Origin of the sequence: Stenotrophomonas sp. G4 (assembly GCF_003428825.1) — a bacterium.
GTDB lineage: Bacteria > Pseudomonadota > Gammaproteobacteria > Xanthomonadales > Xanthomonadaceae > Stenotrophomonas > Stenotrophomonas indicatrix.
The window spans coordinates 646,489-704,159 of the sequence record NZ_CP031741.1; the positions used below are offsets into that span (position 1 = coordinate 646,489).

At 67.9% G+C, this 57,671-nt stretch carries 43 protein-coding genes and 1 pseudogene (2 of these 44 only partly in view); 31 read left to right on the top strand and 13 right to left on the bottom strand.

The features are described 5' to 3' along the window. The 3 genes in view from D0Y85_RS02895 to D0Y85_RS02905 are tightly spaced (at most 3 nt apart) and all read right to left on the bottom strand, a layout consistent with a single transcriptional unit that may run on beyond the window. Positions 1–519 carry the 5' portion of an MlaD family protein gene (locus D0Y85_RS02895; protein ID WP_093818830.1) on the bottom strand. Its footprint begins 408 nt before the window's first position, so 519 of the gene's 927 nt are visible here — the first part of the coding sequence; it begins with the start codon at positions 517–519; its stop codon lies off the left edge, out of view. A gap of 3 nt (positions 520–522) precedes the next feature. Further along, complete coding sequence (locus D0Y85_RS02900; protein ID WP_117309480.1) at positions 523–1,350, bottom strand: ABC transporter ATP-binding protein; 828 nt, start codon at positions 1,348–1,350, stop codon at positions 523–525. A gap of 1 nt (position 1,351) precedes the next feature. Next, positions 1,352–2,473: an ABC transporter permease gene (locus tag D0Y85_RS02905; RefSeq protein ID WP_205420725.1), complete on the bottom strand. Its 1,122-nt coding sequence runs from the start codon at positions 2,471–2,473 to the stop codon at positions 1,352–1,354. Positions 2,474–2,564: 91 nt separating this feature from the next. Between D0Y85_RS02905 and D0Y85_RS02910 the strand changes: the two genes are divergently transcribed. Beyond that, positions 2,565–3,824 (top strand): threonine/serine exporter family protein, encoded by a 1,260-nt coding sequence (locus D0Y85_RS02910; RefSeq protein WP_025878492.1) that lies wholly within the window; start codon positions 2,565–2,567, stop codon positions 3,822–3,824. A 131-nt stretch (positions 3,825–3,955) separates the two neighbouring features. Here the strand turns inward: D0Y85_RS02910 and D0Y85_RS02915 are convergent, their stop codons facing one another. From D0Y85_RS02915 to D0Y85_RS02930, 3 genes are all read right to left on the bottom strand, one after another. Beyond that, positions 3,956–4,339 (bottom strand): H-NS histone family protein, encoded by a 384-nt coding sequence (locus D0Y85_RS02915; protein WP_117309482.1) that lies wholly within the window; start codon positions 4,337–4,339, stop codon positions 3,956–3,958. Between the two features lie 224 nt (positions 4,340–4,563). Further along, positions 4,564–6,267 carry a proline--tRNA ligase gene (locus D0Y85_RS02920; protein WP_025878494.1) on the bottom strand — a complete coding sequence of 568 codons (1,704 nt, stop codon included), beginning with the start codon at positions 6,265–6,267 and terminating at the stop codon, positions 4,564–4,566. A 629-nt stretch (positions 6,268–6,896) separates the two neighbouring features. Further along, complete coding sequence (locus D0Y85_RS02930; RefSeq protein WP_117311834.1) at positions 6,897–7,274, bottom strand: DUF4124 domain-containing protein; 378 nt, start codon at positions 7,272–7,274, stop codon at positions 6,897–6,899. A gap of 80 nt (positions 7,275–7,354) precedes the next feature. Here D0Y85_RS02930 and pssA point away from each other — a divergent pair, with 80 nt between their 5' ends. The 3 genes from pssA to rimI are packed head-to-tail and all read left to right on the top strand — an operon-like array spanning position 7,355 to position 9,137. Continuing rightward, positions 7,355–8,134, top strand: a complete 780-nt coding sequence (gene pssA / locus D0Y85_RS02935) for a CDP-diacylglycerol--serine O-phosphatidyltransferase (RefSeq protein ID WP_117309484.1) — start codon at positions 7,355–7,357, stop codon at positions 8,132–8,134. Further along, positions 8,131–8,643, top strand: a complete 513-nt coding sequence (locus D0Y85_RS02940; RefSeq protein WP_117309485.1) for a hypothetical protein — start codon at positions 8,131–8,133, stop codon at positions 8,641–8,643. Before pssA ends, D0Y85_RS02940 begins: the two co-directional genes overlap by 4 nt. Continuing rightward, a complete protein-coding gene (gene rimI / locus D0Y85_RS02945; protein WP_117309486.1) occupies positions 8,640–9,137 on the top strand; it encodes a ribosomal protein S18-alanine N-acetyltransferase in 498 nt (165 codons plus the stop codon). Before D0Y85_RS02940 ends, rimI begins: the two co-directional genes overlap by 4 nt. 104 nt (positions 9,138–9,241) lie before the next feature. On the opposite strand, the gene D0Y85_RS02950 is transcribed toward rimI, so the two are convergent. The 5 genes from D0Y85_RS02950 to D0Y85_RS02970 form a co-directional block, all read right to left on the bottom strand. After that, entirely contained in the window at positions 9,242–10,063 is an 822-nt protein-coding gene (locus D0Y85_RS02950) for an EamA family transporter (RefSeq protein ID WP_117309487.1), read from the bottom strand. Between the two features lie 157 nt (positions 10,064–10,220). Then, the gene (locus D0Y85_RS02955) at positions 10,221–13,079 is read right to left on the bottom strand and encodes a valine--tRNA ligase (protein WP_117309488.1); all 2,859 of its coding nucleotides are present in this window, start codon (positions 13,077–13,079) and stop codon (positions 10,221–10,223) included. Between the two features lie 34 nt (positions 13,080–13,113). Then, entirely contained in the window at positions 13,114–13,305 is a 192-nt protein-coding gene (locus D0Y85_RS02960) for a YqaE/Pmp3 family membrane protein (RefSeq protein WP_025879360.1), read from the bottom strand. A 19-nt stretch (positions 13,306–13,324) separates the two neighbouring features. Beyond that, a complete protein-coding gene (locus D0Y85_RS02965) occupies positions 13,325–13,750 on the bottom strand; it encodes a DNA polymerase III subunit chi (protein WP_117309489.1) in 426 nt (141 codons plus the stop codon). Between the two features lie 97 nt (positions 13,751–13,847). Beyond that, positions 13,848–15,326 carry a leucyl aminopeptidase gene (locus D0Y85_RS02970; RefSeq protein ID WP_117309490.1) on the bottom strand — a complete coding sequence of 493 codons (1,479 nt, stop codon included), beginning with the start codon at positions 15,324–15,326 and terminating at the stop codon, positions 13,848–13,850. Between the two features lie 104 nt (positions 15,327–15,430). Here D0Y85_RS02970 and lptF point away from each other — a divergent pair, with 104 nt between their 5' ends. Together lptF and lptG are read left to right on the top strand one after the other, a co-directional pair. Further along, positions 15,431–16,513 carry an LPS export ABC transporter permease LptF gene (gene lptF / locus D0Y85_RS02975; RefSeq protein ID WP_117309491.1) on the top strand — a complete coding sequence of 361 codons (1,083 nt, stop codon included), beginning with the start codon at positions 15,431–15,433 and terminating at the stop codon, positions 16,511–16,513. Then, positions 16,510–17,616: an LPS export ABC transporter permease LptG gene (gene lptG / locus D0Y85_RS02980; protein ID WP_117309492.1), complete on the top strand. Its 1,107-nt coding sequence runs from the start codon at positions 16,510–16,512 to the stop codon at positions 17,614–17,616. Before lptF ends, lptG begins: the two co-directional genes overlap by 4 nt. 82 nt (positions 17,617–17,698) lie before the next feature. Here lptG and D0Y85_RS02985 read toward each other — a convergent pair whose 3' ends face one another. Further along, positions 17,699–18,187 carry an RDD family protein gene (locus D0Y85_RS02985; protein WP_117309493.1) on the bottom strand — a complete coding sequence of 163 codons (489 nt, stop codon included), beginning with the start codon at positions 18,185–18,187 and terminating at the stop codon, positions 17,699–17,701. 56 nt (positions 18,188–18,243) lie between these two features. Between D0Y85_RS02985 and xerD the strand changes: the two genes are divergently transcribed. After that, complete coding sequence (xerD, locus tag D0Y85_RS02990; protein WP_117309494.1) at positions 18,244–19,221, top strand: site-specific tyrosine recombinase XerD; 978 nt, start codon at positions 18,244–18,246, stop codon at positions 19,219–19,221. Positions 19,222–19,309: 88 nt separating this feature from the next. Beyond that, positions 19,310–20,101: a thioredoxin fold domain-containing protein gene (locus D0Y85_RS02995; RefSeq protein ID WP_032977259.1), complete on the top strand. Its 792-nt coding sequence runs from the start codon at positions 19,310–19,312 to the stop codon at positions 20,099–20,101. A gap of 116 nt (positions 20,102–20,217) precedes the next feature. On the opposite strand, the gene D0Y85_RS03000 is transcribed toward D0Y85_RS02995, so the two are convergent. Continuing rightward, positions 20,218–22,329 (bottom strand): glycosyl hydrolase family 18 protein, encoded by a 2,112-nt coding sequence (locus D0Y85_RS03000; RefSeq protein WP_117309495.1) that lies wholly within the window; start codon positions 22,327–22,329, stop codon positions 20,218–20,220. A gap of 812 nt (positions 22,330–23,141) precedes the next feature. On the opposite strand from D0Y85_RS03000, the gene purL reads away from it, so the two are divergent. The 23 genes and pseudogenes from purL to bcsA form a co-directional block, all read left to right on the top strand. Beyond that, entirely contained in the window at positions 23,142–27,026 is a 3,885-nt protein-coding gene (gene purL / locus D0Y85_RS03005) for a phosphoribosylformylglycinamidine synthase (RefSeq protein ID WP_117309496.1), read from the top strand. A gap of 440 nt (positions 27,027–27,466) precedes the next feature. After that, positions 27,467–35,923, top strand: coding sequence for an ESPR-type extended signal peptide-containing protein (locus tag D0Y85_RS03010; protein WP_117309497.1), 8,457 nt, complete (start codon positions 27,467–27,469; stop codon positions 35,921–35,923). A 161-nt stretch (positions 35,924–36,084) separates the two neighbouring features. Beyond that, positions 36,085–37,971 (top strand): S8 family peptidase, encoded by a 1,887-nt coding sequence (locus D0Y85_RS03015; RefSeq protein WP_205420726.1) that lies wholly within the window; start codon positions 36,085–36,087, stop codon positions 37,969–37,971. A gap of 135 nt (positions 37,972–38,106) precedes the next feature. Next, on the top strand, positions 38,107–39,828 hold the full coding sequence (gspE, locus tag D0Y85_RS03020; RefSeq protein WP_117309498.1) for a type II secretion system ATPase GspE: 1,722 nt from the start codon (positions 38,107–38,109) through the stop codon (positions 39,826–39,828). 24 nt (positions 39,829–39,852) lie between these two features. Then, positions 39,853–41,073: a type II secretion system F family protein gene (locus D0Y85_RS03025; protein ID WP_117309499.1), complete on the top strand. Its 1,221-nt coding sequence runs from the start codon at positions 39,853–39,855 to the stop codon at positions 41,071–41,073. Positions 41,074–41,122: 49 nt separating this feature from the next. Next, positions 41,123–41,566, top strand: coding sequence for a type II secretion system major pseudopilin GspG (gene gspG / locus D0Y85_RS03030; protein ID WP_093818848.1), 444 nt, complete (start codon positions 41,123–41,125; stop codon positions 41,564–41,566). 6 nt (positions 41,567–41,572) lie between these two features. Continuing rightward, positions 41,573–42,067, top strand: a complete 495-nt coding sequence (locus tag D0Y85_RS03035; RefSeq protein ID WP_117309500.1) for a GspH/FimT family pseudopilin — start codon at positions 41,573–41,575, stop codon at positions 42,065–42,067. Then, positions 42,064–42,483 (top strand): prepilin-type N-terminal cleavage/methylation domain-containing protein, encoded by a 420-nt coding sequence (locus D0Y85_RS03040; protein WP_025876704.1) that lies wholly within the window; start codon positions 42,064–42,066, stop codon positions 42,481–42,483. Before D0Y85_RS03035 ends, D0Y85_RS03040 begins: the two co-directional genes overlap by 4 nt. Beyond that, entirely contained in the window at positions 42,480–43,112 is a 633-nt protein-coding gene (locus D0Y85_RS03045) for a type II secretion system protein J (RefSeq protein WP_093818850.1), read from the top strand. Before D0Y85_RS03040 ends, D0Y85_RS03045 begins: the two co-directional genes overlap by 4 nt. Then, a complete protein-coding gene (locus tag D0Y85_RS03050; RefSeq protein WP_117309501.1) occupies positions 43,109–43,972 on the top strand; it encodes a type II secretion system protein GspK in 864 nt (287 codons plus the stop codon). The genes D0Y85_RS03045 and D0Y85_RS03050 overlap by 4 nt, the downstream gene beginning before the upstream one ends. Further along, positions 43,969–45,138 (top strand): PilN domain-containing protein, encoded by a 1,170-nt coding sequence (locus D0Y85_RS03055; protein ID WP_117309502.1) that lies wholly within the window; start codon positions 43,969–43,971, stop codon positions 45,136–45,138. The genes D0Y85_RS03050 and D0Y85_RS03055 overlap by 4 nt, the downstream gene beginning before the upstream one ends. Then, complete coding sequence (gspM, locus tag D0Y85_RS03060) at positions 45,113–45,832, top strand: type II secretion system protein GspM (protein ID WP_032977172.1); 720 nt, start codon at positions 45,113–45,115, stop codon at positions 45,830–45,832. Before D0Y85_RS03055 ends, gspM begins: the two co-directional genes overlap by 26 nt. Next, positions 45,822–46,610 carry a general secretion pathway protein GspN gene (locus tag D0Y85_RS03065; RefSeq protein ID WP_117309503.1) on the top strand — a complete coding sequence of 263 codons (789 nt, stop codon included), beginning with the start codon at positions 45,822–45,824 and terminating at the stop codon, positions 46,608–46,610. Before gspM ends, D0Y85_RS03065 begins: the two co-directional genes overlap by 11 nt. 9 nt (positions 46,611–46,619) lie before the next feature. Continuing rightward, entirely contained in the window at positions 46,620–48,830 is a 2,211-nt protein-coding gene (gene gspD, locus D0Y85_RS03070; RefSeq protein ID WP_117309504.1) for a type II secretion system secretin GspD, read from the top strand. A gap of 604 nt (positions 48,831–49,434) precedes the next feature. Continuing rightward, positions 49,435–50,289: a glycosyltransferase gene (locus tag D0Y85_RS03075; protein WP_117309505.1), complete on the top strand. Its 855-nt coding sequence runs from the start codon at positions 49,435–49,437 to the stop codon at positions 50,287–50,289. Continuing rightward, a pseudogene (locus D0Y85_RS03080) lies at positions 50,286–51,124 on the top strand (glycosyltransferase family 2 protein). Before D0Y85_RS03075 ends, D0Y85_RS03080 begins: the two are co-directional and overlap by 4 nt. A gap of 104 nt (positions 51,125–51,228) precedes the next feature. Continuing rightward, on the top strand, positions 51,229–52,428 hold the full coding sequence (pncB, locus tag D0Y85_RS03085; RefSeq protein ID WP_117309506.1) for a nicotinate phosphoribosyltransferase: 1,200 nt from the start codon (positions 51,229–51,231) through the stop codon (positions 52,426–52,428). A 321-nt stretch (positions 52,429–52,749) separates the two neighbouring features. Then, positions 52,750–54,288: a BcsE family c-di-GMP-binding protein gene (locus tag D0Y85_RS03090; RefSeq protein ID WP_162887610.1), complete on the top strand. Its 1,539-nt coding sequence runs from the start codon at positions 52,750–52,752 to the stop codon at positions 54,286–54,288. Then, positions 54,285–54,464: a cellulose biosynthesis protein BcsF gene (gene bcsF / locus D0Y85_RS03095; protein ID WP_025876682.1), complete on the top strand. Its 180-nt coding sequence runs from the start codon at positions 54,285–54,287 to the stop codon at positions 54,462–54,464. The genes D0Y85_RS03090 and bcsF overlap by 4 nt, the downstream gene beginning before the upstream one ends. Continuing rightward, on the top strand, positions 54,461–56,089 hold the full coding sequence (bcsG, locus tag D0Y85_RS03100; protein WP_117309508.1) for a cellulose biosynthesis protein BcsG: 1,629 nt from the start codon (positions 54,461–54,463) through the stop codon (positions 56,087–56,089). Before bcsF ends, bcsG begins: the two co-directional genes overlap by 4 nt. Then, positions 56,089–56,268 carry a cellulose biosynthesis protein BcsR gene (gene bcsR / locus D0Y85_RS03105; RefSeq protein WP_117309509.1) on the top strand — a complete coding sequence of 60 codons (180 nt, stop codon included), beginning with the start codon at positions 56,089–56,091 and terminating at the stop codon, positions 56,266–56,268. Before bcsG ends, bcsR begins: the two co-directional genes overlap by 1 nt. Beyond that, entirely contained in the window at positions 56,265–57,020 is a 756-nt protein-coding gene (gene bcsQ, locus D0Y85_RS03110; RefSeq protein ID WP_117309510.1) for a cellulose biosynthesis protein BcsQ, read from the top strand. The genes bcsR and bcsQ overlap by 4 nt, the downstream gene beginning before the upstream one ends. Further along, on the top strand, positions 57,017–57,671 hold the 5' portion of the coding sequence (bcsA, locus tag D0Y85_RS03115; protein ID WP_117309511.1) for a UDP-forming cellulose synthase catalytic subunit. It continues 1,970 nt past the right edge of the window; only the first 655 of its 2,625 coding nucleotides appear in the window; it begins with the start codon at positions 57,017–57,019; its stop codon lies beyond the right edge, outside the window. The genes bcsQ and bcsA overlap by 4 nt, the downstream gene beginning before the upstream one ends.

Below are 57,671 nucleotides of genomic sequence, written 5' to 3' on the forward strand. Positions count from 1 at the left end.
GTTGGCCAGCGTCGCGTTGATCGAGGCGACGTTGCGGTCGCTGAGGATCTGGTCCATGCGCTCGACGATGCGGTTGGCCACGTCGGTGATGTTCTGCAGCGCCGACGGCGTGGTCGGGATGATCGGTGCCGGGTCCTTGTTGACCGTGGTCAGCGCCGGCGACTGTGGCGTGCCGCCGCTGAGCTGGATGATCGACGGGCCGGTCAGGCTGGTGATCGCCAGCTTGGCGCGGGTATCGGTCTTGACCGGCGTGGTCGAGTTCAGGCGGATGCGCGCGACCACCTGGCGCGGGTCATCCGGTACCAGGTTCAGTTCGGTGATCGAACCCACCGCGATGCCGTTGTACTGCACCGGGCTGCCAACCGACAGGCCGGTCACCGCTTCGCGGAACACCACCCGGTATTCCTGCCAGGTGCGGTCGGAGGAGTACTTGGCGGCCCACAGGCCGAAGGCCAGCAGGGCCAGGCCGGTGATCAGGGTGAACGCGCCGATCAGCACGTAGTTGGCTTTTGTTTCCATGGCTCAGGCACTCTCGATCTGTTCGCCACGCGCAGCGCGCGCGCGGGGTCCGTGGAAGTATTCCTGGATCCACGGATGATCCAGTTTCTCGATGTCCGGCAGCGGCGCATTGGCCACCACCTTGCGGTCGGCGATGACCGCCACCCGGTCGCAGATGGCATACAGCGTGTCCAGGTCGTGGGTGATCAGGAACACGGTCAGCCCCAGTGCTTCCTGCAGGGTCTTGATCAGGCGGTCGAACGCGGCCGCGCCGATCGGGTCCAGGCCGGCGGTGGGCTCATCCAGGAACAGCAGGGGGGGATCCAGCGCCAGCGCACGTGCCAGGCCGGCGCGCTTGCGCATGCCACCGGACAGCTGCGAGGGCAGCTTGTTGATGGCATCGGCGGGCAGGCCGGCCAGTTTCACCTTCAGCAGGGCCAGCTCGTAATGCCAGCGCTCGGGCAGTTCACGATGGTGTTCCTTCAGTGGCACCTGCACGTTCTCGCCGACGGTCAGCGACGAGAACAGGGCGCCGTCCTGGAACAGCACGCCGGTGTTGCGCTCGATGTGCAGGCGGCTCTCGGGATCGTCGGCACGCGCATCGCGGCCAAGCACCTCGATCTGCCCTTCGTCCGGCACGCGCAGCCCGAGGATCGAGCGCATCAGCACCGATTTGCCGGTGCCCGAGCCGCCCACCACGCCAAGGATCTCGCCACGGCGCACGTCCAGGTCCAGCCCTTCATGCACGGTCTGGCTGCCAAAGCGGTTGACCAGCCCGCGCACGCGGATGGCCAGGTCGTGGCCGTCGTCGTCCTGCATGGGCACGTCTTCGGGGGCCGGATGCGTAGTCATGTCACCAGTCCATGTGCATGAACCACAACGCCGCGAAGGCGTCGATGATGATCACCAGCGAGATCGTCTGCACCACGCTTGAGGTGGTGCGTTCGCCGACCGACTGCGCGGTGCCTTCCACCTTCAGGCCTTCCAGGCAGCCGATCAGGCCGATCACCAGCGCGAACACCGGCGCCTTGGACAGGCCTACCAGCATGTGCCGCACTTCCATCGTTTCGTGCATGCGCGCGATGTACATCTGCGGCGGGATGTCCAGGTCGAACGCGCCGACGGTGATGCCGCCGGCCAGGCCCGCGACCATCGCGATGAAGGTCAGCAGCGGCAGGGTCACCAGCAGCGCGACCAGGCGCGGCAGTACCAGCAGGTCGATGGGGTCGAGCCCCAGGGTGCGCATCGCATCGATTTCCTCGCGTGCCTTCATCGCACCGATCTGCGCGGTGAAGGCACTGGCGGTGCGGCCGGCGAGCACGATCGCAGTCAGCAGCACGGCAAATTCGCGCAGGAAGGCGATGTTCACCAGCTCGACCACATAGATCTCCGCACCGAAGTCGCGCAGGATGGTCGAGCCGAGGAAGGCGATCACCGCGCCGACCAGATAGGACAGCAGCGCCACCAGCGGCACCGCATCCAGACCGACCTGCTCCATCTGGTGCACGGTGGCGGTCAGGCGGAAACGTCGAGGTTCCTTGACCAGGCGCGCGCCCTTGACCAGGTTCTCGCCGAGGAAGCTGCACAGTGCCTTGATGTTGTGGCCGGTGGCATGGACGCTGACACCCAGCCGCTCCAGTGCGGCCAGTACGCCGAAATCGCGCTTGGGCTTGGGGCGGTCATCGGCCACTTCTTCGATGGTGCACACCAGCGCCTGGTGATCCGGGCGGAACTGCAATGCGTCTTCGCCGAGGTCAGCGCGATGGGCGACGCGCAGCACCTGCAGCACACCGGCCGAATCGAGCAGCTCGATGCCGGTGGCGTCGATGCCAGTCAGTTTGTCCGGAACGCCACGCAGCACTTCGGCCGCGGCCAGCGCGGTCTTCAGGGTCCAGTGGCCGGACAGCCGGATCAGTCCCGGATCCTGAGCGTCCTGTTCGAGCTGGGGGGCGTGGGTCGGGGTCATGGGGGCCATTCGGGTCGCAGCATAACCGTTCTGAATTGCACGTCGCGTCGAACCAGGATGATTTCTCCAGCGGAGCCTGACGTAGGTAATACTACGGCGCATGTCTGCAGACGCTCACACGATCCCCACGCCCCAGGCCACCTACGCGCAGCGCGTGGCCTTCGTTTCCGAGATCGCCGGCCGCCTGCACAGCTACGGCACCACGGCCCAGCGCCTGGAAGCGGCGGTGGTTGCCTTGGCCCGGCAGCTCGATCTGGATTGTGAACCGTGGTCGAACCCCACCGGCATCATCCTCAGTTTCAGCGATCCGGCGCAGGCCATCGGCTCCAGTGACATCACCCGGGTGATCCGGCTGGCGCCCGGCGAAAACGACCTGCACAAGCTCAGCGTGGCTGACGGGATCGCCGAAGAAGTGGCCAACGGCCGCATGAGCATCGCCCAGGGCCACACCGCGCTGCGCCAGCTGGACAAGGATCCGGGCCGGCGCGGCAAGCTGCGCACCATCCTGTCCTTCACCCTCGGTGCGGCCGGCGTGGCGGGCATGTGGAAGCTGCCGTGGCTGGATATCGCCACCGCCGGCGTGATCGGCCTGTTGATCGGCCTGCTCGGCATGGTCACCGACAAGCGCCCGGCCAGCCGTGAAGCGGCCGAAGCGCTGGCGGCGCTGCTGGCCGGCCTGGTCGCCACCGTCGTTGCCACGTTCGTGGGTGCCTTGAATCTCAACACGGTGATCATCGCCTCGCTGGTGGTGCTGCTGCCGGGCATGTCACTGACCAATGCGGTCAATGAACTGGCCAGCCAGCACTGGGTTTCCGGCACCGCGCGCTTCGCCGGCGCGTTGACCACCATCATGAAGCTCAGTGTCGGCGCGATGATCGCGGTGACCCTGGCCGATGTGCTGGGGCTGGACCCGATGATCCGCGCCTCGCGGCCCCAGGGGCCGTGGGTGGAGTGGGGCTCGCTGCTGACGGCGGCGTTCGCCTTCGCAATGTTGTTCAAGGCCAACCGCCGCGATTATCCGTGGGTGATCGCCGCCTCGGTGGCCGGTTACGCGATTTCCAAATTTGGTGGTCATGCCTGGGGTACGCCGGCCGGCATCTTCCTGTCGGCGATGCTGCTGACGGCCGGCGGCAACCTGTTCGGGCGCGTGGTCGGCCGGCCCGGTGCGATCATCCGCCTGCCGGGCATCATCATGATGGTGCCCGGCAGCACCAGCCTGCGCGGCGTGCTGACCCTGGTCCAGCAACAGGACGTGGGCGCCGGCCAGAGCGTGTTCCTGACCGTGTTGAACGTGGTGATGGCGCTGGTCGCCGGCCTGCTGTTCGGCAACCTGTTGATGCCGGCGCGCAAGACGCTGTGACCAGGCAGTAGCGCCGGGCCATGCCCGGCGGATCGGGAAACCAACCGCTGCGCTCGCCGGGCATGGCCCGGCGCTACCGCAAAAAAAACGCCGGCTTTCGCCGGCGTTTTTCATTCCTGCTGCAGCTGGCCTCAGGCCTTCTTGATCAGGAAATCTTCCGGCTTCTTGCTGCCCTTGGCAGTCAGCTCGGCCATCCAGCGCGGCTGCTTGCCACGACCGGTCCAGGTTTCCTTCGGGTTGGCCGGGTTGCGGTACTTCGGCGCAACCTTGCCCAGCTTGCGGCCGGCGGTCTTGGACGGGGCCTTGGCGGCCTTGGCGACCTTGCGCGCGCGCGGTGCGGGTTCACCACCGAACAGTTCCTCGATGGTGTAACCCTCGGTCTTGGCCAGCTTGCTCAGCTGGGCACGCACCTTGGTGATCGGGCGACGCTTGGCGACGATGGTCTGCTGCTTCTTGGCTGTGCGGATCAATGCGCCCAGCTCACGTGCAGACAGGCCGGTCAGGTCGATACTCATCAACGATTACTCCAGAAACTAATTTAGGGACAGGGACGAGCCGGTCCGTGGCGTCGCAGGACAGAGTAATGATGAATTAATCCCAGCACAAACAGTTGCAGTCACCGTCTGTCGGCTGGTTGGCCCGGTTGCGACCATTTTGACCGGATTATGTCCGTTGCGGTTTTCCCGGGACGGCCAGCCGGCAAAAAAAAAAGACCGGGGTATACCCCGGTCTTTTCCGATCAGCCCTGCAGGCGCTGCAGCAGGGTGGCCTTGTCCAGGCTCTCCGCTTCGGCCGCCCGACGCGAGCGGTATTCGAAGGTGCCTGCGGCCAGGCCGCGCTCGCTGACCACCACGCGGTGCGGGATGCCGATCAGTTCCATGTCGGCAAACATCGCGCCCGGGCGCAGGCCGCGGTCGTCCAGTGCGGCATCCAGGCCGGCATCGCGCAGCTCCTGCAGCAGAGCTGCAGCTGCATCGGCCACGCCCGCGTCGCCCTTCGGGTTGATCACGCAGACCACCACCTGCCACGGCGCCATGGCGTCGGGCCAGATGATGCCGGCGTCATCGTGGTTCTGCTCGATGGCCGCAGCGACCACACGCGAAATACCGATGCCGTAGCAGCCCATCGTCATTACCGCGGCCTTGCCATTCTCGTCCAGCACGGTGGCATCGAGTGCCTTCGCATAGGTGCGCCCCAGCTGGAACACGTGGCCGACTTCGATGCCGCGGGCGATTTTCAGTTCGCCGCCGTCCAGCGCACGATCACCGGCGCGCACGTTGCGGATATCGGCCACTTCCGGTTCGGCCAGGTCGCGACCCCAGTTGACGCCGGCCAGGTGGAAACCGGCCTCATTGGCACCGACGACGAAGTCGGACATCGCCGCCACTTCGCGATCGGCGACCACGCGGATCGGCTTGGCCGGTGCCACCGGACCGAGGAAGCCCGGCACGCTGCCGAGGTATTCGGCGATCTCTGCTTCGCTGGCAAAACGCTGCTCGTCCAGGCCAGCAACCTTGCCCAGCTTGATTTCGTTGACCTCGTGGTCGCCACGTACAAGCGCCAGCACGAACTGTTGTGCCTCGCCTTCGCCGGCGATCAGCGCCACCGACTTCACCGTACGCTGCAGATCGATGCCCAGCAGCGCGGCGACGTCTTCGCAGGTCTTCTGGGTCGGGGTCTCGACCTTGCGCAGCGCTTCGCTGGCCGCAGCACGCGCGGCCGGATCGGCGGCGATGGCCGCTTCCATGTTGGCCGCGTAGTCCGAACCGGTGGAGAACACCAGCGCGTCTTCACCGGAGTCGGCGATCACGTGGAATTCCTGCGAGGCGTCACCGCCGATCGCGCCGGAATCGGCCTGCACCATGCGGAAGTCCAGGCCCAGGCGGGTGAAGATGCGGCTGTAGGCCACCTTCATGTTTTCGTATTCACGCACGAGGTCTTCGTCGTGCAGGTGGAACGAATAGGCGTCCTTCATCAGGAACTCGCGCGCACGCATCACGCCGAAGCGCGGGCGGATCTCGTCGCGGAACTTGGTCTGGATCTGGTAGAAGTTCACCGGCAGTTGTTTGTAGCTGGACAGCTCGCTGCGCGCGAAATCGCAGGCCGCTTCTTCGGCGGTGGGGCTGTAGCAGAAGGTCTGTTCCTTGCGGTCCTTGATCTTCAGCAGCTGCGGGCCGAATTTCTGCCAGCGGCCGGTCTGCTCCCACAGTTCCTTCGGCTGGATGGTCGGGATCTGGAATTCCACGGCACCGGCGCGGTCCATTTCCTCGCGGACGATGCGTTCGACCTTGCGCAGCACGCGCAGGCCCAGCGGCGACCAGGTGTACAGGCCGGATGCGAGCTTGCGGATCATGCCCGCGCGCAGCATCAGCCGGTGGCTGGTCAGCTCGGCGTCGCTGGGGGTTTCCTTGGTGGTGTGCAGGTGGAACTGGGAGAGGCGCATCGTCGGCTTCGGATTACGGCAGAGATACCTATTCTGCCAGCCCGGCCGGAGGAGGGGTATCGGCCGGGCTGCGCCCGGCACCCGCGGTAGTGCCGGCCGCTGGCCGGCAACCTAAACAGCAACAGCAACGGCAGCGTCAAAAGCGGGATTTCTGTGGGATGGCGGGGTGGGTCCGGTTGCGGGGCCGCTGCAAGTACGTCCATGTAAGCTCGGTCGCCGCATCCATGCGGCTCACGCCCCCGCAACCGGACCCACCCCGCCTTCGACAGATTTCTGCGATCTGCCGGAATGGCATGGCCTGCTCTTGGTGGGTGGCGACCTTGCTCGACACGTAGATCCACGCCATGCGTGGATGCTCTTCGTTCATTCGATCAATCTTCGAAATATTCGATTTCGATGGAGATTCATCCACGCATGGCGTGGATCTACTGGCCCCGGGAAACTGTCGAAGGCGGGGCGGTGTGGGTGTGCAGGACCGTTGGCGCCATGGATGGCGCCATCGAGCCCCCATGGATGGGTTTACGGCGTGTCCTGCACACCCACACCGCCCCGCCATCCCAGGAAGCGGCTGTTGCAGTTGCTTCGGCCGTTGCCTCTGCGGGTGCCGGGCGCCGCCCGGCCGATCCCCCTCAACCCGCCGGGGGGCAGTACGCCTTGATCGCTGCCTCGGCCAGGCCCTTCTGCGCGCTGCGCTGTTCGGGGGTAAGCGCGGTATCGGGCTTGCCGTCGCCGTCGGTGTCGTGCATCACCGGGCCACTGCCTTCCAGCAGCGTCACGTTGGCGCGGGCGGTGCTGCATTGTTCCGGCACCGGCGCGGCGGCTGGCTCCGGGGCCGCGTCCGTCGCCGCTGTCCTGGCCTGGGCACGGGTCTCGTACTTCGCCCCCGCCGGCGGCGTTTCCGAATACTGGGTCACGCCCTTGGCGTCCTTCCACTTGTAGACAGGGCCGGCCAGCGCAGTGGTACTGGCCAACAGCAGCAGGCAACCCAGGCAGGACAGGGCACGCATGGCAAACTCCGCAGAATGGGCGTAGAACGCCGATTGCAGCATTGGCGCCGAGCGCTGGCAAGTCGATTAAACTGGATTCCATGGACCCGATCACACCGCCGCCGCGCTCGCGCACGATTTACCTGCTGCCCAACCTGTTCACCACGGCTGGGCTGTTCTCTGGCTTCTACGCCATCATCGCCGCGGCCAATGGGGATTTCGTCAATGCCAGCATCGCCGTGTTCGTGGCGGCGGTGATGGATGGTCTCGATGGCCGTGTCGCGCGCCTGACCGGTACCAGCAGCGAGTTCGGCGTGCAGTACGACTCGCTGGCCGATCTGGTCAGCTTCGGCATGGCACCGGCTCTGGTGATGTATCACTGGTCCCTGTCGGAACTGAAATACGACGGTGAGCTGGTCGGTCGCCTGGGCTGGGCGGTGGCGTTCCTGTACGCCGCCTGCGCGGCCCTGCGCCTGGCGCGCTTCAATACCCAGGTAGCGGTGGTCGACAAGCGCTGGTTCGTCGGCCTGGCCAGCCCGGCTGCTGCCGGCCTGATGATGTCCTTCGTGTGGGCCTTCGCCGATGGCACGCTGGGCTGGAACGGCAACGAGCTGCGCTTCGTGGCGCTGGCGGTGACCCTGGTCGCCGCACTGCTGATGGTCAGCCGCATCCGCTTCTGGAGCTTCAAGGGCGGTCCGGCCAAGCAGGGCGCGCGTTCGGACCGTGTCCCGTTCCTGGTGCTGGCACTGGTGCCGATCGCCATCGCCATCGCGGTGATCGACCTGCCCCGCGTGCTGTTCGTCGTCGGCATCCTGTACGCCCTGTCAGGCCCGGTGATGTGGGGCGTGCAGCGCCTGCGCAAGAAGCCCGAGGCGGCGTGAGCCAGGACCTGCCCCTGTTGTGGTCCCCGGCCCAGCAGGCCTGGCTGCAGGCCATGGGCTACACCGTCTATCACGACGGCCAGTTGGCCGCCGAAATGGACGCGGCATTGCAGCTGAGCGTGGCCGAAGCCACGGCATCGATGCCTGCGGCGGTCGAGCCGGCACCCATGCCGCGCCCGTCGACGCCGCAGGAACGCGGCCAGCGCGGTCCGGTGCTGGAAGCGCGGCCCGAGCGCGCGCCGCCACGCACTGCCGCACCGGTAGCGGCGCCGGATACCGTACCGGTTGCGGCCCGTCCGCTGCCCACCGGCAACGCGCGGCAGCCGCTGGTGCGCCTGCCCGACCGCCTGCAGATCGCACTGTTGCGGGCTTCCGGCTGCAATCCCAACGACCCGGCCACACAGGCGCTGATGGACAGCTGGCCGCTGGAGCAACTGCGTCGCGACCCCGCAGCCAAGCGCGCGTTGTGGCCGCGACTGCGCGCATTGCGCAAGGGCGGAACCGCATGAGTGCGGTCAGCCAGCCCGGGCAGGTGGCGATGCGTGCGCTGCGCGAGAGCGACCTCAACGCGGTGATGGCCATCGAAGTGCGTGGCTATCCCTATCCCTGGACCCGCGGCATTTTCCTGGATTGCCTGCGTGCCGGTTACCCCGGCCTGGCCATGGAGCGTGATGGCCTGCTGATCGGCTATGGCGTGCTCAGCCTCGCTGCCGATGAAGCCCATGTGCTGAACATCTGCATCGATCCGCTGGTGCAGTCGCGGGGGCTCGGCCGCCAGTTGCTGCGTGCGCTGGTCCGCCTGGCCGGTGATCGAGGCGCTCAGCGGGTGTTCCTGGAAGTGCGTCCGTCCAATGCCCCGGCGCTGGCGCTGTATCACAGCGAAGGCTTCAACGAGATCGGCCGGCGCCCCCGCTACTACCCTGCTGCGCAGGGGCGCGAAGATGCGCTGGTGATGGCGATCGAACTGGTGGACGGCGAGCTGGAGACAATGCCGCCGCTGTAACGGAGAATGGTTGCCGGCCAGCGGCCGGCACTACCAACCGGTCTCCACTGTGATCGACCTATCGCCTGCCATGGTAGTTGCCAACCTTGGTTGGCACGCTTTCCTCAGGCCAACCGCAGCGCGAGCACGCCAGCCACGATCAATGCGGCAGCCACCCAACGCGCACGCGGTACCCGTTCGCGCAGCAGGAACACCGAGATCAGCAGCGCGAACAGGATCGACGATTCGCGCAGGGCCGACACCATTGCCACCGGCACCTGGGTCATCGCCCACAGCGCCATCGCATACGAGGCGGTGGTGCCGATGCCGCCGGCCACGCCCAGCGGCCAGTGCCGGCGCGCATACGCCAGCAGCACACCGCGCTGCCGATGCAGCGCCCACAACGGCAACGGAATGCCCGACAGCAGGAACAGCCACAACGTGTAGCTCAGCGCATTGCCGGACAGTCGCGCGCCCTGCGCATCGACCAGGGTGTAGGTGGCGATCATTGCCGCCGTCAACAACGGCAGGCGCAGCTGGCCGCCACGTGCGCCGCGGGCCATGCACAGGATGCCGCCGCTCACCAGGAGGACACCGAGCCAGGCTGCAGGCGGCAGGCGTTCGCCGAGAACGGCGCCGGCCAGCGCAACGAGGATGGGCGCGCAGCCGCGCATCATCGGATACGCCAGGCTCATGTCGACCTGTTGGTAGCAGCGTGCGACCAACGCGTAATACGTCACCTGCAGCAGCACCGAAGCGCCCAGCCACGGCCAGCTTTCCGCGGCGGGGAAGGGTAGCCACGGCAAGACGAGCGCAGACAACAGCGCAGCGCTGCCGGTGACCAGCACCGTGCCGAGGAACTTGTCCGGCCCGCGTTTGACGATCGCGTTCCAGCTGGCGTGCAGTGCGGCGGCGGCGAGGACCAGCAGGAAGATGGAAAGCGGCATCAGGCGATGATGCCATGCGAGGCAAAAGAAAACGCCGGGCATTGCCCGGCGTCGACCTCGAGAATGTGCCAACCAGGGTTGGTGCTTTGGCAGGTGCCAACCTTGGTTGGCACTTCACAGCGGTGCGGACCACGGTCCGCACCCACCCGATCAGCGATTACAGCTTCGCGCGCTGTTCGCGCAGGCCGGTCAGCTGGTTGTTCCAGTCGACCAGGCGCACGCGTTCCTGCTCGATCACCGCCGGCGGAACCTTGTCGGAGAACTTGGCCAGCTTGGTCTCGCTCTTCTCCTGTTCGCCTTCCACGCGCTTGATCTCCTTGTCCAGGCGCGCGCGCTCGGCATCGAGATCAACCAGGCCTTCCAGCGGTACCAGCAGCTTCAGCTCACCGACGATCGCGGCGGCGGCCGGCGGCGCACTCTGTGCGTCGGCCAGCCACTGGATGCTGTCCAGCTTCAGCAGGAACGACAGCGAGGCACTGAAGCGCTCGATGCGCGCGCGGTCCTGGCTCTGCCCGGCATGTTCCTGGCCGGCCAGCAGGCGCAGCGGTACCAGCCTGGACGGGGCGACGTTCAACTCGCTGCGCACGCGGCGCACCGCACTGATCACCGCCTTCAACCATTCCACGTCGGCCTCGGCCTGGGTGAAATCGCCTTCGAACTCGGCGGCGGTCGGGTACGGACGCAGCGACAGCGTGGTTTCGGCCAGGCCCAGGCGCGGTGCCAGCTGCTGCCACAGCTGTTCGGTGATGAACGGCGTCAGCGGGTGCAGCAGGCGCAGCAGCGCTTCCAGCACGTACAGCAGGGTGTGGCGGGTGCTGTCGGCGTCGGCGGCATCGGCGCCGTTCAAGGCCGGCTTGCTCAGCTCCAGGAACCAATCGCAGAACGCGTTCCAGGCGAACTCGTACAGGCACTGCGCCAGCAGGTCGAAGCGATAGGCGGCGAAATGGCCCTGCGCTTCGGCGGTGGTGGCGGCCAGGCGCGAGAGGATCCAGCGCTCGGCATCGGTCCGCGGCGTCGGCGCACCGGTGAACGCTGCGCCTTCGGTGTTCATCAGGGTGAAGCGGCTGGCGTTCCACAGCTTGTTGCAGAAGTTCTTGTAACCCTCGGCGCGGTTCATGTCGAACTTGATGTCGCGGCCATGGGTGGCCAGCGCGGCGATGGTGAAACGCAGCGCATCGGCGCCATGGGCGGCGATGCCGTCCGGGAATTCCTTGCGCGTGGCCTTCTCGATCTTCTCCACCATGCGCGGCTGCATCAGCCCGCCGGTGCGCTTGGCCACCAGGTCATCGATGCTGATGCCGTCGATGATGTCCAGCGGGTCGAGCACGTTGCCCTTGCTCTTGGACATCTTCTGGCCCTGGCCGTCGCGGATCAGGCCGGTGAAGTAGACGTCCTTGAACGGGATCTTCCCGGTCAGGTTGTCGGTGGCCATGATCATGCGCGCCACCCAGAAGAAGATGATGTCGAAGCCGGTGATCAGCACCGACGACGGCAGGTAGCGGTCGAAACCGCGCTCGGCCATCGCCTGCCCGTTCGGCCAGCCCAGGGTGGAGAACGGCCACAGCTGCGAGGAGAACCAGGTCTCCAGCACGTCGCTTTCCTGGCTCAGCACGACGTCGCTGCCGAGATTGTTTTTCGCCCGCACTTCGTCTTCGCTGCGGCCGACGTAGCAGCTGCCGGTGGCGGCATCGAACCATGCGGGAATGCGGTGGCCCCACCACAGCTGGCGGCTGATGCACCAATCCTGGATGTTGGTCATCCAGTGGCGGTAGGTGTTGATCCAGTTCGGCGGCACGAAGGAGATGCTGCCCGGCTTTCCATCGGTACCTTCGACCAGCTCCAGGCCACGCTTGGCCAGTTCGTCCATCTTCACGAACCACTGGTCGGTCAGGTACGGCTCGATCACCTGGCCGGTACGGTCGCCGCGCGGCACCTGCAGCTTGTGCGCCTTGGTCTCGACCAGGATACCCAGGTCTTCCAGTTCAGCCAGCACGGCCTTGCGCGCGTCGTAACGGTCCAGCCCCTGGAAACGTTCCGGCGCGTTGTCGTTGATCGCGGCCACCGGCGTGAACAGGTTGATCATCGGCAGGCTGTGGCGCACGCCCACCTGGTAATCGTTGAAGTCATGCGCCGGGGTGACCTTGACCACGCCGGTACCGAACGCACGGTCCACGTAGTCATCGGCGATCACCGGCACGCGGCGGCCGGTCAGCGGCAGTACCACGGTCTTGCCGATCAGGTGCAGGTAACGCTCGTCTTCCGGATGCACCATCACCGCGGTGTCGCCCAGCAGGGTTTCCGGGCGGGTGGTGGCGACCACCAGGTAATCGCGGGTTTCGCGCAGGGTCTCGACGCCGTCGGCATCGCGCTCGACGTGCTCGTAGCTCAGGCCTTCATCCAGCTGGTAGGCGATCGACCACAGGAAGCCCTCTTCCTCGGCGCTCTCCACTTCCAGGTCCGAGATCGCCGTCTTCAGCACCGGATCCCAGTTGACCAGGCGCTGGCCACGGTAGATCAGGCCCTGTTCGTGCCAGCGCACGAAGGCTTCGATCACCGCTTCGGACGGCTGCGGGTCCATGGTGAAGGTGCTGCGCGACCAGTCGGCCGACGTGCCCAGGCGGCGCATCTGCCGCTCGATGATGTCACCGGACTGCTGCTTCCACTCCCACACCTTGCCGATGAAGCCCTCACGGCCCAGCGAATCGCGGGTCTCGCCGTTGCCTTCCAGCGCCAGGTTGCGGCTGACCACCATCTCGGTGGCGATGCCGGCGTGGTCGGTACCGACCTGCCACAGCGTGTCGTAGCCGCGCATGCGGTGGTAGCGCACCAGCGCATCCATCAGGGTCTGCTGGAAGGCATGGCCCATATGCAGGGTGCCGGTCACGTTCGGCGGCGGCAGCAGGATGGTGTACGGCTCGCCCTTGCCGGACGGCTTGAAATGGCCGGCCTTCTCCCAGGCCTCGTAGAGGTCGGTCTCGAAGGACTTCGGGTCGTAGCTGGAGGCGAGTTGGGTCATGCGGGGAAACCAGTCATCAAGGCGGGAAGGGAGATCAGCGCGACCCGAGGGTGCGCCGGATCTTCTGGTCGGTGTGGTACTGGCTGACCGAATAGGCAGCCCAGATCGCGGCGGGCAGCCAGCCGATCAGGGTGATCTGCAGGATCAGGCAGACGATGCCGGCAAACGGCCGGCCGATGGTGAAAAAGGACAGCCAGGGAAGGATCAGGGCGATCAGCAGGCGCATCAAGGGGTCCTCGCGGGGCTTACATGTCGTGCTTGTTCAGGTCGTAGCCGGCGGTCTTGTACTGGCGCCAGCGCTCGCGCAGTGGTTCGCGCGCTTCCGGATCGGCCGGGACCACTTCCAGCACGCGCTCGCAGTGACCCAGCCAGGGTTCGTCGCGCAGGTTGATCACCAGCGGCCGCACGGGGGCCTCGCCGCCGGGCGGGGCGATCAGTACCAGGGCTTCTTCCTCGTCCACGTCCTCACCCACGATCTGGTGCGGAATGTAGGCATCGTCGTCGAACGACCAGAGAAGTTCGTCAAGTTCTTCGGCCTGGGCCTGGTCGCGGGCGAGGACCAGGGTGAACAACCCGGCGTCGTTGGCCTTGCGCGCCAGCTCGCAGACCAGGCGCAACGGCTCGGTCAGGAAACGGGGCTTGGCGATCAGGTAGAAGTCGGCGCGGGGCATGGCGGCATCCAGGTGAGGCAGGTGCCGATCCATGCCGGGTGGCGGCTGGACCGGCGAGGCCCCGGCCGGCGGTTGCCGGCCAGGGTCGGGTACGGCGTCAGGCGCGGGCGACCTGGTCCAGCAACCACTGGCTCAGCAGGCCGACCGGCCGGCCGGTGGCCATGCCACGCTTGCCTTCATCGCTGGCCACGCCGGCGATGTCCAGATGGGCCCAGCGCTGGCCTTCGGCGAAGCGCGACAGGAAGCAGCCGGCGGTGATCGCACCGGCCCAGCGGCCGCCGATGTTGTAGACGTCGGCGAAGCTGGAATCCAGCATCGGCTGGTACTCGTCCCACAGCGGCAGGCGCCAGGCGCGGTCGAAGACCTGTTCGCCGGCGGCCAGCAGCTCGTTGGCCAGGTCGTCGTGCTTGCTCATCAGGCCTGCGGTCTGGTGGCCGAGGGCGACCATGCAGGCACCGGTCAGGGTGGCCACATCGACCAGCGCCTGCGGCTCGAAGCGCTGTGCGTAGGTCAGTGCGTCGCACAGGATCAGGCGGCCTTCGGCGTCGGTGTTGCCCACTTCGATGGTCTTGCCCGACATCGAGGTGATGACGTCGGACGGACGGTAGGCATTGCCGTCGATGGCGTTTTCCACCGCCGGGACCACCACCACAAGATTCAACGGCAGCTTGGCCTTGACCGCGGCGACGAAGGTGCCGATGACGTTGGCGCCACCGCACATGTCGTACTTCATCTCTTCGATGCCGCCCTGGGTCTTCAGGTTGACGCCACCGGTATCGAAGGTGATGCCCTTGCCGACCAGCACGTAGGGCTTGGCGTCGCCGCCATTGCTCCACTTCAGCACGACCAGGCGCGGGCGGTTGGCCGAGCCACGGGCCACGGCCAGCAGCGAGCCCATGCCCAGCGCTTCCATCTGGGTCTCGTCGAGGATCTCGGCTTCGGCACCGTCATGCTCGCCGGCGAATTTCACGCCCACTTCAGCCAGGTAGGCCGGGGTGCAGTAGTTCGGCGGCAGGTTGCCCAGCTCGCGGGCGAACTCGACACCGGCGGCGATGGCCTGGCCCTGGGCCAGGGCCTGCACGTCCTCACCGGCGATGGCCAGCTGGGCCAGGCCGGCATCGTCGGCCTTCTTCTTGCCCAGGGTGGCGGTGTAGCGGTAGGCCGCGTGGTCGGCGGCGATCACCGCCTGGCGGATCGCCCAGGCCGCGTCGCGGTCCTTCACTGCCACTTCGGACAGGGTGAACAGCGCGCTGCGGGCAGCGCCGGCCTTCAGCGCGCGCACGGCATCGCCGACCGCCTTCAGGTACTGCGGCACGCCGAAGCGGGCGGCATCGCCGAGGCCGACCACCAGCACGCGCGGGGCGGTCACGCCCGGCAGGTCGTGCAGCAGGGTGGTGGCGCCGGTCTTGCCGGACAGGTCGCCGCGCTGGGCCAGGGCGGCCAGGCGTCCACCGCTTGCAGCATCCAGTGCCTGCGCGGACGCAGTCAGGGTATGGTCGGCATAGGCGCCGACGACAATGCAGTCAACGGCGGCCGAAGCCGCGGCGAGGTGGTTCAGGGTGAATTCGAGAGCCATTGAGCAGATTCCATTGGCAAGTCCGTACAATCGCGGACCGTTTACGCCCAGACGCTAGACTGGGCGGCACCGCGAACGAACCTGAGAGTTTAAACCACCGCCCCATGTTGAAGCTCGACCGCTATCTATTGGGCGATTTCGTCCAGAGTTTCCTGGCTACCCTGATCGTCCTGCTGGTGGTCAGCGTGGGCGGCGTGCTGGTGGACATCCTCGGCAACATCGCCGACGGGCGGCTGCCGGCCAAGCTGCTGTTCTCGCAGCTGGGCCTGCAGTTCATCGTCTACATGCCGCTGATCCTGCCGCTGGCACTGATGCTGGGCCTGCTGCTGGCCATCGCCCGCCTCTACCGCGACTCGGAAATGGCCGTCATCACCGCCATCGGTGTCGGCCCCCGGCGCCTGCTCAAGCCCCTGCTGATGCTGGTGCTGCCGGTGATCGCGGTGGTCGGGGCCTGTTCGCTGTGGCTCGGCCCCTGGGCCGCGCGCACCGCCGAACAGATGGTCCAGGACGCCAACCGCAGCGTGCTGATGGCCGGCCTGGAGCCGGGCCGGTTCACCCCGCTGCCCAATGGCGGGGTGGTCTATGTCGCCTCGATCTCGCCCGACGGCAGCCAGCTGGGCCGGGTATTCCTGCAGCGGCAGAAGGAGGATCGCCTTGAAGTGGTGTCCGCTGCCAATGGCCGCATGTACTTCGAAGGCGCCCGCCAGCGCTTCCTCGAGCTGGATGATGGTCATCAGCTGGAAGGGCCGGTGGCTGGCGGACTGGATTATCGTCTGGCCACCTTCGCCCGCAACGACGTGGCGTTGCCCGACGGCAGTGAAGCCCGCAAGAGCGATGACCCCGAACTGATGCCGACCACCGCGCTGTTCGGTGACAAGCGCCCCGAGGCCCAGGCACAGCTGCACCGTCGCCTGGCGCCGCCACTGATCGCGCTGGCCTTTGCCCTGCTGACCGTGCCGCTGGGGCGCAGTTCGCCGCGGCAGCAGCGCTACGGCCGGATGATGCTGGCCCTGCTGGCCTACATGGTCGGTACCAACATGATGTTCATCGGCAGTGGCTGGATCGCCAACGGCCAGATCCCGCCGGCGCTGGGCCTGTGGTGGCTGACCCTGCCGCTGCTGGCACTGGCGGTGTGGATGTACGCGCGCGATGGCCGCATGGCACGTCCGAAGGGAGCCCGCGCATGATGCTGCGACCGATGCGTTTCGATCTGTACCTGGGCCGGGCGGTGCTGGGTACCGTGCTGCTGACCTGGGCGGTGCTGGTCGGCCTGGACGTGCTGATGGCCTTCTCCGGCGAGTTCAAGGACATCGGCAAGAATGGCTATTCGCTGGGCCATGCTGCGGCCTGGGTGCTGTACACCGTGCCGCGCCGGGCTTACACGATGTTCCCGACCGCGGCGGTGATCGGCGCACTGATGGGCCTGGGCCAGCTGGCCGCGACCTCGGAACTGACCGCGCTGCGCGCACTGGGCCTGTCGCGCAAGCGCCTGAGCGTGTCGGTGGCGATCGCCCTGTCGTTGTTGACCGGGTTGATGGTGATCAGCGCCGAGACCCTGGGGCCGTGGGGCCAGAACCGCGCCGATTCGCTGAAGATGAGTGCCAAGTGGGGCACCGACATCGCGGTGGCGCGTTACTCCGGCCTGTGGGCGCGCGAGGGTGACACCTTCCTCAACGCACAGAGTGGCGAAGAGCAGCTGGTCGGCGACAAGGGCACGCGGCTGATTCTGCGTGACGTGCGCCTGTACAAGATCGACGAAGAGGGTCGGATCGGTACGTTGACCCACGCCGCCACCGCCGAGCATGACAAGGATGGCTGGGTGTTGACCGGCGTGCGCCGTGACACCTTCGGCGAGCGCTCGGCAACGCGCCAGGAAGCGGCCCGTGAGCCGTGGAATTCCAAGCTGGATGCCGGCGCCCTGGCCACCGGCATCGCCAAGCCGCGCAACCTCAGCGTGTCCGAGCTGAGCACCAGCATCGCTTACCGCGAGCGCAACGGCCTGGATGCACGCGACTACGAGGATGTGTACTGGAGCCGCTGGTTCTATCCGTTGAATGTGCTGGCGCTGTGCCTGGCGGCGGTGCCGTTCGCGTTCGGTTCGCTGCGCAGTGGCGGCATGGGCAAGCGCCTGTTCCTGGGCATCCTGTTCGCGCTGGCGTTCTGGCTGCTGCAGCTGTTCTTCGGCCGCATGGCCGGCGCGCTGAAGTTCGACTACCGCATTGCCTACGCGCTGCCGCCGATCGTGATGCTGGCGGTGTCCGGGTTGTTGTTCCGGCGCAAATCGGGCTGATTCCGGTAGCACCGGGCCATGCCCGGTGAAGGTGTGCGATATCCCGCGTCCGCCGGGCATGGCCCGGCGCTGCCAGCACAGGTCAGCGCTTCGGCATCCGCAGCAGCTGCGTGGCACTCGCGCGGTCGTGCCAGGTCAGCCGCTGGCGATCCACCAACGCCCACCAGAAGCCCAATCCGCCCAGCAGCAACGACAACGTGGCCACCGCGAAGCGCAGCCACAGCTGGCCGCGTCGCAACGGCGTGCCATCGCGTGATTCCAGTTTCAACCGCCACGGGCGCATGCCCAGTGTCTGCCCACCGCGCCGCCAGCTGGCGGTGGCATACCACCCGGTCAAGGCCCAGCACACCGCCCACAGCAGCCATTGCCAGGCACTGAAGGGCGCGATGTTCTCGCGCTGCGCATGGCCGCTGAACGCATAGGCCAGGGTGAAGACCGTGCCGGCCAGCATCCACAAGGCCAGCACCGGCAGCGCGTCATAGATCATCGCCAGCAGGCGCCAAAGCAGCAGCGCGCGCGGGCGGGGCGTATCAGCGGCGACGTGGGCCGCATCGGTGGCGGGGCTCGACATGTGCCGAGCATACGCAATGCTGGCCGTGCCCGCAGTTGGCCTCGTATCCTGCGTGCATGGCCGTCACTTCCACCCCCGCCGAACGTCGTCAGCTGGTCCAGCAATTGCCCGAGCTGCGCGGCGAGGACAGCCAGCGCATCCAGCGCTTCCTCGATGCGATCTGGGCCGAGCACGGTCTGGCCCGTGCCACCCTGGACAGCTATCGCCGCGACCTTGAAGGCCTGGCTCGCTGGTGTGACGGGCGCGGCGGTGGTCTGGCCGGTGTTGAACGCGCCGGCCTGTTCGATTACCTGGCCTGGCGCACCCGCCACAACTGGTCACCGCGCAGCAACGCGCGGTTGCTGTCGGCGCTGCGTGCATTCTTCGCCGACGCCGTGCGGCGTGGCGAACGCAGCGAGGATCCCAGCGCACTGCTGGACCCGCCGAAGCTGCCACGGCTGCTGCCCAAGGCGCTGGCAGAGAGCCAGATCGACGCGCTGCTGGCGGCACCGGATATCGACAGTCCTCTCGGCCTGCGCGACCGCGCCATGCTGGAGCTGATGTATGCCGCCGGGCTGCGGGTGAGCGAGCTGGTGCTGTTGCCCGCCACGGCGGTGAACCTGCGCCAGGGCGTGCTGCGGGTGACCGGCAAGGGCAGCAAGGAACGCCTGGTGCCGCTGGGCGAGGAGTCGCAGTACTGGCTGGAACGCTACCTGCAGCAGTCGCGACCGCAGCTGGTGGGGAAGGGCAAGGTGCAGGCGCTGGCCGACGGGCAGACGCCCCTGTTCATCGAACCGGCGCTGCATGGCTTGACCCGCCAGGCGTTCTGGCACCTGGTCAAGCGCTACGCAGCGGTGGCCGGTATCGACCCGGCGCGGATCAGTCCGCATGGCCTGCGGCATAGTTTCGCCACCCACCTGCTGAACCGTGGCGCCGACCTGCGCGCGCTGCAGATGCTGCTGGGCCACAGCTCGCTGTCCACCACGCAGATCTACACGTTGGTCGCACGCGAACACCTGCAGAAGCTGCACGCCCGCCATCATCCACGCGGCTGAACCCCTGCCGGGCCTGTGCGCGGCATCGCGGACCGCTCAGGATGGCTGTGTCAGAATCCGGGGTCTTCTTTCTGCTGCGGACTGCTCCATGCTCCGATTCGCCATCGCCGCCGTGTTCGGCGCGCTCAGCCTGAGTGCCTGCGCCCAGCCCGCCCCGCCCGCCGCAAAGGCCCCCGCTGCAGCGGCAGCCAAGGCCGGCCCTGCCGCCACGGCCAATGCTCCGGCCGAGCAGGCCGTGCGCAAGGCGCTGACCGAGCTCAACCCCGGCTTCCAGGTGGACTACATCGGTGCCGCGCCCTTCCCGGGCTTCCGTGAAGTGGTGGTCTCCGGCCAGCTGCTGTACGTCTCCGACGACGGCCGCTACCTGTTCCAGTCGCAGCCCTACGACACCCGCGCCAAGAGCCCGGCCAACAGCGAAGGCCTGCTGGGCTATCGTCGCGACCTGCTGGCCAAGGCCAACCATGGCGACCGCATCGTGTTCGCCGCGCCGAACGCGAAGTACACCATCAGCGTGTTCACCGACATCGAATGCGGCTACTGCCGCAAGCTGCACCAGGACATCGCCGAGCTCAACCGCAACGGCATCACCGTTGAATACCTGGCCTTCCCGCGCATGGGGCTGGGCAGCAAGGATTACACCGACATGATCTCGGTCTGGTGCGCGGCCGATCGCCGCCAGGCACTGACCAATGCCAAGCGTGGTGGCACGGTGGCAGCGAAGAACTGCACCAACCCGGTGGCGATGCAGTACGCACTGGGCCAGCAGTTGGGCGTGAATGGCACGCCGGCGATCTTTGCGCCCGATGGCACCCAGCTCGGCGGCTACCTGCCGCCGGCGCAGCTGCGTGCTGCGCTGGAGAAGCTGTCGGCCAAGCGCTGATTGAAACGCCGCCGGGCATGCCCCGGCGCTACCGTGGATGGGCGGGTAGCGCCGGGCCATGCCCGGCGGATGCATCAGACAAAAAGCCGGGGACGCAGTGCGCCCCCGGCCTTTTTTTACTTCAACCCATCACTGACCGCCTTGGTCAGCGTGCCCTGCGCATCGTCGCCGCTGAACTCCCAGACGAACGCGCCGCCCAGTCCCTGGGTCTTCACGTAGCCCATCTTGCGGGTGATGTTGGCCGGGGTATCGAAGCTCCACAACGTGCTGCCGTTGTAGATCCAGGTGGCACCGGCGGTGTTGTCGGTGTAGCTCGGCCACGCCAGGTTCTTCAGCACCTTCCAGTCTTCAATGCCAGCCTCGTAGGTACCCGGTGCCGCACCGGTGGCGCTCTGGTACAGGCCATTGTTGGCGTTGGTCACCCCGGTCCAGCCGCGCCCGTAGTAACCGATGCCCAGGTTGAGCTTGGCGGCGGGAACACCACGGCTGATGAAGGCCTCGATGGCGTCGTTGCTGTTGTACAGCTTCTGGTCGCCGGTGGACGGATCATTCGGCGAATCGAACAGCGCCGACTGGTGATTGGTCTTCGCATCCCACGCGCCGTGGAAGTCGTAGGTCATCACGTTGATGTAGTCCAGGTACGGGTGGTACGCGGCCGGATCGGTGACGCGGATCTTGTCGATGCCGGCGCCGACCGCCACCGTCAGCAGCAGGCCCGGACGCACCGCATCGAGCTGGCGGCGGAATTCGGCCATCAGCGCGGTGAAGTTGGCGTTGTCTTCGGGCGTGCCGCAGGCGATACCGCAGGCCACCGGGTATTCCCAGTCGATGTCGATGCCATCGAACACCCCCAGCGCCGCACCGGGGCCACCGGCACCGTCGGTCACCGGCAGGTTGCCCTTGATGTAGGCATCGATGCACGAAGCAACGAAGGCCTGGCGGTTGGCCGGTTGCGCCGCGCTGGAGAAGCCGCGCGACCAGGTCCAGCCACCCAGCGAGATCAGCACCTTCATGCCCGGGTACTTGGCCTTGAGCTGCTTGAGCTGGTTCCAGTTGCCGCGCAACGGCTGGTCCCAGGTATCGGCGCTGCCGCTCACGCTTTCGCCGGCACCGAAGGCCTTGGTGTAGTCGGCGAAGGCATCGCCACCGGCACCGCTGTTCGGGTCCGACGGCTGGGTGACGCCCACTTCGCAGCGGTTGTTGCGCACGTTGCCGAAGGCGTAGTTGATATGGGTCAGGCGCGCGGCCGAACCACTGCTGTCGATGTTCTTGACCCGGTAGTTGCGGCCGTAGATGCCCCACTGGGTGAAGTAACCGATGACCCGCTTGCCGGTGGTGCCACCGTCGCCGGCCAGGGTGCTGGCGGTCACTGCCGTGCCCTGTGCCGATGCATTGCCGGCGTTGTCGCGCGCACGCACGCGGTAGCTGTAGCTGGTGGACGCGGTCAGCCCGCCATCGACATAGCTGGCGCTGGACGGCGAGGCGACCAGGCTGCCATTGCGGTACACGTCGTAGCCGGCCACGCCGCTGCCACCGGTGTTATCGGTGGACGGGCTCCAGCTCAGGGCGATGCTGTTGGCGGTGCGGGTACCCACGGCCAGGCCGCCAGGCACGCTGGGCGCGGTGGTATCGCCACTGGCCGCGTTGACGGTGATGGTGATGGTCGCGGTGCTGGCGGTGGCGTTGTTGTTGTCGGTGGCGACCGCGCGCAGGGTGTGGCTGCCGGCGCTGGCGTTGGCCCAGCTGGCGCTGTACGGCGCGCTGGTGTCGATGCCCAGCGAACTGCCATCGCGGAAGAACTCGACCTTGCTGACGCTGCCGTCCGCATCACTGGCGTTGGCGGTTACGTTGACCGTGCTGCCGGCGCTGAAGGTGGCGCCGTTGGCCGGCGAGGTCAGGCTGACCACCGGCGGCTGGTTGGCCCCGCCGCCGTCGCAGGCGCCGAGGTTGGTGTAGTAGGGCGCCCCGGCCGGATGGTCCGGCGGCGCGTTCCAGATGTCCTGGTTCGCCCGGTAGAGGACCCCGCCCTTCTGCAGGGTGTCGCCACTGCGGTAGATCCTGGCCTGGTCCCATTCGGCCACGCCGGCACAGCTGGCGGCCTGGGCCAGGCCGGGCAGGGCGACCGCCCCGGCCAGGGCCAGCAACCAGGCCAGACGGCGCGGGCGACAGCGATGAAGGGAAGGGTGGGCACTGCGTACATCGGCACTCTGCACAAGCGGGTCGTACATGGTGTGTCTCCGATCGATGGTTGGCGCGCGGGCCAGGGCGGCGCCGCACGTAACGCAGGGTCCGGACGTCGCCCGGGAAGGCGACGGAGGGGCGGACGGAGGTACCTGGTGGGCCGGGGAGAGAGTCCGGCGCCAGGTAGGGACAACGTTGTCATCAATTGCGTGGTCAATCCGTGAGCGAGTGCATGGTTCGGGGATTTGGCGGAGAGCGGCGCTGGCGCGCGGTCGGCAGCCATCGGCGGAGCCCCTCGTGGCTGGCATCTAGAGCAGGTTCTGGGGTTGGGCCGGGCGGGTGGGTTGCGCAGGGGACGCCGTGAATACGTCCCTGTAGGCTCGGGCGCGCCATCCATGGCGCTTACGCCCCTGCGCAACCCACCCGCCCGGCCCCGACAGGTTCCTGTGGCGCCAGCCACGAAAGACAGAGCAAAAAAACAAAAAGCAAAAGCCGGTCGCTGCGCTCTTCAATGCCTGATTTCTGGAATTTCCTGGTTGCCGGCAAGAAGCCGGCACTACCGGGAGCATCCACGCATGGCGTGGATCTACCGCAGATCGCGGGAAACTGTCGAAGGCGGGGTGGGTCCGGTTGCGGGGGCGTGAGCCGCATGGATGCGGCGACCGAGCCTCCATGGACGGATTCACGGCGTCCCCCGCAACCGGACCCACCCTGCCATCCCACGGGAACCCCGCTTTTGCTTTGGCAGTTGCTGTTGCTGTTGCCTTGGCCTCGGCGGGTGCCGGGCGCCGCCCGGCCAAAGCCCTTCCCCGCTTCCGGTACAATGTCGGGCCCGTTTCCCAACTACGGTTCCCCGGACATGATGGTCCTCGAGGGCGCGCCCGCCCTGTCGCCGTTCCGCCGCGAACGTCTTGAATCCCGCCTGCAGTCCATCGCTCCCTCCCTGCGCATCAGCGGTGCCTGGCACGTCTACTTCGTGCAGGCCGAGGGCACTGCCGCCCCCGACGTCGATACCCTGTGCCGCATCCTGGAAGCCCGCCCGCAGTCCGAGGCGGTTGCTGACGGTGCGGTCAGCCGCATCGTGGTGCCGCGCCTGGGCACGCTGTCGCCGTGGTCGAGCAAGGCCAGCGAACTGGTCCGCGGTGCCGGCCAGCCGGTGAGCCGGGTCGAGCGAGGCCTGCGCATCGACGTGCAGGGGTGGCCGACAGACGTTGCCTCCCAGCAGGCACTGGTCAAGGTGCTGCACGACCCGATGACACAGTCGGTGCTGGAGACCGTCGACCAGGGCCAGTCGCTGTTCTCGACCCCGGCCCGTGGCGAACTGGAGCGCGTGCCGGTGGACCAGCTGGAGGCCGCCAACCAACGCCTCGGCCTGGCCATGGCGCAGGACGAGATCGACTACCTGCGCGAGCGCTTCACCGCGCTGGGCCGCTCGCCGTCGGACGTGGAACTGATGATGTTCGCGCAGGCCAATTCCGAGCACTGCCGGCACAAGATCTTCAACGCCAGCTGGACCATCGACGGCCAGGAGCAGGACCGCTCGCTGTTCCGGATGATCAAGAACACCCACCAGCAGACCCCGCAGCACACGCTCAGCGCGTACAGCGACAACGCGGCGGTGATCGAAGGCCATCCGGCCTCGCGCTATCGCCCGGACCCGGCCAGCGGCGAGTACCGCCGCGAACCGCAGGTGCCCAGCGCGTTCCAGATCAAGGTGGAAACGCACAATCACCCGACCGCGATCGCGCCGTTCCCGGGCGCGTCGACCGGCGCCGGTGGTGAAATCCGCGACGAAGGTGCAACCGGTCGTGGCGGCAAGCCGAAGGCCGGCCTGAGCGGATTCTCGGTCTCGCACCTGCGCATTCCCGAGCTGCCGCAGCCGTGGGAAGCGCCGCGTGCGCTGAACCCGCGCATGGCCCCGGCGCTGGAGATCATGACCGACGGCCCGCTGGGCGGCGCCGCGTTCAACAACGAATTCGGCCGCCCGGCGCTGCTCGGCTACTTCCGCAGCTTCGAACTGCCGGAAGGCGCCGACCTGGTGCGTGCCTACGACAAGCCGATCATGCTGGCCGGTGGCCTGGGTGCCATCGATCGCGTGCAGGTCGACAAGATCCTGCTGCAGGACGGCGATGCCGTGATCGTGCTCGGCGGCCCGGCGATGCTGATCGGCCTCGGCGGCGGTGCCGCCAGTTCGGTCGCTTCCGGTGAGAGCGCCGAGGACCTGGACTTCGCCAGCGTGCAGCGTGACAACCCGGAAATGGAGCGTCGCTGCCAGGAGGTCATCGACCGCTGCGTGGCGATGGGCGCCGGCAATCCGATCAAGTTCTTCCATGACGTCGGTGCCGGTGGCCTGTCCAACGCCATTCCCGAACTGCTGCACGATTCCGGCGTGGGCGGCATCATCGACCTGGGCAAGGTACCCACCGACGATCCGTCGCTGTCGCCGATGCAGCTGTGGTGCAACGAGTCGCAGGAGCGCTACGTGCTCGGCGTGGCGCAGGAGCGCCTGGCCGAATTCGCCGCGCTGTGCGCACGTGAGCGCTGCCCGTTCGCTGCGGTCGGTGTCGCCACCGCAGCCGAACACCTGGTGGTGGCCTATGGTGCCGTGCCGGGCAACATCCCGGCCGACGCGCCGATCGACCTGCCGATGGACGTACTGTTCGGCAAGCCGCCGAAAATGCACCGCGATACCGCGCACCCGCCGGCACCGCGCTGGCCGGCGCTGAAGACCGGGGGCCTGGATCTGCAGGAAGCCGGTCTGCGTGTGCTCGCACACCCGACCGTGGCCTCCAAGAACTTCCTGGTCACCATCGGCGACCGCAGCGTGGGCGGCCTGACCGCGCGCGAGCAGATGGTCGGCCCGTGGCAGCTGCCGGTGGCCGACGTGGCGATCACCCTGGCCGATTTCGACGGCGTGGCCGGCGAGGCGATGGCGCTCGGTGAACGCACGCCGCTGGCACTGCTGGATGCGGCGGCCTCGGCCCGCATGGCCGTTGGCGAAGCACTGACCAACCTGTGCGCGGCTCCGGTCGACGCGCTGGATGAAATCAAGTTGTCGGCGAACTGGATGGCAGCTGCCGGCCACCCGGGCGAAGACGCGCTGCTGTACGACGCGGTGAAGGCGGTGGGCATGGAACTGTGCCCGCAGCTGGACATCAGCATCCCGGTGGGCAAGGACTCGCTGTCGATGCAGGCGCAGTGGCACGACCAGGGGCAGGCACACAAGAGCGTGTCGCCGGTGTCGCTGGTGATCACCGCGTTCGCGCCGGTGGCCGATGCACGCCAGCAGCTGACCCCGCTGCTGGACCGCGACATCGACAGCGAGCTGTGGCTGATCGGCCTCGGTGCCGGCAAGCAGCGCCTGGGCGGTTCGATCCTGGCCCAGGTGCATGCCGACCACGGCGACCTGCCGGCCTTCGCCGGTGCCGCCCCGGACCTGGACGACCCGCAGCGGTTGCGTGGTTTCTTCGAACTGATCCGCGATGCACGCCAGGCCGGCCTGCTGCGCGCGTACCACGACCGCAGCGACGGTGGTGCGTTCGCCGCGCTGTGCGAAATGGCCTTCACCTCGCGCCTGGGCCTGGACATCACCCTCGATGCCTGGGGCGATGACCCGTTCCGCAGCCTGTTCAATGAAGAGCTGGGCGCCGTTGTGCAGATCGCCCGCGAAGACCGCGCCGCGTTCGCCGACCTGGTCGAGCGCCACGCGCTGACCGAGTGCGCACAGCGCATCGCCAAGCCCACCACTGCACCGGTGGTGCGGGTGTCGCTGGGTGGTGATTCGCTGGCCGAATGGCGCTGGGAAGCGCTGTTCGATGCCTGGTGGTCGGTCACCCACGCCATGCAGAAGCGTCGCGACAATCCGGCCAACGCCGATGCCGAGCGCGAGATCGCCCGTGCCTTCACCGCGCCGGGCCTGAAGCCGAAGTTGAGCTTCGATCCCAATGAGGATGTCGCCGCACCGTTCGTGCAGACCGGGGCGCGTCCGCGCGTTGCGATCCTGCGCGAACAGGGTGTCAACGGCCAGATCGAAATGGCCAACGCCTTCGAACGTGCCGGCTTCCGCGCGTTCGACGTGCACATGAGCGACCTCATCGAAGGCCGCGTGGCGCTGCAGGACTTCACCGGCCTGGTTGCCTGCGGCGGGTTCAGCTACGGCGACGTGCTCGGTGCCGGCCGCGGCTGGGCGACCTCGATCCTCGAGCGCACCGCGCTGCGCGATGCCTTCGCCGCGTTCTTCGCGCGCGAGGACAGCTTCGCCCTGGGCGTGTGCAACGGCTGCCAGATGATGAGCCAGCTGAAGGACATCATCCCCGGTGCCGAACACTGGCCGCAGTTCCGCCGCAACGCCAGCGAGCAGTTCGAAGCCCGCACCGCGCTGCTGGAAGTGGTGGAGTCGCCGTCGATCCTGCTGCGTGGCATGGCCGGGTCGCGCCTGCCGGTGGCGGTGGCGCATGGCGAAGGCCAGGCGGTGTTCGACAATGCCGTCGACCAGGCCACGGCCCGTGTCGCACTGCGCTACATCGATGGCAACGGCAACGTCGCCAGCCAGTACCCGCTGAACCCGAACGGCTCGCCCGACGGCATCACCGGCCTGACCAGCACCGACGGCCGGGTGACCATCATGATGCCGCACCCGGAGCGCACCCCGCGCGCGCTCAACCTGAGCTGGGCCCCGTCCGAGTGGCAGGGCGATTCACCGTGGATGCGCATGTTCCGCAACGCACGGGTATGGTGCGGTTGATCGCACGCGCATTGCGCAGCTGACGATGCCATCGCGTATGGAGAACCCGCCGGGAAACCGGCGGGTTTTTCTTTGTCCATACGGAAACTCCTGAACTGGCCATCAGTTACATGCGTTTTCATAAGTGAGGATTTCCTCACGTACGCCTAACAAAATGCGGACATAAACAAGTGAAACAGTGAACTGCTTCACGGCAATGGGTTTTGCTGCGTCAAACTCTTGACGATCCGCAAAGATGCCGTTAACACTTGACCCCCGTTTCAAATCTGTTCATCCCGCAGTAACCGCACGGCGCATGCGCTCGGTTTTCTGTCCCTGCGCGCCGTTCGGCAATACCCGCAGTAAATCACGCGAATAAACGCCCCCAGGGGACGTTGGGCCACGAAGGCTCGGCGGTGGCGTTGCTTTGCCCAAAACCAGTCCAATCAGGAGCCGTACCGATGAATCGGATTTATCGCAAGGTCTGGAACAAAGCATTGGGTCAGTTGGTGGTGGCCTCGGAACTGGCCTCTTCCAGCTCATCAGGCGGGGTCGTCGACCAGCGCCGCGGTGCGACCGATGCCGCGCCGGCACGACTGGCTGCAGCGCTGGCCTTGGCAATGGGACTGGGCATGACCGGCATCGCTGCGGCGCAGTCGGTTGAGATTGGGGGCAGCGCGAACTGCGTGGTGCTCAACAGCAAGGTGCTGGACAAGTGCGTGGTCGATGGCAGTGCCAGCGCCAAGGGCAGCAACGCGGTGGCGATTGGCGCGGGGACCAGCGCCACCGGCGCCAACAGCGTGGCGTTGGGCGCCGGCTCCAAGGCAACGCGCGCCAACACCGTTTCTGTCGGTGATGCCGGCAAGGAACGGCAGGTGACCAATGTCGCCGCCGGTACCGCCGCCACCGATGCGGTGAACAAGGCACAGCTGGATGCACAGGCGCGCGCCACGCAGGCCGCACTTGCGCAGGCGGCGGCCGAGGGCAGCCGCTATTTCAAGGCCGATGGCGCTGGCGATGACAGCGACGCGGCAAAGATCGAAGGCCAGGGCGCCATCGCGGTCGGTAGTGGCAGCCAGTCGCTGGCCAACGCCACCACCGCGGTCGGCACCCAGGCGATTGCCGCAGGACTTGGTGCCAGTGCCTTCGGCCAGAACGCGCTCGCCTTCGGTGATGCCAGCGTGGTGGTCGGGCAGAGTGCGGCCGCCTTCGGTCTTGGCGATACGGCGGTGGGCGCAAGTGCCGTGGCCGCCAGCGAGAACGGTGCAGCCACCGCGTTGGGTGCACTGTCCGAGGCCAGCGCCGATGGCGCTACCGCGGTCGGCGCGGGTGCCGTGGCGATGGGCCCCGGCAGCACCTCGCTGGGCCGTGGTGCAACCGCCGCCAACGAAGCGTCGATTGCCGTCGGTGCGTTCAGCACGGCGGTGGGCGAATACAGCGCCGCGCTGGGTTCCAATGCGGCGGCCGTGGCCACCGGTAGCGTGGCGCTGGGCGCCGGTTCGCTGGCCGAGCGCGTCGATACCGTGTCGGTGGGTGCGGTCGATTACGGCCTGACCCGGCAGATCACCAGCGTTGCCGCCGGTACCGAAGATACCGACGCGGTCAATGTTGCTCAGTTGAAGGACGTGGCAGCGGTAGCAGATACCACCGCCAAGCGATTCCAGGCCACCGGCAGCAGCAACAGCGATGCCGGTGCGTTGGCCGAGGGAGATGACGCGCTCGCCGCTGGCGAAGCCGCCAATGCGATCGGCAACGGTACGACCGCGGTCGGTGCAGGTGCGACCGCAGTCGCGCAGAACGCTACTGCGGTCGGCAACAATGCGCAGGCGTCGGGCCAGAACAGCGCGGCCTTCGGCAACAACGCGCAGGCGGTCGGCCCGGGCAGCGTCGCTGTCGGCGGGGCCGCGGTGGATGCCGATGGCAATCCGCTGATCACCAGTGGCGGCGTGCCGGTAGAGACCGGCGCCACCAGTGCCGGGGTCGGTGGTACCGCCGTCGGCGCCAGCGCCGATGCCGGTGGTTTCGCAGCGTCGGCGTACGGCGTGGGAGCCTATGCGGCAGGTGCGCAGTCGTCGGCATTCGGTGCAGTGTCCAATGCCATCGGCGATTATTCCACCGCCGTCGGTACGCAGAGCAACGCTACCGGCACCAGCAGCGTGGCCATCGGTGGCCCGGCCGACCTGATCCCGGGCCTGGGCTTCTTCGTGCAGACCCAGGCCAGTGGCGAAGCGGCCACCGCCGTCGGTGCCGGTGCCATCGCCAGCGGCGACCAGGCCGTGGCCAATGGCAGCCTGACCGAGGCCTCCGGTGCCGAGTCGGTCGCAGTGGGCTACTTCGCCTATGCACCGGGCGAGAACGCCAGTGCGCTCGGCGCGCAGACCTGGGCCAGTGGCACGCAGAGCACCGCCGTCGGCTACTACGCCACTGCGCGTGGTGCCAACAGCGTTGCACTGGGCGCCAATTCCGAAGCGGTGCGCGCCAACAGCGTGGCCGTGGGCAGTGCGGGCAACGAGCGGCAGATCACCAGCGTGGCTGCCGGCAGCGAAGCCACCGACGCAGTGAACAAGGCACAGCTGGACGCCGTGGCCAGCACCGCCGACACCACCGCGCGCTTCTTCCAGGCGCAGCCGGAAAGCGGCAGCGATGCCGGTGCCTATGCAGAAGGCGAGGGTGCGGTGGCGGCGGGTTCGGCCAGCAACGCCATCGGTGCCGGCGCGCTGGCACAGGGCGCAGGCGCGGCGGCCATCGGCGCCGACAGCGTGGCACTGGGTCGCAATACCTTCGCCGACGGTGAAGGTGCGGTAGCCGTGGGTGGCCTCGGCCAGGCCTACGACGAATACAACCAGCCGCTGCTGGATGAGCAGGGCAACCCGGTGCAGATCGGCACCACCGCCTCGGCCGGTTCCACCGCCGTCGGCAATGCCGCGCAGGCGACCGGTGCCAGCAGCAGCGCCTTCGGCAATGCGGCGCAGGCCACCGGCGACAACAGCTTCGCGGCGGGCGGCAAGGCGCGCGCCACCGGCAGCTATGCCGTCGCCATCGGCGACAGCGCCTTCGCCAAGGCCGATGACAGCACCGCCGTGGGTGGCTACAGCACTGCCAGCGAGGAAGGCGCCACCGCCTTCGGTGCCGGCGCGTGGGCCACCGGCCGCAATGCCTCGGCGTTTGGTCCGGCGGCATGGGCCAGCGCCAACGGTGCCACCTCCATCGGCTACAACAGCTGGGCCAACGGCACCAGTTCCACCGCCGTCGGCCGCGGCGCCTTCAGCTACGGCGACAACAGTGTTGCGCTGGGCTTCCAGGCACTGGGCAACAGCGTCAACAGCATCGCCATCGGCACCAACACGGTGGCTGGCGGTGAAAGTGCGATCGCCCTGGGCGCGGGCAGCACGGCCAGTGGCAACAACGCGGTTGCACTGGGTGCCGGTTCGGTGGCCAGCCGCGACCGCAGCGTGTCGGTGGGCAGCGCCGGCAACGAGCGGCAGATCACCAGTGTGGCGGCCGGTACCCAGGCCACCGATGCGGTGAACAAGTCGCAGCTGGACGCGGTTGCAGCCAGTGCCGCGACCACCAGCAAGTATTTCCAGGCCAGTGGCAGTGCCGACAGCGACGCCGGTGCCTACGTGGAAGGCGACAACGCGCTGGCCGCGGGTGAATCGGCCAACGCCATCGGCAACGGCGCAACCGCCCTCGGCAGTGGTGCCAATGCACTGGCCGGCAACGCACAGGCCATCGGCTTCAATGCCTTGGCCAGCGCGGCCAATGCCAGCGCCATCGGTGCCAACGCACAGGCGACCGGCGAATACGCCACGGCTCATGGTGCCGAGAGTGAAGCCAGCGGCGAACAGAGTGCGGCCTTCGGCGCGGCCGCGGTGGCCAGCGGCGCCGGCAGCACCGCCAGCGGCGTGCTGTCCGAAGCCAGCGGCGAAGAAGCCGTGGCGGTGGGCTACTTCAGCAACGCCAGCGGTGAGGCCGCCACTGCGGTCGGCAGTGAAAGCGTGGCCAGTGGCACCGCTTCGGCAGCATTCGGCATCGGTGCTGAAGCGACCGGTGGCTACAGCACCGCCATCGGCGGTTACGCCAACGCCTCGGCATTCAACGCCACCGCCTTCGGCAACTTCGCCAACGCCTCCGGTTCCAACAGCGTCGCGCTGGGTGGCGATTCGGAAGCATCCGGTGCCTACAGCACCGCCACCGGCCAGGGCAGCCTGGCTACCGGCACCAATGCCGTGGCCGTCGGTGGCTCGTTGTTCGGCCTGCTGGCGACCGAAGCATCCGGCGACTATTCCACCGCGGTCGGTGGCGGCGCCTATGCGCCAGGCATCAACAGCACCGCGCTGGGCAATGCGGCTGAATCGCGCGGTGCCAACAGCGTGGCGCTGGGTGCCGATTCGATTGCCGACCGCGACAACACCGTGTCGGTCGGTGGCGGCGGCAACACCCGTCAGATCACCAACGTGGCCGCCGGTACCCAGGGTACCGATGCGGTGAACAAGGACCAGCTGGACGCGGTGGCCGCCGAAGGCGCGAAGACCAGCAAGTACTTCCAGGCCAGCGGCAGCGCCGACAGCGATGCCGGTGCCTACGTGGAAGGTGACAGCGCGCTGGCTGCCGGTGAGGCCGCCAATGCGATCGGCACCGGCGCCACCGCACTCGGCAGTGGTGCAACGGCGGTAGCGGCGAACGCTACGGCGGTAGGCTTCAACAGCCTGGCCAGCGGCGGCAATGCGGCTGCGGTGGGCAACAACGCACAGGCGACGGGCGAAGACAGCGCGGCGCTCGGCAGCGGCGCGGTGGCCAGCGAAACCAGCACCACTGCGACCGGTGCAGGTGCGCAGGCGACGGCGGTGTACAGCACGGCCAACGGTGCCGAGGCGGGCGCCAGCGGTGCGCAGTCGCTGGCCAGCGGCTTCCGTTCGGCAGCCTCTGCAGACGGCACCACGGCGGTGGGCGGCTACAGCGAAGCCAGTGGTCGCCTCGGCTCGGCGCTGGGCTATGGCACCGTGGCCAGTGGTGCCAACAGCACCGCTGCCGGCGTCTTCGCTGCGGCGTCGGGCGCCAGCTCTGTGGCGATGGGTGATTCCAGCGAAGCCAGCGGCGATGAGAGCGTGGCCATTGGTGGCAGCACCTTCTTCGGCCTGGTGCCATCACGTGCCAGTGGCTACGGCGCAGCGGCGTTCGGTGCCGGTGCCTGGGCCACCGACGACTACGCCACTGCAATCGGCTGGAATTCGTGGGCCGATGGCGCCGAGTCGACGGCCCTGGGCGCCAGCGCTACCGCCAACGGTGCCAACAGCGTCGCCCTGGGCGCAGGCTCCAAGGCCGACCGTGACAACACGGTGGCCGTCGGCAGTGCCGGCAGCGAACGCCAGGTGACCCATGTGGCGGCCGGCACCGAAGGCACCGATGCGGTCAACAAGAATCAGCTCGATGCTGTCGCCGCTACGGCGGACAAGACCAGCAAGTACTTCCAGGCCAGCGGCAGCGCTGACAGCGATGCCGGTGCCTATGTGGAAGGCGACAACGCACTGGCTGCCGGTGAAGCGGCCAATGCGATCGGCAATGGCGCCACCGCGCTCGGCAGTGGTGCCACGGCCGTGTCCGCCAACGCGACCGCCGTGGGCATCAACTCGCTGGCCACGGGCAGCAATGCGGCTGCGGTAGGCAGCAACGCGCAGGCCACCGGCGAAGACAGTGCCGCACTCGGCAACGGCGCGGTAGCCAGTGGCATCAGCGCCACCGCTACCGGCACCGCTGCACAGGCCAGCGGTGTCTACAGCACCGCCAACGGTGCGGAAGCCGTCGCCAGCGGTGCGCAGTCGCTGGCCAGTGGTTTCCGCAGTGCCGCTTCGGCCGATGGCACCACCGCCATCGGTGGCTACAGCGAAGCCAGCGGCCGCCTCGGCACCGCGCTGGGCTACGGCTCGGCAGCGACCGGTGCCAACACCACGGCTGTCGGCTTCGGAGCGGCGGCAGCAGGCAGCGGCGCCGTCGCCGTCGGTCAGTCCAGCCAAGCCAGTGGCGCAGAGAGTGTCGCCATCGGCGGCAGCACCTTCTTCGGCCTGATTCCGTCGCGTGCCAGCGGTACCGGTGCGGCGGCCTTCGGTGCCGGTGCCTGGGCGACCGATGACTACGCCACCGCGATCGGCTGGAATGCATGGGCCGATGCGGCTGACAGCACCGCCCTGGGTGCCAGCGCGACCGCCAACGGTGTCAACAGTGTCGCCCTTGGTGCGGGCTCGAAGGCCGACCGCGACAACACGGTGGCCGTCGGCAGCGCGGGCGGTGAACGCCAGGTCACCCATGTTGCCGCCGGCACCGAGGCCACCGATGCAGTGAACAAGGGCCAGCTGGATGCCGTGGCCAGTGTCGCCGACAAGACCAGCAAGCACTTCCAGGCCAGCGGCAGTGCCGACAGCGATGCCGGTGCCTACGTCGAAGGTGACAATGCGCTGGCGGCCGGTGAAGCGGCCAATGCGATCGGCAATGGCGCCAGTGCGCTCGGCAGTGGTGCCACCGCGGTCGCGGCCAACGCCACCGCCGTCGGCTTCAATGCGCTGGCCAGTGGTGAAGACGGTGTGGCGATCGGCAGCAGCGCCAGCAGCACGGCCGGTGGCGCGATTTCCATCGGCGTGGAAAGCAGCAGCGCAGGCCCGGCCAGTGTGGCCCTCGGTGCGCAGTCCCAGGCGCAGGGCATCGGTGCGGTCGCCGTCGGCGGCATCGCCCAGGCCAACGGGCTGGCCGCAACCGCCGTCGGTTATGGCGCAACCGCTGATGGTCGCGAAGCCACCGCCGTCGGCAACTTCGCGTCGGCCAACGGCTGGCAGTCCACCGCCTACGGCGCTGGTGCCACGTCCGCCTTCTTCGGCACTGCGCTGGGCAGTGGCGCGCAGGCCGCCGAAGTGTCCACAGCCGTGGGCCAGGGCACCGTCGCACAGATCGCCGGTGCTGGTTTCGGCGTGCAGGCGCGCGCCGGCCAGTTCGGTACCGCACTGGGCAACAATGCCACCACCGGGCTCAATGGCGTGGCGGTCGGCTTCAACGCGCTGGCCGGACAGGACGCCAACAGCGTCGGCACGGGCCAGTACACCACCGCGATCGGCAGCGAGGCATGGGCCACCGAGGACGGTGCCACCGTGGTCGGCTACAACAGCTATGCGCAGGCCACCAATGCCACCGTGCTGGGCAGCAATACCTGGACCACCAAGGACGCCGAGAACAGCGTGGCGCTCGGTGCAGGTTCGCTGGCCGACCGTGCCAATGCGGTATCGGTGGGTGCGGCGCAGGAGTGGGTCGATGCTGCCGGGGTCAGCCACAGCGCGATCAACCGCCAGGTGACCAACGTGGCCGCCGGTACCCAGGCCAACGATGCGGTGAACAAGGGCCAGCTGGATGCGGTGGCCTCCACCGCCGACGCCACCAGCAGGCACTTCCGTGCCAACGGCAGCGGCACCGCCACTGCCAGCGGTACCAACGCAGTGGCGGTGGGCTCCAGTGCCACTGCCAGTGGCAACCGCAGCAATGCACTGGGCAGCAACGCCAGCGCCGTCGGCAACGCATCACTGGCCGTAGGCGCCAATGCCGCCGTCACCGGCAGCAACTCAGTGGCAATCGGTGCCGGCGCGCGTGCGGTGGATGCAAACGTGGTGTCGGTCGGCGGCGGCAACGGCACGGATGGTCCTGCTACGCGCCGCATCGTCAACGTTGCCGATGGCCGCATCGCCGCCGGCAGCAGCGACGCCGTGACCGGTTCGCAGCTCAACGTCACCAACCAGCGGGTGGGCGCGGTGGAAACCCGTGTCGGTGATTTCGACTCGCGCATCGCCACCGTTGAAACCAGCGCGGCCAGTGCGGTCGGCTACGACGATGCCAGCCGCGACCGCCTGACCCTGGCCGGTATCCAGGGCACCACCCTCGACAACGTCGGCGCCGGCAGCATCGCCTCCGGCAGCCGCCAGGCGATCAACGGTGGGCAGCTGTTCCAGTCGCTCAGCGATGCCGCCAGCTTCCTCGGCGGCGGTGCCAGCGTCGGCATGCAGGGCGTGTTCGTCGCGCCGAACTATGTGATCCAGGGGTCCACCTACAGCAACGTCGGCGACGCGCTGGGCGCACTGGACCGCAAGGTCAGCGAGATCGATCGTCGCACTGCCAGCGGCACGCGTTCCGGCGCGGCCAGCCTGCGTTCGATGGCCGCTGCGCTGGACGCAGACGCGTCCAACGTGGCCACGGCGTCGGCTGCCACCGACGCGAGCCTGGCTGATGGCGGATCGGCAACGGCCCGTGTGCAGGGCACGCCGACCGCTGCCAGCGCAGGCAGTGCTCAGCCAGCACTGGTCGCAGGCGGTGGCGTCAACGCCGTCGCGATGGGCGATGGCGCTGTCGCCAGCGGTGCATCGTCCACCGCTGTCGGCCAGGGCGCGAGTGCAACGGCGGCCAATGCGGTGGCGCTGGGCCAGGGCTCGGTTGCCGATCGCGCCAACACCGTCTCGGTCGGCAGCGAGGGCAACGAACGCCAGGTCACCAACGTGGCGGCCGGTACCACCGCAACCGATGCGGTCAACAAGGGCCAGCTGGATCGTGGCATCACCACCGCCAACAGCTACACCGACAGCCGCGTGCAGGCAGTCACCGACAGCTTCGATGTGTTCAAGGGTGAAGTTGATGGACGCCTGCGCCACATGGATCGCCGCATCGACCGCCAGGGCGCGATGAGCGCAGCGATGCTCAACATGGCCACCAGTGCCGCCGGCATCCGCACCCAGAACCGGGTCGGCGTCGGCATCGGTTTCCAGGGAGGCGAGTCGGCCATGTCGCTGGGCTACCAGCGTGCGATCAGCGATCGCGCCACGGTCACCGTCGGTGGTGCCTTCAGCAGTGATGACAGCTCGGTCGGCGTCGGTGCCGGCTTCGGCTGGTAAGTGCGCAACAACGTGCCGGTGGGCAACCCATCGGCACGTCGAGCAGTGAGCGCCAAAGGGGCGTGGCATGGCAACCCTGGTGGGCCAGCCAGGGCAGTCGCAGGGAGTGATGGCCGTAGTGAGCTCTGTCCGTGCAACGGGCGGAGAAGGAAAGCTCAACCATGACCTTGAAGAGGATTTCGAACGTGACCAAGAAGCAGACCCTTCGCATCAATGTGCTGGCTGCCGCCGTGTTGTCGCTGACTGTCGGCGTCGGTGCGGCGCATGCGGCCAAGCCGGGCGTGGCCAAGGAACCGGCGCGCGTGGCCAGCACTGCCCAGCAGAGCGTGGACGGCATCATCGTGAAGTACCGCAACGGCACCGCGGCCGCCAGCGATCGTTCGACCAAGCTCTCGGTCGTGCAGTCGGCACTGTCGCGTGCCATCGTCAGCAGCGGCACCACCAGCCGTGCTGCGGCACTTTCCCCGCTGGTGGAGCGCAAGCTCGGTACCGGTGGCGACCTGATCCGCCTGAAGTCCCGGCTGGGCTCGGCCGACATGCAGAAGGTGCTGGCTGAACTGAATGCCGATCCGTCGGTGCAGTACGCGGTGGCCAACGTGCGCCTGCAGCGCTCGGACCTGCGTGCCACCAATGCGCAGCCGGCACTGGTGCCCAACGATCCCAACTACGCGCAGTACCAGTGGAACTTCTTCAACGCCACCGGTGGTGTGAATGCACCGGCCGCGTGGGATCTCTCGCAGGGCGAGGGCATCGTGGTCGCCGTGCTCGATACCGGCATCCTGCCGGGCGTGCCGGATTTCGGCAGCAATCTGCTGGAAGGCTACGATTTCATCAGTGACAAGGAATCCTCGCGCCGCCCGAACGATGGCCGCGCACCGGGGGCCACCGACTACGGCGACTGGGTGGAAACGGCCAACGAGTGCTACACCGGTTCCGAACCGGAAGGCAGTTCCTGGCACGGCACGCACGTGGCCGGCACCATTGCCGAGGTGACCAACAACGGCAGTGCCCTGGCAGGCCTGGCCTACAAGGCCAAGGTGTTGCCGGTGCGCGTGCTGGGCAAGTGCGGCGGCACCCTGGCCGACATCAGCGACGCCATCACCTGGGCGTCGGGCGGCACCGTGCCGGGCATTCCGGCCAACACCAATCCGGCGGAAATCATCAACATGAGCCTGGGCGGTGGCGGCGCCTGCGATGCCGCCTACCAGGACGCGATCAACGGCGCCGTGTCGCGCGGCACCCTGGTGGTGGTCGCGGCCGGCAATGAAACCGACAACGCGTCCAAGTACCGTCCGGCCAGCTGCAACAACGTGGTGGCGGTGGGTGCGACCCGTGTCACCGGTGGCATCACCTACTACTCCAACTACGGCACCGCGGTCGACCTGTCGGCCCCGGGCGGTGGCGGCAGTGTCGACGGCAACCCGAACGGCTACATCTGGCAGGTCGGTTCCAGTTCGGAAACCACCCCGGACGCCGGTGAGTGGGTGCTGATGGGCAAGGGCGGCACGTCGATGTCCTCGCCGCACGTTGCCGCGGTGGCTGCCCTGGTGCAGAGCGCGCTGATCGCCAAGGGCAAGGAACCGCTGGCCCCGGCCGCGCTGGAAACCCTGCTCAAGCAGTCGGCGCGTCGCTTCCCGGTGACCATTCCGGCGGCAACCCCGATCGGTAGCGGCATCCTCGATGCCAAGGCCGCACTGGATGCCGCGCTGAAGGAGCCGTGCACCGAGAACTGCGAGCCGGAAGGCATTCCGCTGACCAACAAGGTGACCGTGGGCGGGCTGGCCGGTGCGGCCGCCAGCGAAACCGTCTATACCTTCGAAGCGGCGGCCGGCAAGACGCTGAGCGTGCTGACCTATGGCGGCAGCGGCAACGTGTCGGTATACCTGGCGCAGGGCCGCGTGCCCACCGCGACCGACAACGATGCCAAGTCGACCCGCCCGGGCAACACCGAAACCGTGCGCGTGGCCAAGCCGGTGGCCGGTACCTACTACATCAAGGTGGTGGGTGAGGCCGCTTACAGCGGGGTGAGCATCCTGGCGACCCAGTAATCACCGGCTGTCGTAAATGAACAAGCGAGGCCCGTTACCTGTGTGACGGGCCTCGTCTTTTCACGAAAGAAGAATCGGAGCGGGTGGAAACCACGGCTTAACTGCTAAAGTCGGGACGATCGACAGGAGAGTCATGTGAACGCGCTCGCTGCCACTGCCACCGACGATACTGAAGGCCGCATCCTCGATGCGCTGCTGGCACGTGGTCGGCTCAAGGAAGGAGATCTGGCACGTGCGCGGCCGCTGCATGCCGAGTCCGGTGGCAGCCTGCTTGGCCTGCTGGTACGGCTTGGGCTCGTGTCCGAACGTGACCAGGCGCAGGCCAGCGCCGATGTGCTTGGCCTGCCGCTGCTGGAAGGACGGCAGCTGCCTGAATCGCCGCCGCAGGCACTGGCCGAAGGCCTGCCGCTGTCGCTGCGCTTCCTCAAGCAGTTCCACGTGTGCCCGCTGGCGTTGGATGAACACGGCGTGCAGCTGTGGTTGGCCGACGCCCACGATCCTTACCCGCAGCAGGCTGTGCAGTTGGCACTGGGTGTACCGGTCACGCCGCTGCTGGGCATGCGCGCGGAGATCGATGATCTGGTCGAGCGCTGGTTCGGCCAGGGCCGCAGTGCGATGGGCGCGATCGTGGAAACCGCCGATGGCGAGGGCGGCGCAGTGGACGATATCGAGCACCTGCGCGATCTCGCTTCCGAAGCGCCGGTGATCCGCCTGGTCAACCTGGTGATCCAGCGCGCGGTCGAACTGCGCGCGTCGGACATCCACGTCGAGCCGTTCGAAAACCGGCTGAAGGTGCGTTACCGCGTCGATGGCGTGCTGGTCGAAGGCGAGAGCCCGCCGGCCAACCTGACCGCCGCGGTGATCAGCCGCATCAAGATCATGGCCCGGCTCAACATCGCCGAGCGCCGCCTGCCGCAGGATGGCCGCATCATGCTGCGCGTGCAGGGCAAGGAACTGGACCTGCGTGTCAGCACGGTGCCCACCGCGCACGGCGAAAGCGTGGTGATGCGCCTGCTTGATCGCGAGACGGTGGTGTTCGATTTCCATCGGCTGGGCTTCACCGATGCCTTCCTGCCGCAGTTCCGCAAGGTGCTTGAACAGCCGCACGGCATCCTGCTGGTGACCGGCCCCACCGGTTCGGGCAAGACCACCACGCTGTACACGGCGTTGAGCCAGCTCAACACCGCCGACGTCAAGATCATCACCGTTGAAGATCCGGTCGAGTACCAGATCGAAGGCATCAACCAGATCCAGGCCAAGCCGCAGATCGGGCTGGATTTCGCCAATGCCCTGCGCAGCATCGTGCGCCAGGATCCGGACATCATCATGATCGGTGAAATGCGCGATCTGGAAACCGCGCGCATCGCGATCCAGTCAGCGTTGACCGGCCACCTGGTGCTGTCCACGCTGCACACCAACAATGCCGCAGGCGGCATTACCCGCCTGCTCGACATGGGCGTGGAAGATTATCTGCTCACCTCCACCATCAACGGCATCCTGGCCCAGCGCCTGGTGCGCCGGCTGGAGCCGACCCACGCCGAACGCTACGAAGCCTCGCCGGAAGAGATCGAACGCTTCGACCTGCGCCGCCTGCAACCGGATGGAACGATCCACCTGTATCGCCCGAAGCCTTCGGCGCTGGCGCCGACCGGCTACCTGGGGCGCACCACCATCATGGAATTCCTGGTGATGAACGACGCGCTGCGCCGTGCGGTGATGCGTCGCGATGGCATGGGCGAGATCGAGCGCATCGCCCGCGAAGCCGGCATGCGCACCATGTACGAGGACGGCCTGAGCAAGGCCCTGAGCGGGCAGACGACCCTCGAGGAAGTCCTGCGCGTGACCGAGGAAGGCTGATGCGCGTGCAGGGACGACGCTGACATGCCGAACTACCGTTACAAGGCACTGAACCCACACGGTGAAGTGTTCGACGGACAGATGGAAGCGGCCAGCGAGGCCGAGCTGGTCGCGCGCCTGCAGGACCAGGGCCATCTGCCGATGGAGACGCAGCTGGCCGACGGGGGGGCGGTTGGCGGCAGCAGCCTGCGCGGCCTGTTCCGCCAGCGTCCGCTGCAGGGCGCGGCATTGCTGCAGTTCACCCAGCAGCTGGCCACCCTGCTCGGTGCCGGGCAGCCGCTGGACCGCGCGCTGTCGATCCTGCTCAGCCTGCCCGAAGACGAGCGCTCGCGCCGCGCGATCACTGACATCCGCGACGTGGTGCGTGGTGGCGCGCCGCTGTCGACCGCGCTGGAACGCCAGCACGGCCTGTTCTCGCGTCTATACGTGAACATGGTGCGCGCCGGCGAAGCCGGTGGCAGCCTGCACGAGACGCTGCAACGCCTGGCCGACTACCTCGAACGCAGCCGTGCGCTGCAGGGCAAGGTGATCAACGCGCTGGTCTACCCGGCGATCCTGCTGGTGGTGGTGGGCGGTGCGCTGCTGTTCCTGCTGGGCTACGTGGTGCCGCAGTTCGCACAGATGTACGAAAGCCTGGACGTGGCGCTGCCATGGTTCACCAACCTGGTGCTGCAGCTGGGCCTGTTCGTGCGCGACTGGTGGGTGCTGCTGCTGGTGGTGCCGGGCGTGCTGCTGCTGTTGTTCGAACGCAAGGTGCGGCAGCCCGCGTTCCGTCTGGCGCTGGATGGCTGGCTGCTGCAGCGCCGGGGCATCGGCCGCCTGCTGGGCGAGCTGGAAACCGCGCGGCTGGCGCGCACCCTGGGGACACTGCTGCGCAACGGCGTGCCGCTGCTGGGGGCACTGGGCATCGCCGGCAACGTGCTTGGCAACCGCGCCCTGGCGGCAGACCTGGAGACCGCCGCCGACGAGGTCAAGAACGGCACCGGCCTGTCGCTGGCGTTGTCGCGCGGCAAGCGTTTTCCCCGGCTGGCGCTGCAGATGATCCAGGTCGGCGAGGAGTCCGGCGCGCTCGATACCATGCTGCTGAAAGCTGCTGATACCTTCGAACAGGACAGCGCCCGCCGCATCGACCGCCTGCTGGCGGCGATGGTGCCGGCGATCACCCTGGTGCTGGCCTCGGTGGTCGGCGCGGTGATCGTGGCCGTGCTGGTGCCGTTGTACGACCTTACCAACGCCATCGGCTGACGATGGCCTCCTTCGCAACCCCGACATCCCGTACCTGAAAGGACCGACCATGATTGCTTCCCGTCGACCGATCCGCCTTTCCTTCACCGCCGCACGCCACCAGTCGGGCATGAGCCTGCTGGAGATCATCATCGTCATCGTGCTGATCGGCGCGGTGCTGACTCTGGTCGCCAGCCGCGTGCTCGGCGGCGCCGATCGTGGCAAGGCCAACATCGCCAAGGCGCAGGTGCAGACCGTTGCCTCCAAGGTCGACAACTACCAGATCGACACCGGCAAGCTGCCCGCCTCGCTCAACGACCTGGTGACCGCACCGGCCGGCGTCGCTGGCTGGCTGGGCCCGTATGCCAAGCCTGCCGACCTCAACGACCCGTGGGGCCATGCGCTGGAGTACCGCGCACCGGGCGAGGGCCAGGCGTATGAACTGATCAGCCTGGGCAAGGACGGCAAGGCTGGCGGCAGCAGCGTCGACGCTGATATCCGCTACCAGCCATAAGCACGCATGCTGCTTTTCCTGCCGCGCCGGGTGTCACACCCGCGCCTGCACGGCAGGCGCGCGGCGGGCCTGTCGCTGCTGGAAATGCTGCTGGTGATCGCGTTGATCGCGGCCATCGGCCTGATCACCGCCGCTGGCATGTCGCGCGGCTTTGCCGGCATGCAGCTGCGCAGTGCCGGCAAGGACATCGCCAACCAGCTGCGCATGGTGCGCGCGCAGGCCATTGCCCGCGGCGAACCGCAGCGCTTCGTGATCGAACCGGCGCAGCATCGTTGGCAGGGCGCCAGCCAGCGCCACGGTGAAGTGCCGGCCAAGCTGAAGGTGCAGTTCGAAGGTGCCGCGCAGTTGGCCACCGCGCCCGGCCAGGGCGTGATCGAATTCCATCCCGATGGCGGTTCCAGCGGCGGCCGCATCCGCCTGCAGCTGGAGAGCGCCGAGTGGCGCATCGATGTGGGCTGGTTGACCGGTGAAGTCCGTTCCGGACCGTGGCGGGCGCAATGAGGTCGCGCGCCCGGGGTTTCACCCTGCTGGAAGTGATCGTTGCCTTCGCCTTGCTCGGGTTGGCGCTGACGCTGTTGCTGGGCAGCCTGTCCGGCGGCGCGCGGCAGGTGCGCGACGCCGAGCTGCGCACGCGCGCGGTGCTGCACGCGCAGTCGTTGCTGGCCGCCGCCGGGGTGGAAGCACCGCTGCAGGCCGGCAGCCAGCAGGGCGAGTGGGAGCAGGGGCGTTATCACTGGCAGCTGCAGGTGCAGCCCTGGGCCGAGCCGCGCAGTGGTGCGCTGCCCGCTGCGCAGTCGCCGGGCGCACCCTGGCTGGCGGAACTGCAGCTGCAGGTGCGTTGGGGCGACAGTGAACGCGAGCAGTTGCGCTGGCGCAGCCTGCGTCTGTTGCCGCCCGCGCTGGAGAATGCGCGATGAGGCGCCGCGCACGCGGCTTCACCCTGGTCGAAGTGATGCTGGCCACGGTGCTGCTGGCAGGCGGCCTGGCGTTGGCGTTCGCCAGCGTGCGATCGGCGATGGCGATCAGCCAGCGCGGCGAGCAGATTGCCGCGCAGAGCGAACGCATGCGCGCAGTGCAGGCCCTGCTGCGGCGGCAGCTCGCCAGTGCCCTGCGCAGCCCGCTGGAAGTGCCCGATCCCACCCGCGAACCGGTGTTCTTCCAGGGTGACGATCAGGGCATGCAGTTCGTTGCCGACCTGCCGGGCTATCTCGGTCGTGGCGGCCCTTACCTGCATGCGCTGCAGGTGGATGGCGCAGCCGGCCACCGCCGCTTGCTGCTGGGGCTGGTGCTGCTGCAGGAAGGCGAGCGCATCGAAGAGAACCCGCCGCGCCCGCCCGAAGTGCTGGCGGAGGAGCTGAAGGACGTAAGGCTGCGCTACCGCGGTGTCGACGCCAGCAACGGGCAGCTGACCGAATGGTTGCCACGCTGGGAGGACACCCGGCGCCTGCCATTGCTGGTGGAAGTGCAGATCGTGCCGGCCAGGGGCGCGCCGTGGCCGCCGCTGGTGGTGTCACTGCGGGCCGGTGGCAGCGGAGGTGCGCGATGAAGCGTCCACGTGGTGCCGCGCTGGTCCTGGTGTTGTGGTTGATCGCGCTGATGACCGCGCTGGTCGGCGCCTTTGCGCTCAGCGCACGGGTCGAACACCTGCAGCAGCGGGTGCTCGGTGACGACGCACGCGGCCAGGAGCGCGCCCGCGCCGGCCTGGAATACGCGTTGCTGCGGCTGCAGCCGGACCCGCAGCGTCCGCCGTGGCAGGCTGATGGCCGCGCCTATCGCTGGCAGTTCGACGACGCCCGCATCGAGATCCGGGTGCTGGACGAGAACGGCAAGATCAACCTCAACCTGGCCGATGCGGCCCTGCTGTCCGCATTCATGCAGGCACTGGGCGAGCCGGCAGAAAGCGCCAGGCAGCTGGCCGGTGCGATCATCGACTGGCGCGACGAAGACAGCCTGCTGCAGCCCGGTGGCGGTGCCGAGGCGCCGGAGTACGCCGCCGCAGGCCTGCCCTATGGCCCGCGCAACAAGCGCTTTGAAACCCTGGGCGAACTGCAGCGAGTGCTGGGGATGCGCGGGCCGCTGTATGCCGCGATGCTGCCGCACCTGACGCTCTACAGCCGGCAGGCGCGACCGGATCCACGCTTCGCCAGTGGCCCGGTGTTGACCGCAATGGGCCTGGATGCGGAACAACTGCTGGCGCAACGCGCCCAGCAGGAGCGTGACGGAGATAACGCTGCGGGTGCATCGGCGCTTGCCAGCGGCAGTGGCACCTATAGTATCGAGTCCCGCGCCACTGACGGCAGCGGACGCCTGTCGGTGCTGCAGGCGGTGGTGCGCAACGGATCGGGCGGGGTGCCCGGCCGGACCTACACAGTGCTTCGCTGGGAGCAGGGAATGGCAGCAAGATGACGGCGTGGCAGGACAGTCTGCGGCAGGTGCAGGGCCAGATCGGCCCCGGTGCCGGCCGTTTCCTGCGCTGGTGGCGGCAGTCGTTGCTGGCCTGGGTGCCGATGCGTTGGCAATGGGCGCTGGGCTGGTCGCAGACCCGCCTGCTGCTGCAGTGCGAAGACGGGCAGTTGCAGGTCTGGCGCGAAACCGGTGACGGCCTCGAGCCTGTGGCCCGCCTGCCATGGCCGCTGCAACCGGCGGACCTGGACCGCGTGCTGGAGCCGCGCCTGCGCAGCCTGCCACGGGTGTGGCTGCTGCCGGCCGGGCAGGTCCTGCGGCGCACTCTGCGTCTGCCTGCCGCAGCCGCTGACCGCCTGCGTGCGGTGGTCGGCTACGAGATCGACCGGCAGACACCGTTCGAAGCCAGCCAGGTCAGCTATGACATCCGTGAGCTGGGCAGTGCCGGCGAAGGCCTGCTGCAAGTGGAGCTGGTGGCCTGGCCGCTGCGCCAGCTGGATGACTGGCGCGCGCAGATCGGAGCGTGGGCCGACGTGCTGGCCGGTGTCGATGCGATCGATGCCCAGGGCCGCGCGCTGCAGGTCAACCTGCTGCCGCCCGCGCAGCGTCAGCAGCGACCGGACCCGATGCGGCGCTGGAACCTGCTGCTTGCCATGGCTGCGCTGGTGATGCTGGTGCTGGCGGCGATGCAGTTGCTGGACAACCGTCGTGACGCCGTCGATGCGCTGCGCGCAGACGTCGAGCGCAGCGCCCGCAGTGCGCGCGGCGTGGCCAGCGAACGCAGCCAGCTGCAGGCGCTGCTGGATGGAGCGGCGTTCCTGGAAGCACAGCGCAACCAGCGCGCCAGTACCGTCGAAGTCTGGAACGAGCTGACCCGACGCCTGCCCGATGGCACCTACCTGGAAAAACTGGCGATCGAGAACAACAGCCTGCAGTTGATCGGCCTCAGCAGCGAAGCATCGCAGCTGGTCACGCTGCTGCAGGACGCGCCGCAGTGGCGCAAGGTCAACCTTACCGGCGTGCTGCAGGCTGACGGTGCCGCCAGTGGCCGCGACCGCTTCACCCTGACCGCCGAGCTGCAGCCATTGCCTTCGGCGGCAGCGGCGCCGGCACCCGCCCCGACTGCAACCACGGAGGCGGCCAATGCCGATGCCAAGCGCACGCCGTGACCGCTGGCTGGCACTGGCACTGTTGTTGGCAGTGCTGGGCCTGGCCTACCTGCTGCTGGTGCACCCGTGGTTCACCCAGCCGCTGCTGGCGATCGATGCCGATGCCGCCGCCCTGCGCGAGCGCCAGCAGCGCGTGCAGGCGCAGCTGCAGCAGCAGCCGCAGATCGAACAGCGGCTGCGCGCAACCCGCGACGCCCTGCAGCAGCGCCCGGGGTTCCTGCAGGAAGCCACCGCCGAGGCCGCCGCGGCCGCGCTCGGCGCACGCCTGCAGGATGCGGTGGCGATGGCCAGCCCGGGCAACCGCAGCTGCACCATCAGCAACCGCACGCCGTTGAGCGACAACCGTCGCGATGCTGCGTTCGTGCGCGTGGCCATGCAGGTGCGCCTGCGCTGTGGCGTGGCCGAACTGGCCACCGTGCTGCACAGCCTGGAGACCGGCAGCCCGCGCCTGTTCGTGGACAACCTCAACCTGATCGCACAGCGCTTCCAGCAATCGCCCAACGAATCCGGCCTCGGCCTGGATGTGTCCTTCGAGCTGGCCGGCTACCTGTTGCCGGCGGCTGCTGCCGATCCCTCGACAGCACCCGTGGCCACGCCGCCTGCAGCAGCGCCGGTGGCGTCGCCGCCGGCACCTGTGCCGTCACCGGCGGAGCAGCCTGCCACCGATGCGCAGGAGGTGGCCGATGAAGCTTGAGCAGATCAGCCTGCGCACCGGGCTGTTGCTGGCGGTGGCCGGATGGGCCGCAGCGCTCTGGCTGGCCACCGGCTTCGGTCTTGGCAGCCAGCTGCCCACGGTCAGTGCGGAGGGCGACGCCCAGGCCGCGCTGCCGGCGCTGCCCGTGCTGGCGCCCGAACGCATGGCCGGCGCAGACAGCTACAGCGTGATCAGCGAACGGCCCCTGTTCGCCGAAGACCGCAAGCCGCGCCCGTATCTGCTGGGGGGCAGTGAAGCCGCCGCCAGTCCGGCACTGCGCCTGACCGGCGTGCTGATGACCGGCGACTTCAGCATGGCCACCTTCACCACCGAGCAGGGCCGGTCGCTGCGCCTGCGCCTCAACGGCGATGCAGTCGATGGCTGGCAGCTGGTGGCATTGGAACCGCGCCAGGCCACGGTGATCGGCTCCAGTGGCAGCCAGGTGCTGGAACTGGCCGTGTTCAATGGCCAGGGCGGTGAAGCGCCGACCGCGCTGCGCGGAGCCGCTGGCACACCGCCTGTGCCTGGCGCGGTGGTTCCGCCGCCGCCACCGCAGCCAACGCCCAGCCAGACCCTGCCCAACCCCCGTGCCGCCGATGGCAACGTGGCTCCCGCCTCGCCTGCACCGGCCGCGGCCGCCGCACCCCCTGCAAACACCAACGGTCCCAGCGAAGCGCAGATGCAGGCCATCCGCGAACGCATCCAGGCCCGCCGCCGTCAGCTGCAGCAACAGCAGCAACAACCGTCGCCGCCCCCGGGCGATGGCACCAACCGATAGAGTGAATGCATGAATCTGCGTTTTCTTCCCTGGTCCTTCGCCCTGACGCTGCTGGTCGGCTGCAGCACCGTGTCGGCCCCGCATGTGCAACGCAACGGCAACCTGCAGCCTTCGGCCAGTGCCGGCCAGGCTGCCGTCGATGCGCAGACCGAGGCGGCCGATCAGGTGCAGGGGGCGCCGCAGGCGGTGATCCGCCGTGGCACCGGCACCATGATCAACCGCGAGGCCGCGCGCAAACCGTCGCCCGCGCTGCATGCGGCCAGCTCCGGTGAAGCGACCTTCAACTTTGAAGGCGAATCGGTACATGCGGTGGTCAAGGCCATTCTCGGGGACATGCTCGGCCAGAACTACGTGATCGCGCCGGGCGTGCAGGGCACGGTGACGCTGGCCACGCCCAAGCCGGTATCGCCGGCACAGGCCCTGAACCTGCTGGAGATGGTGCTGGGCTGGAACAACGCCCGCATGGTCTACAGCGGTGGCCGCTACAACATCGTCGCCGCCGACCAGGCACTGGCCGGCACGGTGGCGCCGAGCACCGCGCCGGCCTCCAGCGCACGCGGTTTTGAAGTGCGCGTGGTGCCGCTGCAGTTCATCTCTGCAAGCGAGATGAAGAAGGTGCTGGAGCCGTATGCGCGGCCCAATGCCATCGTCAACGTCGACAGCGGCCGCAACGTGATCACCCTCGGCGGTACGCGTGCGGAACTGGAGAACTACCTGCATACCGTCGAGATCTTCGACGTCGACTGGCTCTCGGGCATGTCGGTGGGCGTATTCCCGATCCAGTCCGGCAAGGCCGAGCAGGTCGCGGCGGATCTGGAGAAGGTCTTCGGCGAAGAGAGCAAGACGCCCAGCGCCGGCATGTTCCGTTTCCTGCCGCTGGAAAACGCAAACGCGGTACTGGTGATCACCCCGCAGGTGCGCTACCTGGACCAGATCCAGCAGTGGCTGGACCGCATCGATACCGCCGGCGGCAGTGCGCGCCTGTTCTCGCATGAACTGCGCTACATCAAGGCACGCGACCTGGCCGAACGCCTCAGCGAAGCCTTTGCCAGCAGCGGCAACCGCAGCGGGTCCGGCTCGGCATCGCTGGCGCCGGGTGCCATTCCCTCGCAGCTGGGCAGCGAGGGCGACCGCGGCATGGATGCGGGCAACAGCAGCAGTTTCAACAACCAGGTCGGTGGCGGCAGCAGCAGCGGTAGTGGCAGCAGCGGCGGCAGCCTGAACCTGCCGCAGCGCCAGTCGGGCAACGTCAGCATCAGCCTGGAAGTGGAGGGCGACCGTGTCGGCGTGTCGGCGGTGGAGGAAACCAACACGCTGCTGGTGCGTTCGACGCCGCAGGCCTGGCGCTCGATCCGCGAAGTGATTGAAAAGCTGGACGTGATGCCGCTGCAGGTGCACATCGAAGCGCAGGTGGCCGAAGTCGGGCTGACCGGCGACCTGAAGTACGGCGTCAACTGGTTCTTCGACAATGCCGTGGCAGGGCGTGCGCTGACCGGCGCGCTGTCCGGGTTGACCCTGCCCGCAGCAGCCGGCGGCTCCTGGAACACCTTCGCTGGTGCAGTGACCGGCACCGATGGCGTCGGCTGGGCATTCACCGGGCACAACGGTGCGGCGGTGGTCAGCGCGCTGGACAAGGTCACCGACGTGCGCCTGCTGCAGACGCCCTCGGTGTTCGTGCGCAACAACGCCGAAGCCACCCTCAACGTGGGCGACAAGGTGCCGATCAACACCACCACGGTCAACACCGGCATCGGCACCAGCAGCTACAGCTCGGTGCAGTACATCGATACCGGCGTGATCCTCAAGGTGCGCCCGCGCGTCACCCGTGACGGCACGGTGTTCCTGGATATCGTGCAGGAGATCAGCAGCGCATCGGACGTGCCGGAGAACTGCAATCCGCAGGAGCGCAACTGCAATCCGCGCATCTCCACCAAGAAGCTGGCCACCGAGGCGGCGGTGCAGAGCGGGGACACCATCATGCTGGCCGGCCTGATCACCGATTCGGCCACCGATGGCAGCAGCGGCATTCCCGGCCTGAGCCGGATTCCGGTACTGGGTGCGCTGTTCGGGCAGAAGAGCCGCACCAGCCGTCGTTCGGAAGTGATCGTGCTGCTGACCCCGACCATCGTCCGCAACGGCCAGGAGGCGCGCACGCTGACCGACGAGTACAGCCAGCGCTTCCGCGCGATGGAACCGCTGAACCAGCCGCGCAGGAAGTAAGCCGGCCGGGCTGCGCCCGGCACCCTCCGAAGCCGAAGCTGAAGCCGAAGCCGAAGCCGAAGCCGAAGCCGAAGCAACGGCAACGGCAACGGCAACAGCGGGCATTCCGTGGGATGGCGGGGCGGTGTGGGCTGGCAGGACACGCCGTAAACCCGTCCCTGGGGGCTCGATGGCGCCATCCATGGCGCCAACGGTCCTGCCAGCCCACACCGCCCCGCCGCCGACAGATTCCGTGGGCTGTTGGTAGGTGTCGACCTTGGTCGACACATCTTTCAGATATCGAAATACAGGAATGGGGTCAGATCCGTTTTCCTGCGGAAAACGGATCTGACCCCAGGAGTCGTTCAGACAGTTCGCGGAAAACTGTCGAAGGTGGGGGGGTGTCGGATTGCGGGGTGTCAGCCGCATGGATGCGGCTGCCAAGCCTACAAGGACGTACTTGCGGCGTCCCCGCAATCCGATACCGCCCCGCCATCCCCCAGGACCCCAGCTGTTGCTGTTGCTTCGGCCGTGGCTCTGGCTCTGGCCTCTGTGGGTGCCGGGTGCAACCCGGCCGACACCCACCCGGTGCTACGCTGTGGCCACCGACAACCACGGAGGCGGGATGGGGGCGATCGTGTTGTTGCCGCTGGGCGTGGACGACGCGGCACTTGACCGTTGCCTGGCCGCGCTTGATGCCGGTACCGCAGCGGGGACATCGATCTGGCTGGCCGATGACGCGCAGGCCGGGCCACGTGCCCAGGCGGTGGTTGAACACTGGCTGGCACATACGCCGTTGCAGGCCGAATACACCCGCCGCGCCAGGCCACTCGGCGAGGTGGCCCATCTGGACGAAATGCTGCGTGCCTGCGATGGCCTGGACGTGGCGGTGCTGGCCCCGGACAGCGTGCCCGCACCGGGATGGCTGCAGCAGCTGCAGGCCTCGTTTGCGCGCGACGCGGCCATTGCCACGGCCACGCCGTGGTGCAACGTGGGCGAAACCGCGGCGTGGCCGCGCTTGGGCGAGCTCAACCCCGAACCGGACGCCCCGGCGCTGTTGGCCCATGTCTGCGCCGCACTGCCGAGCCTGCATCCTGAACTCCCTTCGGCGGTCACCCACGCCGTGCTGGTGCGCGCCAATGCACGGCGGCGCGCTGGCGGCCTGGATGCAGAAAGCTATCTGGGCTGGAACGCGGCGCTGGTCGATCTGAGCCTGCGCATGGCCGGTCTCGGCTGGCGCAACGTGTTGTGCGAAAACGCCTTCGTCAGCCGCGGCAATGAAGCGCCCAGCCGCGACGGCGACCTGGAAGCACTGGCCGCGCGCTGGCCGGGCTGGATGCCGCGGCTGGCTGACTTCCTGATGCACGACCCGCTGCATACGCTGCGCCAGGACCTGCAGCACGGCCTGCAGCAGGCGATAATGCCGCGCGGGCAGGGCGATCTGTTCGTCCCGCCATCACCGTTGGAGCCGCCTGTTTGAATTCCGCCATTGCCGCCATCGTCGTCACCTACCAGAGCGGCAGCACCATCGACGCCTGCCTGTCGCGGCTGCGCCAGGCGCAGGACGTGGCCGAGATCCGGGTGGTCGACAATGGCTCGCTGGATGACACCCTGGAAGTCGTGCAGCGCCACGCCAGCCACGATCCGCGTGTACGTTTCATCGCCAACCCGGACAATCCCGGTTTCGCCGCGGCCAACAACCAGGGCGTAGCCGATTCACGCAGCCCGTGGCTGGCCTTCATCAATCCCGACCTGATGGTCGACGTCGATACACTGGCAGCCCTGCGTGACCGCGCCGATGCGGTGGGCGACAGTCTGCTGGGCGTGGAGCAGGTGGACGAACACGGGCAGGCCGATGACGCGGTGCGGCGCCGGGATCCGGACTTCCTTGCCATGTTGCGCTCGCCCGGTCGCGGCGCGCGATTGGCCATTGCCCGCGACCCGGCGCAGCCGTTGCAGCAGGTGCCGGCATTGTCCGGTGCGCTGCTGCTGATGCCGCGCGCTCTGTTTGATCGCATCGGCGGCTGGGATGCCGGCTATCGGCTGCACGCCGAAGACCTGGACCTGTGCCGCCGCGTGCGTGAGGCCGGTGGCGTGGTTGCCATCGCCAACGACCTGAAGGTGACCCACGTGCGCGGGGTGTCCAGCCGTTCGCGCCCGTTCTTCGTCGAATGGCACAAGCATCGCGGGCTGTGGCGCTATTTCAGTAAGTTCGAAGCACCGCAGCGGTCATTGCCGGTGCGGGTGGCGGTGTGGGGGCGATCTGGGCCCATGCGCTGGTGCAGGTGCCGAGGTTGCTGCGCAGGTCGCTGTAACGCGCAGGCACATCCACGCATGGCGTGGCTCCACCGCAGAGCGGGTGATGGGGGGGGGCCTCATCGCGGACCCCGGTTCACCCGAACGGGCGCATAATTCCCCCATGCCTATCATCCAGTCCCTGCTCGACACCGACCTGTACAAGTTCACCATGATGCAGGCGGTGCTGCACCAGCACCCCGGCGCGCAGGTTCAATACCGTTTCAAATGCCGCACCCCCGGTATCGAGCTGGCCCGCTACATCGACCAGATCGATGAGGAGATCGACCACCTGTGCAGCCTGCGCTTCAGCAATGAAGAGCTGGATTACATGCGTGGCCTGCGCTTCGTGAAACCCGATTTCGCCGACTTCCTCGGCCTGTTCCACTTGGACCGCAAGTACATCCAGCTGCGCGCGTCGAAGACGGTGCCCGGCGAGATCGAACTGGACATCACCGGTCCGTGGTTGCACACCATCCTGTTCGAAGTGCCGTTGCTGGCGATCATCAACGAAGTGTGGTTCCGCAACACCACCACGGCCGATTTCGCCGAAGGCGAACGCCGCCTGCAGGCCAAGGCCGCGCTGCTGCGCGATACCCCCGGCTTCGAACAGTGCCGCATCGCCGACTATGGCAGCCGCCGCCGCTACTCGCGCGACTGGCATGCACGCCTGCTGCCGCTGCTGCGCGATGCGCTGGGCCCGCAGCTGGTCGGCACCAGCAACGTGCACTTCGCGCGCCTGTATGGCATGACGCCACACGGCACCATGGCCCACGAATACCTGCAGGCGTTCCAGGCACTGGGTCCGCGCCTGCGCGATTCGCAGGTGGCGGCGCTGGAATCGTGGGCGCGCGAGTACCGCGGTGACCTTGGCATCGCCCTGTCCGACGTGGTCGGGCTGGACGCGTTCCTGCGCGACTTCGACATGTATTTCTGCAAGCTGTTCGACGGCGTGCGCCATGATTCGGGCGACCCGTTCGACTGGGGCGACCGCATGCTGGCCCACTTCCAGCTGCGCCGCGTCGACCCGCGCAGCAAGGTGCTGGTGTTCAGCGATGGGCTCGACATCACCAAGGTGATGCGCCTGTACGACTACTTCCGTGGCCGCTGCCAGGTGGCGTTCGGCGTGGGCACCCACCTGACCAACGATCTGGGGCCGACCCCGCTGAACATCGTCATCAAGATGGTCCGCTGCAATGGCCAGCCGGTGGCCAAGCTCAGTGACTCGCCGGGCAAGAGCATGTGCGACGACCCGGGCTACCTGTCCTACCTGCGTCAGGTGTTCGAGCTGCCAGCGGAAGAGAGACCTGCCGTCACAAAGTGACGCGCTACGTCATCGGCTGCGATCGACGCCCGTGGCGTAGTTTGTGATGCATATCACATTTGTGTGGCTGAAATTCACAGAATCGCTTACGATCTGGCGACAGGATGTTTAGCAGGCCTTGAGGGAGTTCTGCGGTGAAGGTTCTTTCCGTTTCCGGTCCTGAAGCAATCACGATGGAACCGGTGGTCAAGGCGCTGGGTGAGGCGCCGGACCACCGCACTGATGAATGTGGCGCGTGTGATCGGACGAACGTCCTTCGCTGCTGCGTTCCCCTGCATGTCTGCCGGTGAGCGTGCCCATGGCCGCTGAAGAGAGCTGCGCGTGACGGCGCCCCAACTTGCCATTGCCGGCATGCCGGCCGAATTCGTCGAAATGCGCGGTGGCAGCGTGTACTGGGTGGTTGCCGCCGGCAGCGCACCGGCCGATCTGCTCGGCGCCAGCGCATTGATCGGTGCGGGCGATCTGGATGACGTAGTGCTGGCGACGCTGGGGCGCGGCGTCGAGCCGATGTTGTCTCTGCTGACCCCCGAACAGGGCCCTGCACGGGTGCGCATGTTCCAGTGTTCGCACCAGGGCATGCAGCAGACCCTGCGCGGCCTTGCCGGGGACCTGCCCCGGGCATCGGGCGCGACAACACGCATGGCCGTTGTGCAGTTCCCGGTGGCCGCGCTGGACGGCTGGGACGATGCGCGCTTGTCGCGCTGGTGCCAGCACCTGCAGCAATGGGCGCAGCAGGCTGCGCAGGTTCTGTTGCTGCTGTGCCACGGAGAGGTGGCCACGGTCGCGCCACGTCTGCTGCCCTTGAACCGGAGCTGTGCCGGCGTGGCCCAGTTGCATCCGCACCGCGGTGCATTGCAGCTGCTGCTGCATTACTGGACCAACAGCCATGGGGTCGTCGCACAACGTGCCTTCACCGTGGAGCAGGTCGGTCAGCGTTTGCAGCGCGTGGTCGACCCCGAGGTCGAAGTACAGTCGGTGGCCGGGGAGGGCGGCAGCGACCGCGACCTGTTCCTGGCCCAGACCGATGTGCTGGAAGGTGCCCCGCCGTTGTCGTCGGCCTGGCGCCTGTATGAGGGCTGGGCTGGGCTGATGCCAGCCGCGCTGCAGGCACGCGAGGCCACGGTGGTGGTGGCCATCAGCGAAAACGCGCAGGTCGATGCCCTGGCGCGATTGCTGCATCGCCTGCGGTGTGAGCGCGGCGATGCTGTGAAGCTGGTGGTGCGCGAACTGCAGCCCTGCCTGCGCTACGCCGACGAGCGGCTGCTGCTGCAGTGCGGTGGCAGTCTGGTGGTGCCTGCCCATACTCCGTTGCCTCGCCTGCTGACCTTGCTGGACACCGTGCAGCGGCAGCGTTGGCAGGGACAGTTGGCTGACGATCCGGAACCGTTGATCCGTGCGCACCGGCCGCCGTCGATCAGTGGCCAGGTCAGCGCGTCGCGGTTCCGCCAGATCGCCAGTGAACGCATCGACCAGGACGGCAGCGCCGTGGAAAGTGCGGTACTGGCACTCCAGCCGGTGGCGGGGCTGCGCGCCGAGCAGACGCTGCAGCAGCTGCGCATCCGCCGCCAGGGCGACCTCGCCTGCGTGTACCGCGGGCAAGTTCGGCTGTTCCTGTTCGGTTGTCGCCGCGATGCCATCGAACAGGCGCTGGGCAATCTGTTCCGCCTGCCCTGGCGCGAGCTGTTCGATGGTTACCAGCGGTTGGCCGAATACGATATCGCGGCGATGAATGCCAGCGGCAGCGATCCGGACACCGAGCTGCTGCCGCCGCCTGTGGAACCGGCGGCAGCTGCGGCTGCCACGATCGTCGCAACGCCCTTCGCCACACCCACACCGTTGCGGCTCGGAGACGACGCATGACCACCGACCAGCAGCTGTGGACGTTGATCGTCGCCTGCGCGGTATTGATGATTCCGTTCGGCGCGATGCTGGGCGTGCTGTGGCGCGGCCTGCGCCGCCGCGTCGGCGGGTGGTTGCCGCCGCGCCACCTGCGCCGGGCGGGTGTGCGCCAGCGTGCACCGCGGAGGCCGGCATGAGTCCGCAGGCGCTGCCCGCATCGCCGTTCGCCTGGGCCGACCTGCGCGGCTGGAACCTGTATTTCCTGTCCAAGGTGGTGCTGGCCTGGATGGGCGCGCTGGACCTGAAGATCCTGCCCAATCTGCTGTTCCTGGGCGCGCTGCTGGTGCCGCTGCGCTGGCGCTGGGCGCGCATCGCGCGCACGGTGGTGGCTGTTCCCGTGGGCGTGGCGCTGTACTACCACGACACCTGGTGGCCGCCCTTCCAGCGATTGCTGGCGCAGCCGGGCGTGCTCGATTTCTCTGCCGACTACTGGCTGGAGCTGGCCCAGCGCTTCATCAACTGGCAGATGGTGGCGGTGCTGGCCCTGCTGCTGGTGGGCTATTACCTGCTGAAACCGTGGCTGCGCATCACCACCCTAAGCGTGCTGGGCATGCTCGGCATGGCGGTGGTCGCGCTGCCGCTGCCGGCAGACCTGGTCGCGCGACAGGGCCAGGCCGTGGCTGCCACGGGCAATACGGGCGGCGGCCGCGCGCCGCTGGCACCGGCCAGCAACGACAATCTCAACGCCTGGCTGGCAAGCTTCTACCAGCAGCAGTCGAGTTTGAAGACGGCCTTCCCGGCGCCGGCCAGCGGCGCGCCGTTCGACGTCATCATCCTCAACATCTGTTCGCTGGCCTGGAGCGACCTGGACGAAGTAGGACTGCGCCAGAACAATCTGCTCGACCGCATGGACGTGGTCTTCGACGATTTCAATTCGGCAACCGCCTACAGCGGGCCGGCGGCCATCCGCCTGCTGCGCGCCAGCTGCGGGCAGACTTCGCACACGGCGCTGTTCCATCCGGTACCGGCCGAGTGCCAGCTGTTCTCCAACCTGCAGCGCCTCGGCTTCCAGAGCGAGCTGGCCATGAATCACGACGGCCACTTCGACGATTTCATCGGCGAGCTGTCCAAGTACGGTGGCCTGCAGGCCAAGCCGATGGACATCAATCCACTGCCGCGCGCGCTGGTGGCGTTCGACAAGTCACCGTTGCGTCGCGATGGCGACGTGCTGAACAGCTGGTTCAAGCAACGCCAGGCCGAGTCAACCCAGCAGGTCGCGCTGTTCTACAACACGATCTCGCTGCACGACGGCAACCGCATCGTCGGCGCCGATGGTCGTGCCAACGCTGCCGACTACAAGGCGCGTGCGCAGATGGTGCTCGGTGACATGGCCGGCTTCGTCGACGCGGTGGAGAAGAGTGGGCGCCGCGCCATGATCGTGGTGGTACCCGAACACGGTGCCGCACTGCACGGCGATCGCATGCAGATCCCGGGCATGCGTGAAATCCCCAGCCCGTCGATCACCCACGTGCCGGTAGGCGTGAAGCTGGTCGGCATGGGGGCACCTGCTGCCGGTGGCCCGCGCCACATTCCCGAACCGAGCAGCTACCTGGCCATCTCCGAACTGGTGGCACGGGTCTACGCGCTCAACGCGCAGTCCCCGCCTGCCGACCGTGACTGGGACAGCCTGCTGAAGGGGCTGCCACGGACGCCATCGGTTTCCGAGAACGAAGGTGCCAAGGTCATCGACTACGACGGCAAGCCGTGGCTGCAGTTGCAGGGCAGCCAGGCCTGGAGCCCTTACCCCGAGGACAAACGCTGATGGCTGCCGACATCCTCGCGGTGCCCACTACGCTGTCGGTCGAGGAAGACGACATCGACCTGCTGCGGCGCAGCCTGAACATGCCGGAGATGCCCTACGTGGACTTTTCGGCGCAGCGCGAGCGCGCGCACGCGTTGGCACGCTGGCCGCTGCTGGCGGAACTGGAGCAGCAGCCATGAGCACCCTGTTGTCTCTGCAGGGCGTGCATGGCGGCACCGGGGTAACCACCGTGCTGGCGGCGCTGGGCCAGGCCCTGCACGCGCAGGGCCAGCGCGTGCTGCTGGTCGAATGCAGCCCGGACCAGATGCTGGGCCTGCACCTGGGCCTGCCCGCGAAGGAAGCGGGCGGTTGGGCGCGCGCCCAGCTTGACGGAGGCGACTGGCGCGCGGCGGCCTTTGCCTGTGCGCCGGGCCTGGCCGTGCTTCCTTATGGCCGCGTCGATGACGCCGAGGCACTGCACATTGAGCAGCAGCTGCAGGCTGCGCCGGCAACCTGGGCCGAACGCATGCCGCTGTTGGCAGCGCAGTTCGACTGGGTGATGTTCGACCTGCCACAGCGGCTGCCGGCCCACGTGGCCGCGATCAACCAGCATGCTGCTTGCACCTTGCCGCTTCGCCTGGCCTGTGTCGATCCGGCCAACCATGTGGTGCTGCAACGGCACAGTGACGACGTACGCCGTGTGCTGGCCAACCGCTACGATCCTGCCGTGCCGGTACAGCGCGACCTGATGCAGTTGTGGTTGCACTCGCATGCTGCGCTCCTGTTGCCGCAACCGTTGCATGAGGATGCGCGGGTACCGGCGGCGTTGGCCAGCAAGCAGCCGCTGGGCCGCTATGCGGCCGATTCGCTGGCCGCCGCTGATATCGATGGTCTGGCGCTGTGGTGCCTGGCCGAGTCGGCCCGGCGGCAGGCGGAGGGCGCGCACCGATGAGCGCGCGGGTCTACTACCTGCATTGGAGCCGCCTGCGTGATCGGGTCCATGCGCCGTGGGCGACCTGCCTGGTGCTATGGCTGCTGCAGGCCATCGGCTGGGCGTTCCTGCGCCTGGAAGCCCCGTCCTGGCAGGCATTGGCACCGCGCCTGCGCAGCGCCTTCCCGCAGTTGCAGGGTGACCGTCGCTGGCGCCCCGGCGACCCGATCCGCTTGCTGATCCAGGCGCTCTGGTTGTCGATCGTGCGCTTGGTGCCGCGCCCTTCGCAGCGCCGGCAACGCTTGGCGCGCGCGCGCCGGCAACGCATCGCCGAGCTGCGCGGCGCCGCCGGGCGTGGCCACCTGCGCTACGTGCGCGCAATGCGCGATGCACCCAACGAGGTCTGGAACAGCCGCTTCATGGCCTGGATCAGCCAGCGCCTGCAGGGGCTGTCGCCGCGTACGCGCAATCTGCTGACCTTCCTGGTCGGCCTGGTCACGCTGGGCCTGGCCGTGCTGTGCATCACCCAGCCGTTCACCTACTTCGCGCAGTTCGTGTTCGTGCTGCTGCTGTGGGTCATCGCCCTGCTGGTGCGGCGCATGCAGGGGCGCTACGCCACCCTGGTGCTGGTGGTGCTGTCGATCACCGTGTCCTGCCGCTACCTGTGGTGGC

Coding starts and splice junctions, on each gene's coding strand:
- D0Y85_RS02900 (WP_117309480.1), bottom strand. CDS start 1,350: ATGACTACGCATCCGGCCCCCGAAGACGTGCCCATGCAGGACGACGAC.
- D0Y85_RS02905 (WP_205420725.1), bottom strand. CDS start 2,473: ATGGCCCCCATGACCCCGACCCACGCCCCCCAGCTCGAACAGGACGCT.
- D0Y85_RS02910 (WP_025878492.1), top strand. CDS start 2,565: ATGTCTGCAGACGCTCACACGATCCCCACGCCCCAGGCCACCTACGCG.
- D0Y85_RS02915 (WP_117309482.1), bottom strand. CDS start 4,339: ATGAGTATCGACCTGACCGGCCTGTCTGCACGTGAGCTGGGCGCATTG.
- D0Y85_RS02920 (WP_025878494.1), bottom strand. CDS start 6,267: ATGCGCCTCTCCCAGTTCCACCTGCACACCACCAAGGAAACCCCCAGC.
- D0Y85_RS02930 (WP_117311834.1), bottom strand. CDS start 7,274: ATGCGTGCCCTGTCCTGCCTGGGTTGCCTGCTGCTGTTGGCCAGTACC.
- pssA (WP_117309484.1), top strand. CDS start 7,355: ATGGACCCGATCACACCGCCGCCGCGCTCGCGCACGATTTACCTGCTG.
- rimI (WP_117309486.1), top strand. CDS start 8,640: ATGAGTGCGGTCAGCCAGCCCGGGCAGGTGGCGATGCGTGCGCTGCGC.
- D0Y85_RS02950 (WP_117309487.1), bottom strand. CDS start 10,063: ATGCCGCTTTCCATCTTCCTGCTGGTCCTCGCCGCCGCCGCACTGCAC.
- D0Y85_RS02955 (WP_117309488.1), bottom strand. CDS start 13,079: ATGACCCAACTCGCCTCCAGCTACGACCCGAAGTCCTTCGAGACCGAC.
- D0Y85_RS02960 (WP_025879360.1), bottom strand. CDS start 13,305: ATGCGCCTGCTGATCGCCCTGATCCTTCCCTGGCTGTCCTTTTTCACC.
- D0Y85_RS02965 (WP_117309489.1), bottom strand. CDS start 13,750: ATGCCCCGCGCCGACTTCTACCTGATCGCCAAGCCCCGTTTCCTGACC.
- D0Y85_RS02970 (WP_117309490.1), bottom strand. CDS start 15,326: ATGGCTCTCGAATTCACCCTGAACCACCTCGCCGCGGCTTCGGCCGCC.
- lptF (WP_117309491.1), top strand. CDS start 15,431: ATGTTGAAGCTCGACCGCTATCTATTGGGCGATTTCGTCCAGAGTTTC.
- lptG (WP_117309492.1), top strand. CDS start 16,510: ATGATGCTGCGACCGATGCGTTTCGATCTGTACCTGGGCCGGGCGGTG.
- D0Y85_RS02985 (WP_117309493.1), bottom strand. CDS start 18,187: ATGTCGAGCCCCGCCACCGATGCGGCCCACGTCGCCGCTGATACGCCC.
- xerD (WP_117309494.1), top strand. CDS start 18,244: ATGGCCGTCACTTCCACCCCCGCCGAACGTCGTCAGCTGGTCCAGCAA.
- D0Y85_RS02995 (WP_032977259.1), top strand. CDS start 19,310: ATGCTCCGATTCGCCATCGCCGCCGTGTTCGGCGCGCTCAGCCTGAGT.
- D0Y85_RS03000 (WP_117309495.1), bottom strand. CDS start 22,329: ATGTACGACCCGCTTGTGCAGAGTGCCGATGTACGCAGTGCCCACCCT.
- purL (WP_117309496.1), top strand. CDS start 23,142: ATGATGGTCCTCGAGGGCGCGCCCGCCCTGTCGCCGTTCCGCCGCGAA.
- D0Y85_RS03010 (WP_117309497.1), top strand. CDS start 27,467: ATGAATCGGATTTATCGCAAGGTCTGGAACAAAGCATTGGGTCAGTTG.
- D0Y85_RS03015 (WP_205420726.1), top strand. CDS start 36,085: ATGACCTTGAAGAGGATTTCGAACGTGACCAAGAAGCAGACCCTTCGC.
- D0Y85_RS03025 (WP_117309499.1), top strand. CDS start 39,853: ATGCCGAACTACCGTTACAAGGCACTGAACCCACACGGTGAAGTGTTC.
- gspG (WP_093818848.1), top strand. CDS start 41,123: ATGATTGCTTCCCGTCGACCGATCCGCCTTTCCTTCACCGCCGCACGC.
- D0Y85_RS03035 (WP_117309500.1), top strand. CDS start 41,573: ATGCTGCTTTTCCTGCCGCGCCGGGTGTCACACCCGCGCCTGCACGGC.
- D0Y85_RS03040 (WP_025876704.1), top strand. CDS start 42,064: ATGAGGTCGCGCGCCCGGGGTTTCACCCTGCTGGAAGTGATCGTTGCC.
- D0Y85_RS03045 (WP_093818850.1), top strand. CDS start 42,480: ATGAGGCGCCGCGCACGCGGCTTCACCCTGGTCGAAGTGATGCTGGCC.
- D0Y85_RS03050 (WP_117309501.1), top strand. CDS start 43,109: ATGAAGCGTCCACGTGGTGCCGCGCTGGTCCTGGTGTTGTGGTTGATC.
- D0Y85_RS03055 (WP_117309502.1), top strand. CDS start 43,969: ATGACGGCGTGGCAGGACAGTCTGCGGCAGGTGCAGGGCCAGATCGGC.
- gspM (WP_032977172.1), top strand. CDS start 45,113: ATGCCGATGCCAAGCGCACGCCGTGACCGCTGGCTGGCACTGGCACTG.
- D0Y85_RS03065 (WP_117309503.1), top strand. CDS start 45,822: ATGAAGCTTGAGCAGATCAGCCTGCGCACCGGGCTGTTGCTGGCGGTG.
- gspD (WP_117309504.1), top strand. CDS start 46,620: ATGAATCTGCGTTTTCTTCCCTGGTCCTTCGCCCTGACGCTGCTGGTC.
- D0Y85_RS03075 (WP_117309505.1), top strand. CDS start 49,435: ATGGGGGCGATCGTGTTGTTGCCGCTGGGCGTGGACGACGCGGCACTT.
- pncB (WP_117309506.1), top strand. CDS start 51,229: ATGCCTATCATCCAGTCCCTGCTCGACACCGACCTGTACAAGTTCACC.
- bcsF (WP_025876682.1), top strand. CDS start 54,285: ATGACCACCGACCAGCAGCTGTGGACGTTGATCGTCGCCTGCGCGGTA.
- bcsG (WP_117309508.1), top strand. CDS start 54,461: ATGAGTCCGCAGGCGCTGCCCGCATCGCCGTTCGCCTGGGCCGACCTG.
- bcsR (WP_117309509.1), top strand. CDS start 56,089: ATGGCTGCCGACATCCTCGCGGTGCCCACTACGCTGTCGGTCGAGGAA.
- bcsQ (WP_117309510.1), top strand. CDS start 56,265: ATGAGCACCCTGTTGTCTCTGCAGGGCGTGCATGGCGGCACCGGGGTA.